48 protein-coding genes and 2 rRNA genes (1 of these 50 running past the window's edge) are annotated in these 57,671 nt (G+C 59.6%); 24 read left to right on the top strand and 26 right to left on the bottom strand.

All coding sequences use genetic code 11. The annotated features are described in order from the left end of the window. Positions 1–399 carry the 5' portion of a two-component system response regulator TorR gene (gene torR, locus ACB042_RS09340; RefSeq protein WP_371178284.1) on the bottom strand. 315 nt of this gene lie to the left of the window's left edge, so only the first 399 of its 714 coding nucleotides appear in the window; its start codon is at positions 397–399; its stop codon lies off the left edge, out of view. Positions 400–544: 145 nt separating this feature from the next. Here torR and torC point away from each other — a divergent pair, with 145 nt between their 5' ends. From torC to ACB042_RS09315, 5 genes are all read left to right on the top strand, one after another. Then, entirely contained in the window at positions 545–1,711 is a 1,167-nt protein-coding gene (torC, locus tag ACB042_RS09335; protein WP_080771394.1) for a pentaheme c-type cytochrome TorC, read from the top strand. A 27-nt stretch (positions 1,712–1,738) separates the two neighbouring features. Then, positions 1,739–4,231, top strand: a complete 2,493-nt coding sequence (gene torA / locus ACB042_RS09330) for a trimethylamine-N-oxide reductase TorA (protein ID WP_123173669.1) — start codon at positions 1,739–1,741, stop codon at positions 4,229–4,231. 99 nt (positions 4,232–4,330) lie between these two features. Further along, positions 4,331–4,999: a molecular chaperone TorD gene (gene torD / locus ACB042_RS09325; protein ID WP_371178283.1), complete on the top strand. Its 669-nt coding sequence runs from the start codon at positions 4,331–4,333 to the stop codon at positions 4,997–4,999. A gap of 7 nt (positions 5,000–5,006) precedes the next feature. Beyond that, positions 5,007–5,375 carry a hypothetical protein gene (locus ACB042_RS09320; protein ID WP_371178282.1) on the top strand — a complete coding sequence of 123 codons (369 nt, stop codon included), beginning with the start codon at positions 5,007–5,009 and terminating at the stop codon, positions 5,373–5,375. Between the two features lie 153 nt (positions 5,376–5,528). Next, positions 5,529–7,976: an EAL domain-containing protein gene (locus tag ACB042_RS09315; RefSeq protein WP_021230392.1), complete on the top strand. Its 2,448-nt coding sequence runs from the start codon at positions 5,529–5,531 to the stop codon at positions 7,974–7,976. 30 nt (positions 7,977–8,006) lie between these two features. Here ACB042_RS09315 and ACB042_RS09310 read toward each other — a convergent pair whose 3' ends face one another. Next, entirely contained in the window at positions 8,007–8,285 is a 279-nt protein-coding gene (locus tag ACB042_RS09310; protein WP_100647319.1) for a hypothetical protein, read from the bottom strand. 169 nt (positions 8,286–8,454) lie between these two features. On the opposite strand from ACB042_RS09310, the gene acs reads away from it, so the two are divergent. From acs to accC, 4 genes are all read left to right on the top strand, one after another. Then, positions 8,455–10,401, top strand: coding sequence for an acetate--CoA ligase (gene acs, locus ACB042_RS09305; RefSeq protein ID WP_111899886.1), 1,947 nt, complete (start codon positions 8,455–8,457; stop codon positions 10,399–10,401). 288 nt (positions 10,402–10,689) lie between these two features. Beyond that, positions 10,690–11,139, top strand: a complete 450-nt coding sequence (aroQ, locus tag ACB042_RS09300; protein WP_005338907.1) for a type II 3-dehydroquinate dehydratase — start codon at positions 10,690–10,692, stop codon at positions 11,137–11,139. Positions 11,140–11,175: 36 nt separating this feature from the next. Beyond that, on the top strand, positions 11,176–11,634 hold the full coding sequence (accB, locus tag ACB042_RS09295) for an acetyl-CoA carboxylase biotin carboxyl carrier protein (RefSeq protein ID WP_005338908.1): 459 nt from the start codon (positions 11,176–11,178) through the stop codon (positions 11,632–11,634). A gap of 15 nt (positions 11,635–11,649) precedes the next feature. Continuing rightward, positions 11,650–12,990 (top strand): acetyl-CoA carboxylase biotin carboxylase subunit, encoded by a 1,341-nt coding sequence (gene accC / locus ACB042_RS09290; protein ID WP_005338910.1) that lies wholly within the window; start codon positions 11,650–11,652, stop codon positions 12,988–12,990. Between the two features lie 355 nt (positions 12,991–13,345). Here the strand turns inward: accC and ACB042_RS09285 are convergent, their stop codons facing one another. From ACB042_RS09285 to ACB042_RS09250, 8 genes are all read right to left on the bottom strand, one after another. Continuing rightward, positions 13,346–14,266, bottom strand: coding sequence for a L,D-transpeptidase family protein (locus ACB042_RS09285; protein ID WP_005338927.1), 921 nt, complete (start codon positions 14,264–14,266; stop codon positions 13,346–13,348). A gap of 511 nt (positions 14,267–14,777) precedes the next feature. After that, positions 14,778–16,019: a lipopolysaccharide assembly protein LapB gene (locus tag ACB042_RS09280; RefSeq protein ID WP_144714242.1), complete on the bottom strand. Its 1,242-nt coding sequence runs from the start codon at positions 16,017–16,019 to the stop codon at positions 14,778–14,780. An 11-nt stretch (positions 16,020–16,030) separates the two neighbouring features. Further along, positions 16,031–16,666 (bottom strand): energy transducer TonB, encoded by a 636-nt coding sequence (locus tag ACB042_RS09275; RefSeq protein ID WP_005343441.1) that lies wholly within the window; start codon positions 16,664–16,666, stop codon positions 16,031–16,033. Positions 16,667–16,682: 16 nt separating this feature from the next. Beyond that, on the bottom strand, positions 16,683–17,090 hold the full coding sequence (locus tag ACB042_RS09270; protein WP_005338933.1) for a biopolymer transporter ExbD: 408 nt from the start codon (positions 17,088–17,090) through the stop codon (positions 16,683–16,685). Positions 17,091–17,157: 67 nt separating this feature from the next. Continuing rightward, a complete protein-coding gene (locus ACB042_RS09265) occupies positions 17,158–17,685 on the bottom strand; it encodes a MotA/TolQ/ExbB proton channel family protein (RefSeq protein WP_005338936.1) in 528 nt (175 codons plus the stop codon). 10 nt (positions 17,686–17,695) lie between these two features. Beyond that, a complete protein-coding gene (locus tag ACB042_RS09260; RefSeq protein WP_371178281.1) occupies positions 17,696–19,069 on the bottom strand; it encodes a MotA/TolQ/ExbB proton channel family protein in 1,374 nt (457 codons plus the stop codon). Next, a complete protein-coding gene (locus ACB042_RS09255; RefSeq protein ID WP_005338938.1) occupies positions 19,066–19,830 on the bottom strand; it encodes a DUF3450 domain-containing protein in 765 nt (254 codons plus the stop codon). Before ACB042_RS09255 ends, ACB042_RS09260 begins: the two co-directional genes overlap by 4 nt. A 108-nt stretch (positions 19,831–19,938) precedes the next feature. After that, on the bottom strand, positions 19,939–22,464 hold the full coding sequence (locus ACB042_RS09250; protein ID WP_058057271.1) for a TonB-dependent receptor: 2,526 nt from the start codon (positions 22,462–22,464) through the stop codon (positions 19,939–19,941). A 739-nt stretch (positions 22,465–23,203) separates the two neighbouring features. Between ACB042_RS09250 and ACB042_RS09245 the strand changes: the two genes are divergently transcribed. From ACB042_RS09245 to ACB042_RS09225, 5 genes are all read left to right on the top strand, one after another. Then, positions 23,204–24,229, top strand: coding sequence for an ABC transporter permease subunit (locus tag ACB042_RS09245; protein WP_005349436.1), 1,026 nt, complete (start codon positions 23,204–23,206; stop codon positions 24,227–24,229). A gap of 2 nt (positions 24,230–24,231) precedes the next feature. After that, positions 24,232–25,275, top strand: coding sequence for an ABC transporter permease (locus tag ACB042_RS09240; RefSeq protein WP_013724081.1), 1,044 nt, complete (start codon positions 24,232–24,234; stop codon positions 25,273–25,275). Between the two features lie 149 nt (positions 25,276–25,424). Continuing rightward, positions 25,425–27,242 carry an extracellular solute-binding protein gene (locus tag ACB042_RS09235; protein ID WP_064338688.1) on the top strand — a complete coding sequence of 606 codons (1,818 nt, stop codon included), beginning with the start codon at positions 25,425–25,427 and terminating at the stop codon, positions 27,240–27,242. Between the two features lie 31 nt (positions 27,243–27,273). Beyond that, the gene (locus ACB042_RS09230; protein WP_371178280.1) at positions 27,274–28,332 is read left to right on the top strand and encodes an ABC transporter ATP-binding protein; all 1,059 of its coding nucleotides are present in this window, start codon (positions 27,274–27,276) and stop codon (positions 28,330–28,332) included. Further along, a complete protein-coding gene (locus ACB042_RS09225; protein ID WP_371178279.1) occupies positions 28,329–29,360 on the top strand; it encodes an ABC transporter ATP-binding protein in 1,032 nt (343 codons plus the stop codon). Before ACB042_RS09230 ends, ACB042_RS09225 begins: the two co-directional genes overlap by 4 nt. A 101-nt stretch (positions 29,361–29,461) precedes the next feature. Here the strand turns inward: ACB042_RS09225 and ACB042_RS09220 are convergent, their stop codons facing one another. Beyond that, a complete protein-coding gene (locus ACB042_RS09220; RefSeq protein WP_088870052.1) occupies positions 29,462–30,073 on the bottom strand; it encodes a YitT family protein in 612 nt (203 codons plus the stop codon). A gap of 309 nt (positions 30,074–30,382) precedes the next feature. Between ACB042_RS09220 and ACB042_RS09215 the strand changes: the two genes are divergently transcribed. Continuing rightward, positions 30,383–31,396, top strand: a complete 1,014-nt coding sequence (locus ACB042_RS09215; protein WP_144714226.1) for an NAD-dependent epimerase — start codon at positions 30,383–30,385, stop codon at positions 31,394–31,396. A gap of 6 nt (positions 31,397–31,402) precedes the next feature. On the opposite strand, the gene ACB042_RS09210 is transcribed toward ACB042_RS09215, so the two are convergent. The 4 genes from ACB042_RS09210 to xapA all read right to left on the bottom strand — a co-directional run bounded on the left by ACB042_RS09210 (position 31,403) and on the right by xapA (position 35,349). Beyond that, positions 31,403–32,314: a DMT family transporter gene (locus ACB042_RS09210; RefSeq protein WP_371178278.1), complete on the bottom strand. Its 912-nt coding sequence runs from the start codon at positions 32,312–32,314 to the stop codon at positions 31,403–31,405. A gap of 56 nt (positions 32,315–32,370) precedes the next feature. Next, a complete protein-coding gene (deoC, locus tag ACB042_RS09205) occupies positions 32,371–33,174 on the bottom strand; it encodes a deoxyribose-phosphate aldolase (protein ID WP_335830437.1) in 804 nt (267 codons plus the stop codon). Between the two features lie 62 nt (positions 33,175–33,236). Beyond that, positions 33,237–34,496, bottom strand: coding sequence for a NupC/NupG family nucleoside CNT transporter (locus tag ACB042_RS09200; RefSeq protein WP_047438187.1), 1,260 nt, complete (start codon positions 34,494–34,496; stop codon positions 33,237–33,239). A gap of 25 nt (positions 34,497–34,521) precedes the next feature. Beyond that, positions 34,522–35,349 (bottom strand): xanthosine phosphorylase, encoded by an 828-nt coding sequence (xapA, locus tag ACB042_RS09195; RefSeq protein WP_323930754.1) that lies wholly within the window; start codon positions 35,347–35,349, stop codon positions 34,522–34,524. Between the two features lie 330 nt (positions 35,350–35,679). On the opposite strand from xapA, the gene ACB042_RS09190 reads away from it, so the two are divergent. The 4 genes from ACB042_RS09190 (at position 35,680) to ACB042_RS09175 (ending at position 38,703) form a co-directional block, all read left to right on the top strand. Beyond that, positions 35,680–36,612 (top strand): LysR family transcriptional regulator, encoded by a 933-nt coding sequence (locus ACB042_RS09190; protein WP_047438191.1) that lies wholly within the window; start codon positions 35,680–35,682, stop codon positions 36,610–36,612. 82 nt (positions 36,613–36,694) lie between these two features. Then, positions 36,695–37,300, top strand: coding sequence for a DUF2076 domain-containing protein (locus ACB042_RS09185; protein WP_371178277.1), 606 nt, complete (start codon positions 36,695–36,697; stop codon positions 37,298–37,300). 201 nt (positions 37,301–37,501) lie between these two features. Further along, entirely contained in the window at positions 37,502–37,690 is a 189-nt protein-coding gene (locus ACB042_RS09180) for a hypothetical protein (RefSeq protein ID WP_043822919.1), read from the top strand. 155 nt (positions 37,691–37,845) lie between these two features. Next, on the top strand, positions 37,846–38,703 hold the full coding sequence (locus ACB042_RS09175; protein WP_335820504.1) for a lytic transglycosylase domain-containing protein: 858 nt from the start codon (positions 37,846–37,848) through the stop codon (positions 38,701–38,703). An 8-nt stretch (positions 38,704–38,711) separates the two neighbouring features. Here the strand turns inward: ACB042_RS09175 and ACB042_RS09170 are convergent, their stop codons facing one another. Together ACB042_RS09170 and ACB042_RS09165 are read right to left on the bottom strand one after the other, a co-directional pair. Continuing rightward, positions 38,712–39,275, bottom strand: a complete 564-nt coding sequence (locus ACB042_RS09170) for a YgjV family protein (protein WP_335820503.1) — start codon at positions 39,273–39,275, stop codon at positions 38,712–38,714. Between the two features lie 57 nt (positions 39,276–39,332). Continuing rightward, positions 39,333–39,908: a Crp/Fnr family transcriptional regulator gene (locus tag ACB042_RS09165; protein ID WP_335820502.1), complete on the bottom strand. Its 576-nt coding sequence runs from the start codon at positions 39,906–39,908 to the stop codon at positions 39,333–39,335. 242 nt (positions 39,909–40,150) lie between these two features. Here ACB042_RS09165 and ettA point away from each other — a divergent pair, with 242 nt between their 5' ends. The 5 genes from ettA to ACB042_RS09140 all read left to right on the top strand — a co-directional run bounded on the left by ettA (position 40,151) and on the right by ACB042_RS09140 (position 48,270). Further along, positions 40,151–41,818: an energy-dependent translational throttle protein EttA gene (ettA, locus tag ACB042_RS09160; protein ID WP_371178276.1), complete on the top strand. Its 1,668-nt coding sequence runs from the start codon at positions 40,151–40,153 to the stop codon at positions 41,816–41,818. Between the two features lie 93 nt (positions 41,819–41,911). After that, entirely contained in the window at positions 41,912–42,241 is a 330-nt protein-coding gene (locus tag ACB042_RS09155) for a hypothetical protein (protein ID WP_005343410.1), read from the top strand. A gap of 264 nt (positions 42,242–42,505) precedes the next feature. Continuing rightward, a complete protein-coding gene (locus tag ACB042_RS09150; protein ID WP_100646693.1) occupies positions 42,506–43,849 on the top strand; it encodes an NCS2 family permease in 1,344 nt (447 codons plus the stop codon). Positions 43,850–44,036: 187 nt separating this feature from the next. Beyond that, entirely contained in the window at positions 44,037–46,910 is a 2,874-nt protein-coding gene (glnE, locus tag ACB042_RS09145) for a bifunctional [glutamate--ammonia ligase]-adenylyl-L-tyrosine phosphorylase/[glutamate--ammonia-ligase] adenylyltransferase (protein ID WP_371178275.1), read from the top strand. A gap of 265 nt (positions 46,911–47,175) precedes the next feature. Further along, positions 47,176–48,270: a type I restriction endonuclease gene (locus tag ACB042_RS09140; RefSeq protein WP_371178274.1), complete on the top strand. Its 1,095-nt coding sequence runs from the start codon at positions 47,176–47,178 to the stop codon at positions 48,268–48,270. A 29-nt stretch (positions 48,271–48,299) separates the two neighbouring features. Here the strand turns inward: ACB042_RS09140 and ACB042_RS09135 are convergent, their stop codons facing one another. The 9 genes from ACB042_RS09135 to ACB042_RS09095 all read right to left on the bottom strand — a co-directional run. Continuing rightward, entirely contained in the window at positions 48,300–48,863 is a 564-nt protein-coding gene (locus ACB042_RS09135; RefSeq protein ID WP_371178273.1) for a GNAT family N-acetyltransferase, read from the bottom strand. A gap of 95 nt (positions 48,864–48,958) precedes the next feature. Beyond that, a complete protein-coding gene (locus ACB042_RS09130) occupies positions 48,959–51,160 on the bottom strand; it encodes a glycoside hydrolase (RefSeq protein ID WP_371178272.1) in 2,202 nt (733 codons plus the stop codon). A 108-nt stretch (positions 51,161–51,268) separates the two neighbouring features. Next, positions 51,269–52,033, bottom strand: a complete 765-nt coding sequence (locus ACB042_RS09125; protein ID WP_371178271.1) for a DUF2861 family protein — start codon at positions 52,031–52,033, stop codon at positions 51,269–51,271. A gap of 65 nt (positions 52,034–52,098) precedes the next feature. Further along, positions 52,099–52,746: a response regulator transcription factor gene (locus ACB042_RS09120; protein WP_216961044.1), complete on the bottom strand. Its 648-nt coding sequence runs from the start codon at positions 52,744–52,746 to the stop codon at positions 52,099–52,101. Next, a complete protein-coding gene (locus ACB042_RS09115) occupies positions 52,743–54,125 on the bottom strand; it encodes a DUF3404 domain-containing protein (RefSeq protein ID WP_371178270.1) in 1,383 nt (460 codons plus the stop codon). The genes ACB042_RS09120 and ACB042_RS09115 overlap by 4 nt, the downstream gene beginning before the upstream one ends. Before the next feature lie 145 nt (positions 54,126–54,270). Then, a complete protein-coding gene (locus tag ACB042_RS09110) occupies positions 54,271–56,433 on the bottom strand; it encodes an AsmA family protein (RefSeq protein ID WP_371178269.1) in 2,163 nt (720 codons plus the stop codon). Between the two features lie 132 nt (positions 56,434–56,565). Beyond that, complete coding sequence (locus ACB042_RS09105) at positions 56,566–57,072, bottom strand: NUDIX domain-containing protein (protein WP_371178268.1); 507 nt, start codon at positions 57,070–57,072, stop codon at positions 56,566–56,568. 186 nt (positions 57,073–57,258) lie between these two features. Beyond that, a 5S ribosomal RNA gene (rrf, locus tag ACB042_RS09100) occupies positions 57,259–57,373 on the bottom strand. A gap of 122 nt (positions 57,374–57,495) precedes the next feature. Then, positions 57,496–57,671: ribosomal RNA gene (locus tag ACB042_RS09095) — 23S ribosomal RNA — on the bottom strand; the annotation flags it as partial.

The raw sequence follows: 57,671 nt of genomic DNA, 5'->3' as shown, positions 1-57,671 counted from the left end.
AGCCACCGCAGGCTCGCTCGGCGCGGCGGCCGCCAGCGAGATCCGCCACAGCAGATTCTTGACCCGCACCAGCAGTTCCCTGAGCTCGAACGGCTTGGTGACATAGTCGTCGGCCCCCATCTCGAGGCCGACAATCCGGTCCACCGCATCGCTGCGGCCAGTAACCAGAATGATCCCCACCGTACTGCGCACCCGCAGTTCACGGGTCAGCAGCAGACCATCTTCTCCCGGCAGGTTGATATCCAGCATCACCAGATCGACCCTCTGCTCCGCCAGCACGGCGCGCATCTCCTGGCCATTTTCGACCGCCGTCACCCGATAGCCCTCCCGCTCGAAATAGCCGGTCAGCTTCTCGCGGGTAACCGCATCATCTTCAACAACCAGAATGTGGTAGCTCATGGGCAGGGTTCACGATGGTCGACAAGGGAGGATTATTCTATTCACATTTTGTCATAAATACCCCTATTTCATTAATTTGTAGCGGCAGCCCTGTTCACAACGCCTCCCTATCATGGCTCCCATCAAAAAAGTGATGTGAGAGAGCATGATGAAAAAACTGTGGCACTTCCTGCGCACCCCCAGCCGTCGCTGGTCGGTACTGGCGCTGCTTCTGGTGGGCGTCGGCGTCACCCTCGCGGGCACCGTCGGCCTGCACTACGGCTTTGAGAAAACCAGCAGCCTCGAATTCTGTATCTCCTGCCACTCCATGAAAGACACCGTCTATCCGGAGTACAAGGAGTCCATCCACTTCAAGAATGCCTCAGGGGTACAGGCGGTCTGTACCGACTGTCATCAGCCGAAGGATTTCGTCGGCAAGGTGGCCCGCAAGATGGAGGCGGCCAACGACCTCTATCAGGAGTACATAGGCCACAGCATCGACACTCAGGAGAAGTTCGAGGACCGGCGCCTGCATCTGGCCGAGAAGGTGTGGGCACGGATGAGCAGCCAGAACTCCAAGACCTGCAAGTCCTGCCACAGCTACGACAACATGGATCACGCCAAGCAGTCCCCGGCGGCTGCGCTGGCGATGAAAGATGCGGCGGCGAAGAACATGAACTGCATCGAGTGCCACAAGGGCATCGCCCACGAACTGCCCAACATGGCGGGGGGCTTCCGGGCCACTTACGCCACCCTGGTCAACGACGCGCAAGAGGCGCCAGCCGCCGAGACCCTCTACAACCTGGGTGAAAAAGATCTCTATGCCAGCGAACAGAGCAGCGACCCGGTCGGCAAACTGCTGCCCGCCTCCCGCATCGACGTGGTGGACCGCAGCGGCGATCGCCTCAAGGTGACCATCGAAGGGTGGCGCGAGAGCGATGGCAAGGGCCGGGTGCTGAGCGAATACATGGGCAAGCGGGTCTTCGTCGCCACCATCCGTGACGAACTGAAAGCGAGCGAGAAAGTGCTCAAACAGGAGACCGATAGCGCCACCCATATCAAGTGGGAACAGGTTCAGGTGCAGGCCTGGGTCGATGGCAAGGGCTTTGAGTCCTCGCTCAAGCCGATCTGGGATTACGCCGGCGAGATGTATAAATCCACCTGCAACTCCTGCCACGGCGCGCCGGATCCCGCTCACTTCACTGCCAACGGCTGGATCTCGGGGCTCAAGGCAATGTCTGCCTACTATCGCCTGAGCAAGGAAGAGGAACGCACCCTGCTCAAATACCTGCAAAACCATGCCGCCGATACCGGTGGTCAGGGCAGCCACTAAGTCCGGATTCGAAAGAGGAATAACAAGATGATCAATATTTCCCGTCGTGGTTTTCTGGGTGGCTTGCTGGCCAGCGGTGCCTCTGCCCTGATCGGCCCCTCCCTGCTCGGTCGCGCCGTGATGGCTGCCGAGTCTGGCGACAAGCTGGTGCAGTCCGGCTCCCACTGGGGCGCCTTCCGTGCCCGGGTGGTAGATGGACGCTGGGTCGAGACCCTGCCGTTCGAGCATGACAAGCACCCCACCGACATGCTCAAGGCCTTGAGTGAGGTGGTCTACAACCCCTCCCGCATCCGCTACCCCATGGTGCGGCTGGACTGGCTGCGCAAGGGCCACCAGTCCGACACCAGCGAGCGCGGCCAGAACCGCTTCGTGCGGGTCACCTGGTCCCAGGCGCTGGACTTCTTCTATCACGAGCTGGAGCGGGTGCAGAAGACCTATGGCCCGAGCGCCCTCTATGCCGGCCACTCCGGCTGGCAGTCGGTGGGCAAGCTGCACTCCGCTGGCGCCATGCTGGGGCGTGCCATGAACCTGCACGGCACCTATCTGGCCAAGGCCGGTGACTACTCCACCGGTGCCGCCCAGGTGATCCTGCCCCACGTGGCGGGCGCCATGGAGGTATACGAGCAGCAGACCTCCTGGCCGCTGGTGCTGGAGCACAGCAAAACCATCGTCATCTGGGGCTCGGATCCCATCAAGAACCTGCAGGTGGGCTGGCTGGTGCCGGATCACAGCGTCTACGACTACTGGGCGCAGTTGAAAGAGAAGGTGGCCAAGGGCGAGATCCGGGTGATCAGTGTCGATCCGGTCAAATCCAAGACCCAGAAGTACCTCAATTGCGATCAGGTGACCCTGAATCCGCAAACCGACGTGCCGCTGATGCTGGGCATCGCCCACACCCTCTACAGCGAGAAGCGCCACGACGAGGCGTTCCTGAAGAACTACACCACCGGTTTTGACAAGTTCCTGCCCTACCTGCTGGGCACCAGCGATGGTCAGGTGAAGGATGCCGAGTGGGCCGCGGCCATCTGTGGCGTACCAGCCGAGACCATCCGCGAGCTGGCCCGCGCCATGAGCAGTGGTCGTACCCAGCTTATCGGCGGCTGGTGCGTGCAACGCATGCACCACGGCGAGCAGTACGCCTGGATGCTGGTGGTTCTGGCCTCCATGCTTGGCCAGATCGGCCTGCCGGGGGGCGGTTACGGCTTTGGCTGGCACTACAACGGAGCTGGCACCATCACCTCCAGCGGCCCCATCATGTCCGGTTTCAGCTCGGTCATTCCCGGCGTTAAACCACTCCATGATGGCGACTGGAAGGGCTACTCCAAATTCATTCCGGTGGCCCGTTTCGTCGACTGCATCCTCAATCCGGGCAAGCAGATCGCCTTCAACGGCCAGACCATCACCTACCCCCACATGAAGATGGCGGTGTTCTGCGGCAACAACCCGTTCCACCACCAGCAGGATCGCAACAAGATGGTCGCGGCCTGGCGCAAGCTGGAAACCGTGGTCAGCATCGATCACCAGTGGACGGCCAGCTGCCGCTTCGCCGATATCGTGCTGCCCGCCACCACCACTTATGAGCGGGATGACATCGAGCAGTGGGGTTCTCATTCCAACGCGGGCATTCTGGCCATGTACAAGGTGGTTGAGCCGCTGTTCGAGGCGCGCGATGACTATGACATCTTCGCCGATCTCTGCCGTCGCTTCGGTCGCGAGGCCGAGTTCACCGGCGGCAAGAGCAAGCTGGAGTGGATCCAGAGCATCTATGACGACGCCCGCCTGCAGGGTCGCGGCATCGGCATTCGTCTGCCCCGTTTCAGCCAGTTCTGGCACGGCGAAGGCTTCGTCACCTTCCCGGCGGGCCAACCCTGGGTGCGCCACGAGTCGTTCCGTCAGGAGCCGGATCTGGAGCCACTGGGCACCCCTTCCGGCCTTATCGAGATCTACTCCAAGACCATCGCCGACTACGGCTATGGGGATTGCCCGGGCCATCCGGTCTGGATCGAGCCCTACGAGCGCTCCCACGGCGGGCCGGGCAGCAAACAGTACCCGCTGCACCTGCAATCCTGCCACCCGGACAAGCGGCTGCACAGCCAGCTCTGCTCCTCCGACAACTACCGCGCCACCTACACGGTGCAGGGGCGCGAACCTGTCTACATGAATCCGCAGGATGCCAAATCCCGCGGCCTCAAGGACGGCGATCTGGTGCGGGTGTTCAATGGCCGCGGTCAGGTATTGGCTGGTCTGGTGGTGAGCGATGACTACGCCCCTGGGGTGGTGCGCATTCAGGAAGGAGCCTGGTATGGACCGCAAGAGGGTGGCAAGGTGGGGACTCTCTGTACCTACGGCGATCCCAACGTGCTGACCGCTGACATCGGCTCCTCCAGCCTGGCGCAGGCCACCACGGCCCATACCGCACTGGTGGAGATCGAGAAGTTCCGCGGGCAGGCACCCGCCGTCACTGCCTTCGGCGCGCCGGAATCGGCCAAGGGCATCGACCCCATGTTCCCGGCACTCTGACCCCTGGGGGACGAAAGCGCCCCCTTGAGTTTCCTTTATTTTTAAAGTCGTTAGAATCGGGAGCCATCAAGGCTCCCGATTGCCATCCACGGAGGAAAAATGCAGGAATTTATGGCTACCAGCGAACGCCGGGCCGAACTCTACTGGTGGTTCTCCACCCTGTTCGCCGCCGAACTCAGTGATGAGCAGATCGCCGAATATGACACCTATGACGTGCGAAGCTTCCTGAAAAGCCTCTCCACCCTGGATCCGATGCGCGAAGCCGTGGCCGAACTCAACGAGGCCATTGCGCGCCTGCTGGTGCGCCCGGATCGCCAACTGGAACTCGCCGCCGACTTCGCCGGGCTGTTTCTGGTGGATCCCAAGCAGGGCGCCCTGCCCTACGAATCGCTCTATCGTGGCGAGGGCAAGCTGCTGATGCAGGCCCCGATGGCCGAGATGCAGGCCCGCCTCGATCGCCTCGGCATCAATGTCAGCGACAAATACAAAGAGCCTGCCGACCATCTGGCCATCGAGCTGGATCTGATGGGCAATCTCATCATCCGCGCGGCGGAAGCCAAGAGCGCAGCCGAGCGGGAACGCTGGCTCGACGAGCAGGAAGCACTGCTGCACGGTCATCTGCTGGGCTGGTTTGACAAGTTCGAAAGCGCCTGTCGCGCCGCCGACCGGTTTGGCTTCTACGGCGCCAGTGCCCGTCTGCTGGGGGTCTTCCTCAAGATGGATGCCAACTACCTCTCTCTGGTCAAACCGGCACCGTCTGCCGACTGAGGCCGCGATGAAGACAGCCCTGCTTCTGATTGCATGCTGGCTGCTGGCCCTGATCCCGCAGGATCAGGGCATTACTCCCCTGATTGCGCTGCTGTTCAACCCGGATCGCGAGCTCTACGGCACCGCCCAGCTCACCGGATTTGCTGGCATCCTGCTCACCCTCTACCTTGCCAATCTCGGCGTCGAGGTGGTGTTGCGCCGCCGCTTCCAGATTGCCGGCATGCTGGCGCTGCTGGCCGCCTGGATCGACTTCATCAACAGCAGTGGCAGCGAGTCGCACTTCCTGCTGCTCTATCTGCTTGCCCTCCCGTTCCACCTGCTCGGCTGGCTGGTATTTGTGCGCGGTATTCAGGCGTTTGGTCGCCAGAAGGGATAACCACTCGCCCCCTTTTTCCATCCTTTTTATCAGGTTTTTCTGCCTATTCTTGCCGTCAAAACAACCAGATAACTCCGCTTGACTCCCGGCCAAACAGTTCGTGCCATACTGACAACTGATGCAAGTGATAAAACAATCAATGCCGAGGTCATCATGGATGGGAAGCTTTTCAACGCCGACACCGAGGCAATGTTGACCCAGCTGTCAGATCACACCGTCCTGGAACAGCTGATGGATAATGCCCCTCTGGGCATCGGCGTCTTTGACTGCGAATTTCGCTACCGTAAAGTCAATCAGGTGCTGGCCGACATCAATGGCAAAAGCATCGAGGAGCATCAGGGCAAGCACCTCAGAGAGGTGGTTCCCAAACTGGCCCCGACCCTGGAGCCCATGTTTCAGCAGATCATGCGCAGCGGCATGCCCTACGTGGATATCGCCATCACGGGCCAAACCGCGGCGTACGACAGCAGCTCACGCCGCTTTCAGGCCACCTACAGCCCGATGCGTGATGAGAAGGGAGAGCTGAACGGCATCCTCGCCATCGTACGGGACATCACCGAGCAATACGAAACCGAACAACGGCTGCAACTGGCAATGCGAGCGGCCCAAATCGGGGTTTGGGAGTGGCACGTGGCGGAGGACAGATTACTGTTCGACGGCCAGATTGAGCCGCTGCTGGGTATCGAAGCCAACCAATTCCACGGCGGGCTGCAAGCGTTCGTCGACTGTTTTGAACCGGAATCCGGCAGCCAGCTCAAGGCCGCCCTGCAAAGTCATGACCCCATCCATCTCACCCTGAGCTACCTCACCGCTCTCAACGAGCGCCACTGGGTCGATATTCATGCCGACCATGTCCCCGCCACCGAGTCGGTCGGCCACCGGGTCATGGGGGTCATTCACAATGCCACCGCCCGCCGCCGTCAGGAGGAACGACTCCATCAGGCCAACGTGGTATTCGATACCACGGCCGAGGGGATCATCATCCTCGACAGCGAGCACCATATTCTGTCGGTCAACCCGGCCTTCACCATGCTGACCCAATACAATGCCGAGGAGGTGATAGGCCGTACCCCGGATATCATCATGCATCCCAGGCGCTACACTGACCTCGACTATCCTTGGTATCACCTGCGCCCCGGCAACAACGCCTGGCATGGCGAGATGGTTTGTCTGCGCAAGGATGGCAGCTACTTCTCCTCCTGGCAGCAGATCAGCGCTGTCTATGACAACTTCAACAACACTACTCACTATGTGATCGCCCTTTCCGACATCAGCGCCATTCGCAAGGTGGAGGCCGAGCTGAATCACCTTGCCTATCACGATCCCCTGACCGAGCTGGGCAATCGTCATCTGTTGCAGGAGCGGCTGGCCCTTGAGCTGAAAACCGCGCAGCTCAATCGCAAACGGTTGGGGCTGCTCTTTATCGATCTGGATGGCTTCAAGCTGATCAACGACAGCCTGGGCCACGGAGTTGGCGATGAGCTGCTCAAGCGGCTGGCAGAGCGTATCCGCGGCTGCCTGCAGCACAACGATCTGGCGACCCGCCTCGGGGGAGACGAGTTTCTGGTGCTGATCCCCTATCTGGAAGAGCCTGACGAGCTGGCAACCCTCGCCAATACCCTGCTTACCGTGTTGCGTGAACCGGTTGAGCTGGCCCATGAGCTGGTGGCGATCTCGGCAAGTATCGGTATCGCCATCTATCCCGATCATGCAGACAGCCCGGAAACCCTGGTCAGCGCCGCCGACAGCGCCATGTACGAGGCGAAAAGTCAGGGGCGCAACGGATTCCAGTTCTATACCCCCTGCATGGCGGCTCGAGCCCGCGAGCGGATGCAGATAGAGCAGGGTCTGCTCAAGGCCCTAGAGCTCGAACAGCTCTGCATCTTCTATCAACCCATGACCAATCTGGCCAACGGTCACCTGAGTGGACTGGAAGCTCTGTTGCGCTGGCAGCATCCGAATGAGGGGATGATAGCGCCGACCCGTTTTATTCCGGTGGCAGAGGAGTGCGGCCTGATAGAGAAAATTGGGGAGTGGGTAATGCGCAACGCCTGCGAGCAGGGACAAAACTGGCTGGCCGCCGGACTGCCGGTGCCCCGCTTGTCAGTCAACGTCTCGGTGCGGGAGATGCGCTCCCCGGGCTACGTTGAACGGGTCGCCGCCATCCTGGCCGAGACCGGATTTCCGCCAGAACGGCTGGAGATCGAGGTGACGGAGAGCATCATCCAGCGAGTCGAACAGAGTCTGGATCTCTTTACCCGCCTGAAAAATCTCGGCGTGCAGATTGCCATCGATGACTTTGGTACCGGCTTCTCGTCACTGAGTCTGCTCAAGACCCTGCCGATCGATCGCATCAAGATAGACCGGGCGTTTGTGCAGGCATTACCGGAAGACAAGAACAGTCGGGAGCTCTGCCGCACCATCATCAATCTGGCCGACAGTCTGGATATGGAGGTCACCGCCGAAGGGATTGAAACCAAGGCACAACACGCCTTTTTGCAGTCACTCAACTGCGGCGAAGGACAGGGTTATCTGTTCAGCAAACCACTGCATGTAGAGCAGATGCACGAACGCTTGGATTGCCAAAACGTTCAACATTAGCGATACCAAGGAAACAAACGGCCAATCAAACTATTTTCCAAACGTCAGGGTAGGAACACCACCATTATCCCGTTCATTGGCCATGCGAGTGAGCGGTGAGTCGCCAGAGTAACGGGATCCTGGCTCACTGAGTGAAAACTTGGTTCCCGACTTTTTGTCCTGCCATGCATGACCAAGCTGATCAGCAACCCGCTCCCGCACAGTCTGTGAAGGCTCCTGGTGGGTAATCGCAAACTCTTTGGGAGGCTTGTCTGCAAGAACAGTCGTATCAAACTGCCACAGGGATGCACAGAGCAATAGAGAGAACATAACTACCTCCATCGATCGAAGTCCTCCTTTTTACCGACTCACTGCGTGAGTGTCACCCATAACCCTGTAACCAAATGTTGCTGTCTATCCAAAAGTCTAATTGCCCCCCGCCACCAAAGGTATAAGTTGTTACTTAATTATTAAAAGTATGTATTCAAAGGAGTGAGTGATGAGCGAGAGCAAGGTCTACCCGGTCAAACCCCACATCAGCAGCAATGCACTGCTAGACAAGGGCGACTACGCCGCCATGTATCAGGCCTCCGTCGAGGATCCCGATACCTTCTGGGGAGAGCAGGGAAAAATTCTCGACTGGATGAAACCCTATACCAAGGTCAAGAACACCTCCTACGATCCGGGCCATATCTCCATCAAATGGTTTGAAGATGGCCAGCTCAACGTCTCGGCCAACTGTCTCGATCGCCATCTCGCCGAACGAGGTGACAAGGTCGCCATCATCTGGGAAGGGGACAACCCTGCCGAAGATCGCAAACTCACCTACCGCGAGTTGCACAGCGAAGTGTGCAAGTTTGCCAACGTCTTGAAAGCCCAAGGGGTTCACCGCGGCGACGTGGTCTGCCTCTATATGCCCATGGTGCCCGAAGCTGCCATCGCCATGCTGGCCTGTACCCGCATCGGCGCGGTACACAGCATCGTATTCGGCGGCTTCTCGCCAGAAGCGCTGGCTGGTCGCATCATCGACTCGGGCTCGCGCATCGTGATCACCGCCGACGAGGGGCTGCGTGGTGGCCGTCCGGTGCCGCTCAAGAAGAATGTGGATGAAGCGCTCACCAACCCGGAAACCCAGGTCAACAAGGTGATCGTGCTCAAGCGCACCGGCGGCAATGTCGCCTGGCACAACCACCGCGACATCTGGTGGCATGAAGCGACCGCCGCCGTCAGCAGCGACTGCCCGCCCGAGGCGATGAACGCCGAAGATCCGCTCTTTATCCTCTATACCTCCGGCTCCACCGGCAAACCCAAAGGGGTGCTGCACACCACCGGCGGCTATCTGGTCTATGCCACCCTCACCTTCAAATATGTGTTCGACTACCACGAAGAGGATATCTACTGGTGTACCGCCGATGTGGGCTGGGTTACCGGTCACTCCTATCTGGTCTACGGGCCGCTTGCCAACGGTGCCACCACCATCATGTTCGAAGGGGTGCCCAACTACCCGGCCACCAACCGCATGAGTCAGGTGGTGGACAAGCACCAGGTCACCATCCTCTATACCGCCCCTACCGCCATCCGCGCCCTGATGGCCAAGGGTAACGAAGCGGTCACCGGCACCTCGCGCCAGAGCCTGCGCATCATGGGCTCGGTGGGTGAACCCATCAACCCTGAAGCCTGGGAGTGGTACTACCGCACCATTGGTGACGAGCGCTGCCCCATTGTCGATACTTGGTGGCAAACCGAAACCGGCGGCATCCTGATTACGCCGCTGCCCGGCGTCACCGACCTGAAACCGGGCTCGGCGACTCGTCCCTTCTTCGGGGTACAACCGGCGCTGGTCGACAACATGGGCGAACCGCTGGAGGGGGCTACCGAGGGCAACCTGGTGATCACCGACTCCTGGCCGGGCCAGATGCGCACCGTGTTCGGCGATCACGAGCGGTTCGAGCAGACCTACTTCTCCACCTTCCCGGGCCGCTACTTCACCGGCGACGGTGCCCGTCGCGACGAGGACGGCTACTACTGGATTACCGGCCGGGTGGATGATGTACTGAACGTCTCCGGCCACCGCATGGGTACCGCCGAAATTGAATCGGCGCTGGTGGCCCATCCCAAGATCGCTGAAGCCGCGGTGGTGGGGGTTCCTCACGAGATCAAGGGTCAGGGCATATATGCCTATGTCACCCTGATCGCCGGGGAAGAGCCGAGCCGCGAGCTGCACAAAGAAGTGAAGGAGTGGGTGCGCAAGGAGATTGGTGCCATCGCCACGCCGGACGTGATCCACTGGGCAGAGGGGCTGCCGAAGACCCGTTCCGGCAAGATCATGCGCCGCATCTTGCGCAAGATCGCCACCGGCGAGACCGACAGCCTGGGGGATATCTCCACCCTGGCGGATCCGGGGGTAGTAGACAAACTCATCCGCGAGAAGTCGGAAGCAGCCTGATCCCGCTTCGTTTGTTGCTCAACAAAGCCGGCCTTGTGCCGGCTTTGTCGTTTCTTATCCGCCAGCAAACAGCAAGGTGGCAGCGACGAAGTATCTCAGGTTGAAACGTGCAATAAATAGCCAGATGTAGAGATTAGACCAGTAAAATGCTGCTAATTTTCACGAAATCAATATAATTGCGAAATCTGTGTGCCAGGGCACACCGATTTGCGCAGAAAATGGCTAGATTTCTGGTAGTCCACAAGATAGCTGATAGATAGCAGCATTATCATCGAGGATGTACTCAATATGTCGCAAAATCACCGAATTCTCCTGCTCAACGGACCAAACCTGAATCTGCTGGGCAAACGGGAACCGGGTATCTACGGCAGCAAGACGCTTGATGAGATCGTCGCCGATCTGAAGCTTAACGCCAGCGAACTCGGTGTCACTCTGGAACATCTGCAATCCAATGCCGAACATGAGTTGGTCGGCCGCATCCATCAGGCCATGGGCCAGGTGGATTTTATCATCATCAATCCAGCCGCCTTCACCCACACCAGCGTCGCCATTCGCGATGCGCTGCTGGGTGTCGCCATCCCCTTTATCGAGGTTCACCTGTCAAATGTCCATGCCAGGGAGCCGTTCCGTCATCACTCCTATCTGTCTGATGTCGCCAAAGGGGTCATTTGTGGTCTGGGGGCCGATGGCTACCAATTCGCTTTAACCGCGGCCGTGCACCATCTGCGCGCGGCTTGATAATCACTGATCAGATAAAGAAGAAAGAGAATGCTAATGGATATCCGCAAAATCAAGAAGCTGATTGAACTGGTTGAAGAGTCCGGCATCGCCGAACTGGAGATCTCCGAAGGTGAAGAGTCCGTTCGCATCAGCCGCAACTTCTCCGGTCAGGTGACCACAGCCATGCCGCAGATGATGATGCAGCAAGCCGCTCCGGTTGCCGCACCTGCCGCTGCCGCCCCGGTTGCCGCTGCACCGGCCGCAGATGCCGCCCCGAGTGGTCACCTGATGCGCTCCCCGATGGTTGGCTCCTTCTACCGCTCCTCCAGCCCAGATGCCAAGCCGTTCGCGGAAGTGGGTCAGCAAGTCAATGTCGGCGACACCCTGTGCATCGTCGAAGCCATGAAAATGATGAACCAAATCGAGTCTGACAAGGCCGGTGTGATCAAAGCGATCCTGGTTGAAAATGGTCAGGCCGTCGAATTTGACGAGCCGCTGTTCATCATCGAATAAGGGAAATCGCCACCCATGTTGGACAAAGTAGTCATCGCCAACCGCGGTGAAATTGCCCTGCGGATCCTGCGCGCCTGTAAAGAGCTCGGGATCAAGACAGTGGCCGTTCACTCCACCGCCGACCGGGAGCTCAAACATGTGCTGCTGGCCGACGAATCCATCTGTATCGGCAGACCGGCCAGTACTGAATCCTACCTCAACGTCCCGGCCATCATCGCCGCCGCCGAGGTAACCGGTGCCGTGGCCATCCACCCAGGTTACGGCTTCCTCTCCGAGAACGCCGATTTCGCCGAAGTGGTCGAAAAATCCGGCTTCATCTTCATCGGCCCGCGCGCCGAGACCATTCGCCTGATGGGTGACAAGGTCTCCGCCATCGAAGCGATGAAGAAAGCGGGCGTACCGTGTGTACCGGGCTCTGACGGCCCCGTCGACAACGACGCCAAGCACAACGCCGCCATTGCCAAGCGCATCGGCTATCCGGTGATCATCAAGGCCGCCGGTGGCGGTGGTGGTCGCGGTATGCGTGTGGTGCGCAATGAAGCGGAACTGGCGGGCGCCATCGCCCTGACCAAATCCGAAGCAGGCCAGTTCTTCAAGAACGACATGGTCTACATGGAGAAGTACCTGGAAAACCCGCGCCACATCGAAATTCAGGTGTTGGCAGACGGCCAGGGCAACGCCCTCTATCTGGGCGAGCGTGACTGCTCCATGCAGCGTCGCCACCAGAAAGTGGTGGAAGAGGCGCCGGCACCGGGCATCACCGCCGAAATGCGCAAGTTCATCGGTGAGCGCTGTGTGCGTGCCTGTATCGAGATCGGCTACCGCGGTGCGGGTACTTTCGAGTTCCTGTACGAGAACGGCGAGTTCTATTTCATCGAAATGAACACCCGTATCCAGGTTGAGCATCCGGTCACCGAGATGGTCACCGGTATCGATCTGATCAAGGAGCAGCTGCGCATCGCCGCCGGCCAGCCCCTGTCGATCACCCAGCAGGATATCCGCATCCGTGGCCATGCCATCGAGTGCCGGATCAACGCCGAAGATCCGGCCACCTTCATGCCCTCTCCGGGTCTGGTGCAGCGCTTCCACGCGCCGGGTGGTCTGGGCGTGCGTTGGGACTCCCACATCTATGCCGGTTACAAGGTACCGCCCCACTACGATTCGATGATCGGCAAGCTGATCTGCTACGGCGAGAATCGTGACATTGCCATCGCCCGCATGCGTCATGCGCTGGACGAACTGGTGGTGGAAGGGATCAAGACCAACGTACCGTTGCAAAAAGAGATCATGAAAGACGAAAACTTCCAGCACGGTGGCACCAATATCCACTATCTGCACAAAAAGTTGGGTCTGTAAGAATTTTACTGGCAGAACATCTGCTTTTGGTATGGCGCTAACGAGTCGCTTCTCAGCCGGAAGGATGACGTGGACAGCCACAAAAATACCCGATGCTGCGCATCGGGTATTTTTTTATCTCAGCAGCTGAGATTCGCTCTTCGTAATGGATAAGGACAGTTCCTACTTAAATCACATCTTTCCCCTTCCTCCAGTGACCTACTATTCGGAACAGCTAGTTAGATATCCAGTGTTGTTTGTATGCCCCCCAAAAAACCGGAACAACAAAATTGGTTTTTATCCATAAAAAACGGCGACCATCTGGTCGCCGTTTTCTTTATTCAGCCAGTGCGCGCGGCACCGCCAACTTGCTCAATCAGGGATTGAGGCGGGTCGGCATACCGGTACGCTGTTCCAGCACCTGCTTGACCACGTTGGAGTCAGACTCGGCGTGAGCGATGAAGCGGGTGATGGCCGGTGTCATCGGGAGCGGCACGGAGGCGGTGGAGTTGAACTCCTCCTCGGTGCGCGACAGCGGCTCGTGTACTTCCATGTAGCGACCGCCATCCGGCTCGACCGTGGTCTTGACCGGCTGGTTGACGAACTGGACGCGGGTGCCGACCGGCACGTTGTCGAACAGATACTTGATGTCGTCAGCGCGCAGACGCACGCAACCGCTGCTCACCCGCAGACCGATACCGAAGGTGGCATTGGTGCCGTGGATGGCATAGAGGTTGCCGATATAGAGGGCGTGCAGACCCATGGGGTTATCCGGACCGGCTGGCCATACTGCCGGCAGAGTCTTGCCCTGGGCGGCATAGCGGCGACGGATGTTCTCGGTCGGGGTCCAGGTCGGGTTGGCGCGTTTGCGCTCTACCTTGGTGATCCAGTTCTCCGGGGTGTTTACCCCCAGCTGACCGATGCCGATGGGCAGCACTTCCACCACGTTCTTCCCTTTCGGGTAGTAGTAGAGACGCATCTCGGCAACGTTGATGACGATCCCTTCGCGGGGCGCGTTGGGCAGGATCAGCTGGTGGGGGATGATCAGGGTGCTACCCGCTTTCGGCAGATAGGGATCAACGCCCGGGTTGGCTTCCATGATGTTAGTCAGACCCAGCTGGAAGTCAGCAGCGATCTGCTCCAGCGGACGGTTGTCCGCAGGCACCACGTATTCCTGGTTTTCACCGATCAGGCGGCTGTTGGCCGCAGGCAGACGGTACTCGACGGCGGCAGCCTGCTGGCTGACCAGCGCAAATGTGCATAAAAGGGCCGAAGCGGCAGTGCGAAGGGGATTCATAAAATTCCTGTGTGGTTTCCTGTACCAAATGGGCCGGGGGCCGTCTCATCCTCGGTCTGCCGGTGGCGGGTCAACCTGCCCCACGACGCCAATAACCGAGCGCGCATTCTTTCCTGAGTCGGCCAAAATTTCAACTTCCATATGTTGCTTTTCTTGTTAAAAGTAGCCGTTTTCGGTGTGACGCTTATCAACAGGGCAAAAGCCACACAGGCAAGTCGCAGCAAAGAGAAAGATGAATGGCACGGCCCGCCTGTCAGCAAGCCACCCGAGCCCCCATCAACCACAACGCAGCGCCACCTTGCTTCACGGTTGCAGCCCTAGCTGAAACGTTTGTCACACCGGGAGAGATAGACCAATGTCGATGGAGGCTCTGTATTGGCATGAAGAGGGATAAAACCGCGCATCGGCCACCCGCCGGTGCTGGCAGCCACCATAAAAAAACCGCTCCGAAGAGCGGTTAATGGAGCCACCAGGCAACCATAAAAGGGACTACAGGTAGTTGTCATTGGAATTACTGGACGGCTGCCTCTCCGGTGCCACTCTGCTCTTTGAGGAAGCTGATCCACGGAGATGCCCGACCGCTGACGTTGCCATTCTGAGCCGCCTGGGTGAAGGCGTTGAGGGCCTCCTTCGGCTTTTGTTGCTCAAAATAGGCGACACCGGTCAGGAACTTGAGATCCGCACGCTGTTCACCATTGGCATTGGCGGCCGGTTTGGCGGCCAGCGCCACCAGATCCTGATAGCGTTTGCTCTGGATCATCATGCGTGCCATTTTCAGCTGCAATTCGGCGCTCGGGGCCAGCTGGTAGGATTTGGCCAGGGTGTCGATGGCCGGATCCAGCTCCTTGGCCTGATGCCAGTAGTTGGCCAGGGTCTTGTAGTTGCTGGCGCTCTGCTCAATCACCCCATCCTTCATCCCCTTCTCCATCACCCGTGCGGCGCGATGGGGAATGCCGGTGAAGGCGAGGTAGTTGGCAAGGCGCTGCAGCTCGGCGGCCTCGGTCAACATGCCGAGGTTGTAGGCCGACTCCAGCGCCGCCAGCGCCTTGGCATCGTTGCCTGCCTGCATATGCATGGCCGACAGCTGGGTCCAGTACTTCTTCTTCTCCGGGAACATGTTGACCAGAGAGGTCAGCACCTCGGTCGCCGGTTTGTACTGTTTCAGCTCGTAGTGAGCCCCCATCTTCAGCAGATACCAGGACTCCGGCGCTTTACCTGCCGACAGCTTGATCGCCTGATCCACTGCCGGGATCGCGTCACGGTACTGCTTGAGCTGCACGTGGGCGTTGGCCAGCGTGATATAGGCATGGGAGTTGGGCTTGTCATCCTTGCCCTGGTTGGCAAACCACTCCTTCATGGTCTTGATCGAGCCCTGATAATTACCCTCAGCCATATAGAGCTGGGCCAGGTTGTAGCGCACCTGCTGGGCCACCGGTGGCGGCAGGCCGCCTGTCGCGATGGCATCGGCAAAGTACTTGGTCGCCTGACCGTATTTCTCCTGCTGAGCAGCTACGAAACCGAGAGTCTGCAATATGACCCCTTTGTCGTAGACCCGATCACCCGCGCCGGAGAGCGCGTCTTGCAGCTTGGCATTGGCCTCGCCGTATTTCTTCTCGGTGATCAGCTCCTGCGCCTTGTTGACCGCCCGATAGGCCCGATCCGACAGGGCCGGCTGCTCGGCGGCCCAACTGGCGGTGCTGAGCAGCACCGCCATGGCGACCGGGGCGAGGATCATCTTGTGTAACTTGTTCATCGCCACCTTCCTTAGTTGACCGCAAACTCGATCTCTTGCTGCATCCTGCTCGCCTGCGGCTTGCCATCCACCATGGCCGGTTTGAACGTCCACTTGGCGATGGTTTTGCGCGCCTCTTTGCCGAGGTCATAGCTGCGCGGCTCTTCCTTGACGATCCGCACGTTGCTGACGGTGCCGCGCTCGGTGACGGTGAACTCCACCAGCACCTTGCCGGAGGCCAGCCCCGCCAGCGCCGCCTTGCGGGGCATCATGGGCTCGAAGGTTGCCAGCGGAATGGCACCATTGTTGCCACCGACGCCGCCACCACCGCCGCCGGTGCTATAAGCACCCAACGCGTTGCCACCACCGATGTTGACCGGGATGTCGAGCTTGGGCATGTCCATCGGCGCGCTCTCCATCTTCGGCCTATCCGTGCTGGCCACCTCCATCTCGGGAGGCGGTGGCGGACGCTTGGGCGGCGGCGGTTTGGGCAGCTCCCGCTGTTTCTCTTGCAGGGTCTCCTGGGGCTTGAGGCGGATGAAATCGGTCATGGTGACGTCATCCTTCTCCACCAGCTCCCGGTGATCCGGTGTGATCAGCTTGTTCATTCCCAGAAACAGAAAGAACACCACCACACAGGAGACCGCCAACGATATCAGGTATCTCATAGGTCTCTCTCCGGCATCAGCTGCTCTTGTCTGCCGCGATGGAGATGTTCTGGACACCGGCCATGCGGATCTGATCCATGACCTGCACCACCAGACCGGAACGGGATTCGTTATCGGCCTGGATCACCACGGCGCTCTCCGGGTTTTCGGCCCGCAGCCGCTCGATGTTGGCGCGTACCGCCCCCACCTCGACCACCCGCTTGTCGACCCAGACCTGACCGTTTTCGCGCACCGCGACCATGATATTGCCCTTCTTCACCGTCTCGGCCGTGCTGGCACTGGGACGGTTGATCTCGACACCGGACTCCTTGACGAAGGAGGTGGTGACGATGAAGAAGATCAGCATGATGAACACTATGTCCAGCATGGGGGTCAAATCGATAGCCGCCTCGTCAGCACCGCTGTCGCTGTAACGTTTTCTCATAGCAGAAACTCCTTGCTTGTTCTGTGCCCCCGGCAGGCCATGCCTCGCCGGGGGTATGCATCCTGCATCAACCGTGTTTCAGGTTGTCTTCCAGCTTTTGCACCGCCAGTTTGGCCTTGTGATCGAGCTGGTTGACAAAAAACAGGCCGGAAAGGGCGGCGATCATGCCCGCCATGGTCGGTACCGTTGCCTTGGAGATCCCCGATGCCATCGCCCGCGGCGAACCGGTGCCGGTGATGGCCAAAGTGTCAAACACCTGCACCATCCCCACCACGGTCCCCAGCAGCCCCATCAACGGGCAGAGAGCGATCAGCACCTTGATGACCGGCATCCCCTTGTCCACCGCCATGGCAACCCGTGAGACCAGCTCGCGCCGGATCTGCTTGGCAGACCAGGAGAGATGATCGGTGCGGGCCAGCCAGGTCGCCTTGGTCTGCTTCACCTGCTTGGGGTAGACCGCCATGAAGTAGAACCAGCGCTCCAGCAACAGGGCCCACATCATCAGGGTCAGGAAGAACAGGGCGACCAGTACATCGCCCCCCAATCCCAAAAACCGGCGGACCGACTCGACTTCTTCAATCAACCAGAACCACATGGGTGACTCCTTACGCTGCGGCTTTGGAGGCGTGCAGACGTTCCTGATAACGGGCGACGAAACCGGCGCTCTGCTCTTCCAGCACCTGGATCAGACGACGGCTCTGGGTCTGCACAATGGTGTAGAGGAACAGCATGGGCACCGCGACGACCAGACCCTGCATGGTGGTCACCAGCGCCTCGGAGATACCGCCCGCCATCAGCTTGGGATCGCCGGTACCGAACAGGGTGATAGCCTGGAAGGTGGCAATCATCCCCACTACGGTGCCGAGCAGGCCCAGCAGCGGTGCGACGGAGGCGATCAGCTTGATGATGCTGATGCCCTTCTCGAACTTGGGCACGTTGCGCAGGATGATCTCGTCGAGCTTGGACTCCAGATCCTCGATGTTGTCACCGCGATGGTTCTGGTAGGCCCCCAGCATGTCACCAATGGGGTTGCCCTTGATGATCTGATCGGATTTCAGCTGCTTGCGCATGGACGAGCCGATCAGCGACAGGCGGATACCGCAGAAGATGGCCAGCAGGGTACCTATGACCCCCAATGCCAGGATCACATAACCCACGGAACCACCCTGATCGATACGCTCCTTGAGGGTCGGTGACTGCACCAACAGGGAGAGGATCACGCCGCGAGACGGGTCGATGAAGATGGGCTTGACCCCGTCGCCGCCCTGTTCAAACTCGGCGATGGGAGCCAGCACACTCTTCTCCGGTTGACGGGAGAGTTGCTCGAACTTGCCGGTCTCCGGTACGAAGGTGAGGTACTTGCCTTCGGAGACAGTGTTGAACTCGCCGATCTGGGTGACGGTCTTCTCGGCCTGGTTGCCTTCGCCGTAGACCACGGTCGCCGGGATATGGCTCACCTTGCCACCATCCACCATGCGGCTGAGGGTGGTGGTCCAGAACGCTTCCAGATCATCGCTGGAGGGGAGCTCTTTACTCTCGGCCAGACGGGTCAACAGGGCGGATTGCTCCGGATGCTCGACCCGACGGGCGGAGGCATTGAAGATCCCCTTGAACTCACCGGCGAACTGACGCAGCACCCCGAACATCTCGCCCATGTTGCCGGAACGCTGGCGCAGGGTTTCAGTCAATTCGGTCAGCTGCTTGTCGTTGGCATCAAAGGTCGCCTTGAGCTGCTCGCCCTTGGCGGTTTCGGCAGCCAGCTCGGCCTTGGCCTTGGCCAGCAGCGCCCCCTGCTCGTTCTTGTCAGCCAGGAAGCGAGCTTCCCGCTCCTTGTTGAGTTGGGATTCACTCAGGCTGGAGGCCTTGACCTGATTCAGCAGCGCATTGAGATCCACCGGTTTTTCGGCGGCGGTCACCGGCAGGGTGACCAGGGTTGCTCCCGCAATCAGGGGGGCAATAGCAAGTTTGATTCCTTTCATGATGCTTTCTCCGCAGTTTGAACCGGCAGCTTGATCAGCGCGGGAGGCGCCTGCTTCTTGGCGATGCGAAGGCCCTGTTCAACCGCACTGCGATACTCCTGGGGCAACTCTTCCCACTGGCGGGTCTGCTTGTTCCACATGCCGGTCTCCTGACCATCCGGAGACTGGTAAAGCAACGCGATGCGGCCAACGCGCAGGAACTCATAGGTCTTCTCGCTGCCATCCTTGTCCAGGCTCGCCTTGTAGGCCTCGATGGTGCGGCTGAAGCCCTCCTCGATCTGGTAGGCCTCCAGGATCTTGCGGTACTTCTCGGAGATGGTGACATCGGCCCGGTTCATCAGGTCGGTCAGAGCCGCCACGCGGTCCTCCCGCTCGACTTTCTGGAACGGCAGATCCAGTGACACAAACTGCTCGAGGGAGTCGATCATCTTGAGCATCAAGGGCACCACTTCGGTGCTGGTCTGGTCGATCTGGGCGATCTGCTTTTGCATCGACGCCAGCTCAGCGCTCTGGGACTCGACCATCTTGCTCACCTGCTCGTTGTAGGTGCGCAGACTGTCGACCTGACGCAGGGCGGCCTTGTACTGGGCCAGTGCGGATTCGGCAGATTCGGCATAGCTGTCGATCTTCTGCTGGGAAACTTTTGATGCGTTGTCGGTGGCGGCTTGAGCGTCCACAGCCTGACCGGCAGTGGCGGCACTCAGATTGAAGCTGGTCAACAAGGCGGCCGAAACCAGGCTGCCAAGGAGCGCTTTCTTCATTGTAATGGTCCTTGTCTTCATAGGATTACCCTATCTCCGTAACTTCCTTGGACGTTGGGCACAGCCGGCCCGACCGGGCCGGCTGAGGTTGTATATCAACAGGGTTGATTAGAACTTCTGGGTGTAGTCGATGTAGTAGATGCGACCGTCGATGCTGTAGAGGTCTTCATCGTAAGTGAAGCCATCATTGGACAGGGAGGGGCCACGGTTGAACATGTTCTTCACACCGGTCTGGATCTTGCCATTCCAGCTGGTATCGACTGCGACGTTCAGGTTCCAGACGGTGTTGGAAGCGATATGACCCTCTTCCTGACCATCAACATAGTCCTGGCTCTGGGAATCGATATAGTTGGCGCTCAGGTAGGTATCCAGATTCCACAGCTGCGGGAAGTTGGCACCGATCCCGGAGTTGAGGCGCAAGTCAGGTTTGCCATTCCAACCCTTCTTGTCGATCATCGGACCACCGGCAAACAGCCCCTCTTCGTACTGCAGGATGTAAGTACCACCGAAGTCATAACGCAGGGTGAAGGTGTTGAAGTCGTACTTGTAATCGGCTTTAAAATCTACACCACTGGTCTTGAGTTGCCCCAAGTTGACCATGCCAGCCTTGATCTCCTTGATGGTGCCGTTGGGGAGACGAATTACGTTCGGGTTGCTGCCACTGTTCAGCTCCTGATAAATCTGGGTTTGTGCCGTGGCTAGCTGGATCACATCATCAATCTTGATGTAGTAGTAATCGAGTGACAGATTCAAGTTATCCAGCGGATTGTAAGCAGCCCCGATAGTGAAGGTATCAGCCGTCTCCTCCTTCAGATTTTTATTGGACTGGCGGGTAACGTCATACTGTTTCTCAGGACAGTTAGCTGTGCCGGTAGCATTGCAGCGTACATAGTCCTTGGCATAGTCAGCAGAGAATGAGTCTGCGGCATAGAGATCATCCAACCCCGGCGCCCGGAACGATTGTGACCAGGAGGTCCGGAACATCAAGTTGTCTAGCGGCTGGTAACGCAGGCTCGCTTTGGGCGAGAAGGCGCTGCCAAAGTCGCTGTACTTGTCATAACGACCCGCCAGGTTCAGCTCGACCTGCTCGGTGATGGGGATCAGGCTCTCGATATAGGTGGCAAACACATCGCGCACACCACCACCGGAGTTGCCGGATGAACCTATGACGTTGCCTGCTTCAGACTGACTGTCATAGGTATCGGAGTAAGTCCAGTCGTTATACTCGGAGCCCCAGTACCAACCGATTGGACCGGCAGGCAGTTCGCCCATTTCCCAACCCAAACCGCCATACCACTGGAAAAAGTCCATCTTGGAAGTACGCGAGGTATCGTAGGACAACAGATCATTTACTGACTTATCAAACTCACCATTGGTGAACTTGCCATCTTTGATTGCATTACGGGCAGCACTTTTGAGGATATAACCGCTACCATCGCTGGTATTGTCAGTCTTGGAGTACATGTAACCGGCGTTCCATTCAACATCCCCAACGGCCTCGGTAGGTAGTACACCGTCAAAGCCCAAGTTCATGCTGCCGGTAAAGTCAGTCACATCGTTATCACGGGGACCAATATTGTTGAATCGATAGAAAATTGCAGCCTGACCGCCAGTGATTCCGTTCGCAGCCAACAACGCAGGATCATCACTCACAAACGAGCCCGCAGCAGGGGCAAAGCGGCCAAAACTGGTCACCCGAGAGCCGATAAACTGAGGAACAAAATCCACGCTGTCATTGATGTGATAGCGACCATTCACATAGACAGTATCGCGAGAACGAGAGGCTGTTTTAGCTGCGACCTTGGCGAAATCAAAGTTGCACAAACCATCCTGCTCAACAAAGCCGGTCCCGACATTGGCACAGTTGATACCTGCAAGCTGCTTCAGATCACCTGTATCTAAATCCATGATGTTACGGCCAGCAACGCTGGGGGACATTGCACCTTGTAAAGCCAGATAGTCACGGTCACGATAGTAGATCACGTCCTTCTCATCGTGCTCGTAAACCATCATCAGGGACCCTTTCTCCCCATTGACGCCCGCAACCACAGAGCCACTCTTCTCATCACCGCCCTCTTCGGTTGGTGAGCCAAGACGCCCTTGGAATGTCAACCCTTCGAAACCCTCCTTGAGGATCACGTTGATAACACCGCCGATAGCATCAGAACCATAGAGTGCGGAGCCGCCATCCAGGTTCACTTCTACTCGCTCAACAGCAGCCATGGGGATGGTATTGAGGTTGATGGAAGTGCCCCCCATGGAGGGGGATCCAGCAACACGTTTGCCATTGAGAAGCACCAGGGTACGTTCTGAGCCCAAGCCACGCAGCCCTACTGTGGCTTGTGACTGGGCAGAACTACCGGAGGATGGGGAGAAACCACCAAAGGAGTTGTAGGAGGCCTGTTTCAGATAATCGGCCACAGTCTGCTGACCAGACTGTTCAATTTGAGCCTTACTGACAGAGACAACCGGAGTCGCCCCCTCAACATCAACACGGGAGATACGGGAGCCAGTGACTTTGATTTTCTGCAGTTTTTCGACGTTCTGCCCTTCTTCGGCAGATACGGATGGGGCCGCCGCAAGGCTCGCCAAGGCGAACGCAATCGCAGCAGAGATTCTGCTCTTCCTAAGCATCGCTTATATCCTTCCTGGTTGTTTATTGTTTGCTTCCTGATACCGCCCTCTTTGGAGCGATGTGTAAGGCTTATCAATCTTTGACTAGCGACGTCAATGGAGCAGGGGTGTGGCGAGGTCAAGCGTAGAATAAGCGGAGTGTATTAATTCTGACCGACATAATTAGTGAATAATTCTGCCAAAAACAACTTGCACAATGTAAAGGCATTGTTAAATGGCGTAAATGGCGCTGAATTAAAATTTGATGAACTTATTAGTTAACGTGCTGTCCGTTTATATCTTATTTTGATTTATCGGCCTTAATAAGAATAAAACACTAACTTCATGAGGGTTGAACCTGACCGCTCCCATGGGGATAACAGTTAAAATCGTCGAGATGATATCGTTTTCCCTCAATTTCACCCCCCAAATAAAAACATTTAAAATCAACAACTTAAAAACACCAAAAACTCAAACAAACAGCTGTTTATATTTTTTAAAATAATGTTGAGCAGTAGCGTTTTGTTTTGATTTTCACTTTTCAGATAAAAAACGTCATTTTTCGGTGCTTTTGGTCTCAGCGGGTCATTTGTCCCAGTTTTCCATTTCCTTGTACTTGATTTTTGTTGCAGAGCTTTTACAGTGGCCAAGCGGATTGTCTGCTGTTTGGCAACCAATTCAGCGCGTAATGCCAGGAAGGACAGGCCCGTCACCGGATTTGACTGGCCGCAAAAAAGAACAACAAGGACGAGGTTCCACCATGCTGTCGTATTTCCTACGCCGGATGCTTTTGATCATTCCGACGTTTCTCGGTATCACCCTGCTCGTCTTCACCATCACCCGTTTCGTGCCGGGCGGACCGGTCGAACGCATGCTGCTGCAAGCCCAGGTATCCCAGAATGAATCTGGCCGCTCCAGTGGCAGCAAGGGGGCACAGGCCCTCTCAGATGAGCAGATCGAGGAGCTCAAGGCCTTCTATGGTCTCGACAAGCCCATGCTGGTCGCCTACTGGGAGTGGCTGCAGAAGCTGGCGGTGCTGGATCTGGGCGAATCAACCCGCTACTACGAGCCGGTGTGGGATCTCATCAAGGATCGGCTCCCCGTCACCGCCTTCTTCGGACTGGCGACCTTTCTGCTGAGCTATGCGGTCTCCATCCCGCTCGGGGTGGCGAAGGCGCTCAGGCACAACAGCCGCTTCGACTCGTTAAGCTCCATGCTTATCTACATGGCCTATGCCCTGCCCGCCTACGTGGTGGGGATCTTCCTCATCACCGTCTTCGCCTTCCATCTGGAGTGGCTGCCGATGGGCGGTTTTCCGGGGGATGACTTTGAATACATGGAGAGCAGCTGGGATCAGATCCGCACTGTCTTTGCCCACGCCCTGCTGCCGCTTATCGCCTACGCCATCGGCGATTTCGCCATCCTCACCATGACCATGAAAAACAGCCTGATGGAGAACCTGTCGGCCGATTATGTGCGTACCGCCGTGGCCAAGGGGTTACCGTTTCGCAAGGCGGTCACCGACCATGCCATGCGCAACAGTCTGATCCCCATCGCCAGTCACCTGGGGTCTGTGCTCACCGTTTTCTTTGGCGGCTCCTTCCTCATCGAGACCATCTTCAACATCGACGGCATCGGCCTGCTCGGTTACGAGGCTATCGTCGAGCGGGATTACCCCACCGTCATGGGCATTCTGGCCATCACCTCCATGCTGATGCTGATTGGCAATATCGTCTCCGATATCTGTGTTGCCCTTGTTGATCCCCGCGTGCGGTTTGGAGACTGACCATGAAGCTCAATCCGGTTACCTTGAAAAAACTCAAGCGCTTCAAGTCGATCAAGCGCGGTTACTACTCCTTCATCATCTTCACCACCTTGGTGCTGCTCTCCCTGCTGGCGGAGCTGCTGGTCAACAGTCGGGCACTGATGGTGAGCTATCAGGGCCAGCTGCACTTCCCCACCTATGGCGATGTGATCCCCGGCCAGCAGTTCGGGCTCGATTACGAGTACGAAACCAACTACCGCCAGCTCAAGGCCAAATTTGCCGCAGAGGGCCAGGGCGACTGGGTGCTGCTGCCGCCGGTGCCCTGGAATCCCTACGAGCAGGATTTCAAGGAGGATGCCTACCCGCCCTACGCCCCCAGCGCGGCCGAGCGCCACTTCCTCGGTACCGACACCAGCGGCCGCGACGTACTGGCGCGGCTGGTTTACGGCTTTCGCATCGCCATCGGCTTTGCCTTTATCGCGCTGGCGGCCAGTTACGCCATCGGGGTAACCATCGGCTGTCTGATGGGCTTTCTCGGCGGCCGCTTCGACCTCATCCTGCAACGCTTTATCGAGATCTGGTCCCAGGTGCCGTTTCTCTATGTCATCATGATCCTGGTGTCGCTGGCCAAGCCCAACTTCGGCCTGTTTGTTGCCATCAACGTGCTGTTCGGCTGGATGGGGATCACCTGGTATATGCGCACCCTCACCTACAAGGAGCGGGCGCGGGACTATGTGATGGCGGCGCGGGCACAAGGGGCAACCACCGGGCGGATCATCTTCAACCACATCCTGCCCAACACCCTGATGATGATCGTCACCCTGGCGCCGTTCGCCGTGGTGGGCAATATCTCCACCCTGACGGCACTCGACTATCTGGGCTTCGGGCTGGCACCGCCGACCCCGAGCTGGGGGGAGTTGCTCTCCCAGGGCATCAACAATCTGGATGCCATCTGGATCGTCAGCTCTGTGGTGGCAGCGGTGAGTCTGGTGCTGATCATGGTCTCCTTTATCGGTGAGGCGATCCGCGAGGCGTTCGATCCGCGCAAATTTACCCGTTACCAATAAGCCAGCCGATGCCAGTGCATCGGCTGGCGTCGGGTAACGAACAGTGATTAATGAAGGACGGGCCGCCGCCATCGGCGGTCCCGGGAGCAAGGGATAATCCCGTTATCAATCAAGACCCCCAGTGCAGGGGCCAGACCTGGAAGTCAAACATGAAAAATAAAATCAAATGGATAGGTGCTCTCTTTGTGCTGGTAAACGGATCCTGGGTCTGGGCGGCCAGCCTGCCCGCGGATCTCAAATGGGAGACCAACGACACGGATCCTGTGTTCGCCTCCCCCAAGGCGCTGTCGGGCGGCAGCCTCAATATGTTTGTGGAGAGCTTTCCGCTGACGTTCCGCACCGTGGGGCCTGACTCCAACGGATCGTTCCGCTCCTTTATTCTCGATAACCAACTACGGCTCATCAGCTTCCACCCCAATACCGGCAACCCCATCCCCTCGCTGGCTACCCACTGGGCCATCGCGCCAGACAGCCAGACCGTCTACTTCAAGCTGGATCCGCGAGCCAAATGGTCGGATGGCAAGCCGGTCAATGCCGATGACTACACCTTCGGCTACGAGATGATGCGCTCCAAACACATCAAGGGGCCCTGGTTCAACAACTACTACACCACTGAAGTGGTAGCGGTAGAGAAGATCGACGACCACACCATTATGGTCAAAGCGGGCAACCGCAAGGCCAAGATGGACCTGCTCAACACCACCGAGCTGTGGCCCCAGCCCAAGCACTACTACAAGCTGACCCCTAACTGGGTGAAGCAGTACAACTGGGCCGTGGTGCCCACCACAGGTCCCTACGTGATCAGCGACGTCAAGAAGGGCAAGTCGGTCACCTTCAGCAAGCAGAAGGATTGGTGGGCAAAAGACGATCGCTACAACCAGCACAGATTCAACATCGACACCATCAAGGTGCAGGTGATCCGCGACCACAACATCGCCTTCCGCCACTTCCTGAAAGGGGAGATCGATACCTTCGAGATGATCCTGCCCAACTGGTGGCATGAAAAAGCGGTCACCCCGGAGTACAAGAAGGGGTACGTGCAGAAGGTAATGGCCATGACCGATACCAAACAGGGAGGTCAGGGGGTTCACCTCAATGTGGCCAACCCCAAGCTGGCGGACGTAAACGTGCGCCTCGGCATCCAGCACGCCTTCAACATCGACAAGATGATCGAGACCGTGCTGCGCGGCGATTACGACAGAGCCACCACCTTCGACTCGGGCTTTGGCGAGTTCACTGACATCACGCTGCCGGAGCGGGCTTATGACATTGGCAAGGCGCGGGAGTACTTTGCCAAGGGCGGCTACAACAAGCCGGGGCCGGACGGCATCCTGCAAAATGAGAAGGGTGAGCGGCTGACGCTGGCACTCACCTACACCAGTCAGGAGCACTCCAAGCGCCTGACCGTGCTGAAAGAAGAGGCCAAGAAAGCGGGTCTGGATCTGGAGCTCAATCTGGTGGATGGCGCCACCGGTTTCAAGGTGATGCTGGAGAAGAAACACGAAGCGGCCTGGCTCGGTTGGGGCGGCGGCGGTCTCTATCCGCAATATTGGGAGTTTTTCCACTCCGCCAACGCCAACAAACCGCAGACCAACAACCTGTTCAACGTGGCTGACAAGGAGCTGGACGCGCTGATCGACGCCTACAACGTCGAATTCGACATGGCCAAACGGGCCAAGCTCTCCCAGCAGATCCAGCAGCGCATCTATGACCTCGCCATCTTCGTGCCCGGGGTGCAGCTCAACTATGTGCGGGCCAGCAGCTGGCGTTATGTGATGCTGCCGGAAGTTCCTGCCACCAAGAACACGCCGGATCTGCTCTACTGGCCGATGGACGGTTATCCTCACAGTAGCGGCGGTCTGCTCTGGCTCGATCCCAAGGTGAAGGAAGAGACCCGCAACGCCAAGGAGGCAGGGGAGGCGCTGGCGCCCATCAACCTGCTCGACAAGACCTATGCACGTCATTGATATTCAGGCCATTGCGAAGGGAGCAGCCGTTATGCCCAACACCCAGGCCCCCATTCTTGACGTACCGGATAACGGGGTGGAGTTCGCCGCTGATAGCGGCCAGCACCCAGCCCCAATCCTCGAAGTACGCGATCTCGAGGTGGAGTTCGCCGTCGATGACGGCAAGATCAAGGTGCTCGACGGGGTCAGCTTCAAGGTGGCACCGGGTCAGACGCTGGGGATCGTCGGCGAGTCCGGCTGTGGCAAGAGTGTCACTTCACTCGCCATCATGGGGCTGCTGCCCAAGCCCCACGGTCAGGTGGTAGCAGGCTCCATCCGCTTTCAGGGGGAGGAGCTGCTGTCGCTTGCACCGGATCAGATGTACAAGGTGCGCGGCAACCGCATCTCGATGATCTTTCAGGAGCCGATGACGGCCCTCAACCCGGTGCAGACGGTGGGGGAGCAGCTGATGGAGGTGTTTCGCCTCCATCGCCCCGAGTATGACAAGGCCCAGCGCAAAGCCGCGGCCATCGCCATGCTGCAGAAGGTGGGGATCCCGGAACCGGCCCAGCGCTTTGCGGTCTATCCCCACAACCTCTCCGGCGGTATGCGCCAACGGGTGATGATCGCCATGGCCCTCTCCTGCGAGCCAGACCTGCTTATCTGCGACGAGCCGACCACGGCGCTGGATGTCACTATTCAGGCCCAGATCCTCGAACTGATGAAAGAGCTGCAAGCCCAGACCGGGATGGCCATCATCTTTATCACCCACGATCTGGGGGTGGTGGCAGAGCTGTGCGACGAAGTGGTGGTGATGTACGCCGGGCGGGCGGTAGAGCAGGCCGACGTGTTCGAGCTGTTTGGCCATCCCCGTCACCCCTATACCCACGGCTTGATGAACTCGATCCCGCGACTCGAGGATGAGCCCAAGAGCCTGCTCAAGACCATCAAGGGACAGGTGCCAGCCCTGCACGAGATGCCCGCTGGCTGCCGCTTTTCCAACCGCTGCCCCCACGCCACCGATCTCTGCATCAGCGCCATTCCGGCGGTGGAGCAACTCAATCCGCGCCACCATGTCGCCTGTCACTACTGGAAGGAGTTGACCGTATGAGCACTCTGTTATCGGTCAGGGATCTGAAACAGCACTTCCGGCTGGGAGGCGGGTTCCTGCGCAAGCAATATACGGTTCACGCGGTGGATGGCATCAGCTTCGACCTGAAACAGGGGGAGACGCTGGGGCTGGTGGGTGAGTCGGGCTGCGGCAAGTCCACCCTCGGGCGCAGCCTGCTCAAGCTGTTCGAGCCGACCGCAGGCACCATCACCTTCGAGGGGCGCGACATCACCGCCCTCAGCCCGAAGGAGATGCGCTCCCTGCGTCAGGAGATGCAGATGGTGTTTCAGGACCCTGCAGAATCCCTCAACAGCCGCCACACCGTGGGTCAGATCCTGGAGGAGCCCTTTATCATCCACGGTAAAGGCAACACTGAGCAGCGCCGCGGCTGGGTACAGGAGCTGCTGGCAAAAGTGGGCCTGCCGGGCAGCGCCGTGGATCGCTACCCCCACGAGTTTTCCGGCGGTCAGCGCCAGCGGATCGGCATCGCCCGCGCCATCGCTCTCAAGCCCAAGCTGCTGGTGTGCGACGAGGCAGTCTCGGCCCTTGATGTCTCGGTGCAGTCACAGATCGTCAACCTGCTGCTCAGCCTGCAGCAAGAGATGAACCTCTCCATCATCTTCATCGCCCACGATCTGTCGGTGGTCAAACACATCTCGGATCGGATTGCGGTGATGTATCTGGGACGGATCGTCGAGCTGGCGGATGCCCAGTCGCTCTATCTGGCGCCGCGCCACCCCTATACCCAGGCGCTGATCTCCGCCATTCCGGTGCCGGACCCGCGCAGGCGCAGCCAGCGCATTCTGCTGACCGGCGATGTGCCCTCCCCCATCTCGCCGCCAAGCGGCTGCCACTTCCACCAGCGCTGCCCCCATGCGACCGAGTTGTGCAAAAGCAAGGCGCCCAAGCTTGAGGCGTGTGATGAGTCCCATCATCAGGTGGCCTGCCACACTCCGCTCGCTGTTGGTGGTCACGCCATCAGTGACAACGCCATGAGCGGCGACAGCAGGCTGGAGCAGGCGAGCTAGGCGCAGCGAACAAACATCAGGGTAGAAACAGACGAGGCGGCCATCAGGCCGCCTCGTGCTATCGGGTCACGCTTGTCTTATCGAGCCACTGCCGCAGCTTGTCAGGCAATCTGGTAACGGCCGGGCTTGTGGTTGAGTGTCAACACCAGATTACAGATAACCGCCGCCACGATGGATAGCGCCAGGATCCAGAGCTGCACCACGAAAAACGAGGCAACAACAATGGCGCAATCGAGCCCCATCTGCAGCTTGCCCGCCCGGATGCCAAAGCGATCCTGAATAAAGAGCGCCAGAATGTTGAAGCCCCCCAGACTCGACTTGTGGCGAAACATGATGAGCAGCCCCATGCCGATCAGGGTGCCGCCGATCAGCGCCGCATAGAGGGGCTCTATCTTGCCGATCTGCAATACACCGTTGAGGTGATCGGTCATGTAGGAGACTGCCGCCACCGAGACAAAGGTGTTGAAGGTAAAACGGGGCCCCATCCGCAGCCATGCCAGCGCATAGAAGGGCAGGTTGATGCCGAAAAACAGCAGGCCGAAGCTGATGCCAGTCACCTTTTGCAGCAGCAGCGCCAGCCCGGCGGTGCCGCCAGTGAGCAGGCCAACCTGATGAAACAGAAAGATGCCGAGAGAAACAAAGCCGGCCGCCGTCAGCAGGGCCAGCACATCCTCATAAATGGGATGGGCAGTGCGAATCGAGGTGTTGTCCATAACCTGTATCCAAGCGAAGTAAAGAGAGAGTGTCTGTCGCCTGCCGTTGCGGGCGGGCTGCGAGCCCAGTCCACAGGGCTTCGTTATGGGGTCCAGTCTATTTTTTGTGAAAAGGATCACAACAGTCAGGCTGAACGCCCCATTCTGGTGCCTGTCATCTGGCATTGACACCTGCTGCACCAAGATGCAGCATGCCGCGCCGACAGAGGCGGTTTGCCATGGCACAAACGCGCCGGCTCTGCTACAAAGCGCGCAGCCCCCTTTTCCCTTCACCGTAAGGAGCCCCATGACCTGCACAGGACCCCAACCATGACGTATCTGGTCACCGGCGTCGCCGGTTTTATCGGTTTTCATGTGGCCAGCAAGCTGTGCGCCGCAGGTCATCAGGTGGTGGGGCTCGACAACCTCAACGACTACTACGAGGTGAGTCTGAAAGAGGCGCGGCTGGCCCAGCTGGCCAGTTTCCCCCATTTTCACTTCGAGCGGCTGGATCTGGCGGATCGCGAGGCGATGGCGACCCTGTTTGCCCGCCACCGCTTCGAGCGGGTGATCCATCTGGGGGCGCAAGCGGGGGTGCGCTACTCCATCGACAATCCGTTCGCCTATGCCGACAGCAACCTCACCGGCATGCTGACGGTGCTGGAGGAGTGTCGTCACCACGGGATTCAGCACCTCATCTACGCCTCCTCCAGCTCGGTCTATGGCATGGGGGATCAGATGCCCTACTCCACCGCACAGCGGGTGGATCACCCGGTCTCCCTCTACGCCGCCACCAAGAAGAGTGGCGAGCTGATGGCCCACGCCTACTCGGCGCTCTATGGCCTGCCCACCACAGGGCTGCGCTTCTTTACCGTCTACGGCCCCTGGGGGCGGCCCGACATGGCCATCATCAAGTTCACTCGCGCCATCCTCGCGGGTGAGCCTATCGATGTGTACAACCACGGCGCTCTCAGCCGCGACTTCACCTACATAGATGACATCGTCGCGGGGATCCTCGCCGTCGCCGATCAGCCGCCCCGCCCCAATCCCGATTGGCACGCCAGCGAGCATAACGTGGCCGAGAGCGCAGCCCCCTACCGCATCCTCAATATCGGCAACGGCCAGCCGGTACGGCTGCTCGATTTTATCGAGGCGCTGGAAGAGGCCATCGGCAAACCCGCCATCAAGCGGATGCTGCCGATGCAGGCAGGTGACATGCACGCTACCTGGGCCGACAGCGAACCGCTGCACACCCTCACCGGCCTGCGCCCCGCCACGCCCCTCAAGCAGGGTGTTGCCGAGTTTGTCCGCTGGTTTCTCGACTACTACCGGCCCGCCCGCTGACCTGCTTCAGGCGCGACGTGCCTGCCGAACAGGCACCAGTACCATGACCGCCATGGTCAGCAGCACGCCGAGCACACCCCAGCCCACCTGCCGCCAGATTACCTCCTCCCCGCTCAACATGCCGGTCAACAGCACCAGTACCGGGATCAGGTAGGTGTAGGCCGAGACCTGCTCCGGCTGCAGCACCACACTCCCCTGCTGAAACAAAAAGAAGCTGAGCGCAGTGGCAAACAACGCCAAATAGGCAAGACCAAGCCAGAGCGTCAGTGACACTTGCTGCCAGTCGGTCGCCAGCAGCCGCGGCGCTGCCACCAGAGTGAGCAACAGGGTGGCGCAGATCAGAGTCCAGCAGGTGAGATGGGCAAACGACTCCCCCCGGTAATAGCGCTTCACCACTATGGGGTTGAGGGCCATCCCCACACAGCCAAGCAGATAGATGCGATTGCTGGGGGTGAGGCTCAGACTCGCCAGCTGGCTCAGCTCACCGCGAAAGTTGATGAGAGCAGCCGCCACCATTCCCCCCAGCAATGCAAACGCCATCGACCAACCGATGCGGCGTTGTAACATAAGCATGCTGGCCAGCGCGCTGATGAGGGGAACCGTGGTGTAGAGCGCGCTGGCATCGAGGGCGCTGGTCTCCTGCAGCGCCACGAACATGGCGACGAAGTAGCAGAGGGCCGGCAGCGAGATGAGGGTATAACGCCCCAGATCCCGCAGCGAAGGCAGCACCAGACGACGTTGGCAAGCCAGTAGAGTCACGAAGGTAAGCGCCGCCAGCAAGTAGCGCGCCCAGGTGACCACCAGAGGGTCCAGCACCGCGGTGAGGGCGCTACCGATGGGAAAGGAGAGACTGATGAGCAGGGTGAACAACAACACCTTGCCGTGAGCCTGCACGAAATGAAAACGGGGATGGGACATGGCATGCACCTGTGCAAAGGGGCGCCCCGCCGGGCGCCGCACTGGATTGGAATAACTCAATAACTGCCGTCGGCAGCAACCGGCGTCTTGCCCTCAACAGTGGCCAGCAACTGGCCGAGCAGGCTGGAAGCACCAAAGCGAAAATGTTCGGCAACCAGCCACTCATTGCCAAAGTGTGCTGCCGCCATGGCCAGATACTCCGCAGCGTCCTGCACACTTTTCACCCCGCCTGCCGCCTTGAAACCGACCTGGTTCTGCGCACCGCACTCGGCGATGGCCGCCAGCATGATGTGGCACGCCGCTGGGGTGGCATTGACCGGCACCTTGCCGGTGGAAGTCTTGATGAAGTCGGCCCCCTCCTCGATGGCGAGCAGTGAGGCGGCGCGGATAAGCGCGGGATCCTGCAGCTCACCGGATTCGATGATCACCTTGAGCCGCCGAGTTCCGCACAACGCCTTGCAGCCGCGCACCAGCGCCCGGGCTGGCATATCGTCCCCCGCCTTGAGCGCACGCCAGGGGATCACCAGATCGATCTCGTCGGCACCATCTGTGAGGGCTGTACGGGTCTCAGCCAGCACAGTTGCCGGGTCATCGTCACCGTGCGGAAAGTTGACCACGGTGGCAACCCTGACCTCGGGAGTACCCTGCGCCGCCAGGGTGAGCTTGGCCAGCCCCACGAAACGCGGATAGATACAGACGGCGGCGGTGTTGCCGATGGGGGTCTGCGCCTGATGGCAAAGCGCGATGATGCGCGCATCGTGGTCATCGTCGTTGAGGCTGGTGAGATCCATCAAGCGGATGGCCCGTATGGCAGCCTCGGTGGAGGTACAGACAGGTTCAAAAACAGTATCTGGAATCATGGAAGGCTCCTGTTGGGATGAGGAAGGGGCACCGCGGCGCCCCTGGACAAGGGATGGGACGCTCAGGCCAGAGAGAAGAAAATCCCGGCGATGGCGGCGCTCATCAGGTTGGAACTGGTGGCAGCCAGCACGGTACGCAGGCCATAGCGGGCAATAAAGTCGGTGCGGGAAGGGCAGAGGGTGCCGAGGCCGCCGATCAGGATCCCCATGGAAGCCAGGTTAGCAAAGCCGCACAGAGCGAAGCTGATAATCACCTTGGACTTCTCCTCCAGCACCTGCAGACCGGCCGCAGCTACAGTGCTGGCATCCTTCAGGTAGGGAGATAGGTCGCTATAGGCCACAAACTCGTTTACCACCAGCTTCTTGCCGATCATGGCGCCGGCGATGCCGATGTCCGCCAGCGGTACCCCGAGTAGGAAGGCAAGCGGCGAGAAGATCCAGCCCAGAATGAGTTCGAGAGAGAGCGGCATGCCCACCATCTCCCCCACCCCGCCCAACAAGGTGTTGACCAGGGTCACCAGCCCGATCATGGCGATCAGCATGGCGCCGATGGCCGCCGCCAGCTTGAGGCCGCTGCTGGCACCCTCGCCTGCCGCCGCCAGAACGTTCTCCGGCTTCTTGCCGTCAAACTGGATGCTGTTGTCGAACACATAGTCCGGCTGGCTGGTTTCGGGGATGATCAGCTTGGCGAACAGGATACCGCCAGGCGCAGCCATGAAGGAGGCGGCCAACAGGTACTGCATGTCGACCCCCATCATGGCGTAACCCGCCAGCACGGTGCCGGAGACCGAAGCCATGCCACCACACATGACGGCGAAGAACTCCGAATCGCTCATCTTGGGCATGTAGGGTTTGACCACCAGCGGCGCCTCGCTCTGGCCGACGAAGACGTTGGCCACCGCAGACATGGATTCGGTCTGGGAGGTGCCTAGCAGACGGGCCATGGCGCCGCCGATGAAGCGGATCACCACCTGCATGATGCCGAGGTAGTAGAGCACGGCGATCAGCGCCGAGAAGAACACCACCAGCGGCAGCACATTGAGGGCAAACACGAAGCCGATGCCGTCCACCGAGAAGTTGACCAGGTTGCCAAACAGGAAGTGGATGCCTGCCTTGCCACTCGCCAGCACGGCATCAACCCCGTGAGCCATCCCCTCCAGCGCCCGGCGCCCCAATGGCACATAGAGCACCAAGGCACCGATGGCGACCTGCAAGGCCAGCGCCAACCCCACTGTGCGCAGACGAATGGCCCTGCGGTTGGTCGATGCGAGCACGGCGATGAGGATCAGCACCGCCATACCGAGAAATCCTGCTGCAAACATAACTGACCTCCTGGTCTTTCCCTGCTTACTGGAAGTGGTGCTTGATAAAGACGTTGATGAGGCGGATGAAGTCCGTTTCCGCCAGCTTGGCGCACTTGAGGGTCTGCTCGTGGGAGAGCTGCACGTCACCAAGCCCCTCCGCCATGTTGGTGATGGCGCAGATGGCCAGTACCGGCAGGGCACAGTGGGCAGCGCTGACCACTTCTGGCACCACCGACATCCCCACCACGTCGCCACCGATGATCTGCATCATGCGGATCTCGGCCGCGGTCTCGAAACAGGGGCCGCTGTAGGAGACGAACACTCCCTGATTGACGGCGATCCCCTCCCGCTCGGCCAGCGCCAGCGCCTCGTTGCGCAGCGCCTTGTCATAGGCATTAGCCAGACTGAAGAAACGCGGGCCATAGGCCTCGTCATTGGCCCCTGTCATGGGAGTGCCCGGCATGGTGTTGATGTGATCGTTGAAGATGACCAGAGAGCCGACTCCGATCCGCTCCGGGCGCAACGAGCCGGCCGCATTGGTCACCAGCAGCAGCTCGCAGCCCAGACGCTTGAAGGTGCGCACCGGGGTGGTCATCACCTTCATGGTTTCGTGTTCGTAGTAGTGACCGCGCCCCTTCATGCAGATCACGTCCACTCCGTGCAGCTTGCCGAGCACCAGCTCGCCGCTGTGGCCCGCTACCGTGCTTACCGGGAAACCATCCAGCTCCTCATAGGGGATGGTGACCTTCTCCTGCAGAGCATCGGCCAGCACGCCGAGGCCAGAGCCCAGGATCATGGCGGCGCGGGGAGCGAAACCTGGCTTGCAGGCGAGAATGGTGGCGACGGCGTTGAGTACCGGATCTTGTTGCATGAGCTGTACCTCTTGAGGCTGTGAATGAGACATGACGCTCACTCTAGGAGAGGTATTGAGCGATAAAAATCGCTAAAATCGGCCTTACTATCCCGATTTTCAGCACAATAACCCTCAAGGGAATGGCTGCAAACGGCAGGAACAGACATCAGTAGTGCTGATTGGGCCCGTTTTATCGCCAACCCGATTCGGCAGGGTCAAAACGGCCCGACAAAGGTGTGAAGCAGATCGGCCATCCGCCGCGCAGCGGCCCTGCTGCTATCTGCACGGACAGTGAAAACTTTGACGGGGATCGCCCCCGGTTCTCTATCAGCAATCGAAGGAGGTCACTTGGCTCTAGACAGTCACTGGCGCGATCGCGTCACCCTCAAGATGCTGCGCTACTTCCATGCAGTGGCTAGTCATGGTCACTTCAGCCGGGCAGCCCAGCAGCTCAATGTCTCCAAGTCACCGCTCAGCGCCCAGATAAAGGAACTCGAATCCCTGCTGGGGCTGACACTGTTCGAGCGCCATACCCGCCAGGTGAGCCTCACAGCCACCGGCCGTCTGCTGCAAGCCGAGTGCACTTTGCTGTTTGACGTGCTGGAAAGTGGCCTTAACCGGGTAGTTCAGGCGGGACGCATGGAGCGCAACCAGATCCGCATCGGGCTGGTCAGCTCCATCTTCTGGGCCGGCTTTGGCGAGGTGATCCGCCAGTGCCACCAGCGCTACCCCGTGTTCGAAATCACCTTTACCGAGCTCTCCCCGGAGCGGCAGAAGCAGGCTCTGGCCAATAATGAGATAGATCTCGGCCTCGCCCGCTTCGCCGATACCGTCAACATCCACCCACTGCTGGCCGAGACTGTCTATCGTGAATCCATGGTGCTGGTGGTATCGGACGAGCATCCGCTGCGAGATCGCAAACTGGTCTCCTTGCCTGAACTTGCCGGGGAGCAGTTCGTGCTGATGAGCCGCGCCAACTCCTCCTCTACCGATCTCATCATCAACGCCTGCCTGGTAGAGGGTTTCTACCCCCACCTCAATCAGGAAGTGGTTGAACCCAACACTCTGATGGCGGTGGTGGCCACCAGCCAACAGGTAGCGTTGGTGCCTGCCAGCTACGCCCGCCAGAAGTGGCCCCACGTCCGCTTCATCCGCCTCGAACAGGCGATCCCCGCCGATCTCTGCGTGCTTTATATCCCGCCAGATGACGGGCAATCAGCAGCGATCCGCCACTTCATCGACACCATGAGCGAACAGATGAATCAGCCTTCCGGTCATTGATGAGTTAATCAGATACCACTGATGCCCCGCGGGTTTTAGGATGGCTAAACGCACTGTCTGCGCACCATAGCGAGGATTTGAGATGCAATCACAGGAACAGGGTCTGATCGATGGGCTGTTCGACCGCCTCAAGCAAGCGCAAGCCAGGGATAGCAAGCGAGACCCACAAGCGGATCAGCTGATCCGCCAGCATCTGGCCCAGCAGCCCGATGCCCCCTACTACATGGCCCAGGCGCTGCTAATTCAGCAGGCTGCCCTTACTCGCCTCAACGAGCGGGTCAAGGAGCTGGAAGCCAGCCAGAGCACCCCAAGTGGTGGCAGTTTTCTCTCCGGCCTGTTTGGTAGCGAAAGCAGCCCGCCTCCGCACTTTACGCCGCCACCGGCAACCGCTTCTGCCCAGCCAGCATCCCGTGCCAGCTCCTTTTTAGGGGGCGCCCTGCAAACCGCCGCCGGTGTGGCCGGTGGCGTGATGCTGGCCGATATGATCGGCGGACTGTTTCACAACAACCGCCCCGAGGAGATCATCGACATCATAGAGCCTGCCCCCATCGCCAATCCGGTCGATGCGGAACCGGTTCGCTGGGACGGCTGGGATTCACCCCCCGATGCTGGCAGCAATTTTCTCGACGACGATAGCCAGAGTGGCGGCTGGGCCGACAGTGACGATAACAACGGCGGTTTCTTCTGACCGTCAAACCATTACTGGCCCCGCATCTGGCGGGGCTCAACTCGATACGAAACCCATGACTATGGAAAGTGTGATGACACCACGGATCGGCAGCGGCATGACGCGATATACTCAGCGCGCTTCGTGCCACCCGGGAACAACTCCCGACCCCAGGCGCTCTGTCCGTGGCCACGCCCCCCCATGACGACAAGGAGCCACCTCATGATCCGAACCCTGCTTTTGACCGGTGCCGCCATTGCGGCCTATGCTCTGACCCAGAGCCACTCTCTGCTTCCCCTGCTTAGCCTGCTGGCCCTGCTTTCGCTCTGGGTTGTCAGCGAAATTGGCAGCTTCTATCGCGCGCTTCCTCCCGCCGTGCTGGATGAGCAGGAGTATCACCACGACTTTTAACCGGATGAAAAATGGTGTGAAACTCTCGCAATGCCATTAGTTCCATACCGTTTTGCTCTCTGAAATCAACCGGCTATAACAACAGGATCCACTGGGTTCGTGGCGATAGCAGCCATGTTCCTCTATATCTTCTGTACTCAAACAGGAGATAACCCATGAGGCACATCAGCGAAAACGGACTGTTTTTGCTGCTTTTTTTGTCGTTGTTACTGGCAGGTACGCCGCGGGCGATGGCACAAGGCAGGGATTTCAGACAGGCCCCCAAGGCGCTGACGGCGATCAAGCAGGGTCAAGTGGCCCAGCAACACGGCAATCTGCAAAAGGCCATCGCCCTTTACTGTGTCGCCGCCAGCACCGGCAATCCCGAAGGATATTTCCGGATCGGCCGCCTGCTCGCCACCGGCCCCGCCTCGGTACGCAGCGCCAAGCTGGCCAACAGCTACCTCGCCATGGCAATGCGCCTTGGTAACCGACAGGCTGCCCGCTACTACAACGCCCGCATCGGCAATGCTCCCATGGGTGATCAGTGCGGCATCGGGATCCGTGGCGGTCAGGGTGGCTATCTGGCCGGGCTCCCCTCCACCCCCTTCAATGTCGACTCCTGGGTTGCCCGCCAACCCCCCGCCAAGCAAAAGTTGGTCACCATGCTCCGTCACGCCGCCAAACACCATAAGGTGGATGCCCGGCTGGTACTGGCGATTGCCATCGCCGAATCCAATCTCAACAGCCGCGCCGTTTCACCCAAGAATGCTCAGGGGCTAATGCAGCTGATCCCCGAAACCCAGCAACGGTTCGGGGTAACCCGGCCATTCGATCCGGCCCAGAACATCAAGGGCGGCGTCAGTTATCTCAAATGGCTGGATCGCCGCTTCGATGGCAACTGGGTGCTGATCTCGGCGGCCTACAATGCCGGGGAAAAAGCGGTGGAACGCTATGGCGGGATCCCACCCTATGATGAGACGCAGGAGTATGTGAAACGGGTGCTTTACTTCGCTGGTCACAAACAGCCCTGAGCGGAAAGTCAGGAGCTCGCCCGATCGGAAGGTGGCACACTTATCTTTCTACGCTCACTGTGGCGGCCACGCCCCCAATAATAGAAGCCATAGTGGCGGTAGTAGCCCACCAGATTGCTGACCAGAAACAGCCCCTCCATCAGCACGGCGACCGGTGAGCCCACCAGCAGGTTGTTGCCCAGCCAGCAGAGGGTGCCGAGCAGCATCCAGCGCCGCAGCTGGCGATCGTCGGGGCAAAACGCGGCCCGGGTTTGCAGCAGGCTCGCCAGCAGCCCGACCAATGAGAGCAGGCCCTGATAGGTTGCCAGCGCTGCCGCACAGGCCAACCCCATGAAAAACCACATCAAGATGCGGCGAACCAGCCAGATACTCACAACAAAGCGCACGCTGGCCAGCAGCAACAGGCAGGCGGCCGACCACTGCCCGAGCAGGGCAAAGTGACCGGCATTGAGGGCGCAGGAGAGGGCCAGGCAGGCCAGGATCCTGCGGCGATCCCGCAACTGAAACGACAACAGATCGAGCAACAAGGCCAGGCTCACCACCAGTTGCGACCACAGAAACAGCGACATCATCCACCCCTCATCCGTCATTTGGATGGCGCAGCATGAGGGGATGGCCGGAGAGCGGCATTAACCCGTGTTAATGCGCCTGCGGATCCGTGACAGGGTGACCGGGCTGATACCGATGTAGTTGGCGAGCTGTACTTGGGTCAGTCGTGCAGGCCAGTGGGGGAAGGTGTGGCAGAGCTCCCGATAACGCTCTTCGGGGGAATGGAGCAGCAAAAACGCCTCCTTGCGCTCCTTGTAACCGAGCTGCTGACGCAGCAGGGCCATGCAGACCGGCTGCCAGATGGGCTCATCCAGCAGGGCGAGCGGCACCCGCACCACCTGCAGCTCCGTCAGCGCCTCCAGTTGGTAGCGGGCGATCGATCCCGTGAGCCAGCTGTCATAGAGCAGGCAGAGTTCCCCCTCGAAGTAGAACTCCTTGCAGCGCTCCTGTCCGTCCCGGGTGTAGTGGCAGGCGCGAGTGATGCCCGCTTCGATATAGAAGGCAGCTTCCTGCTCTGCCCCTTGCGCCAACAGTGCCTGACCGGCGCGCAGCGTCTGCCGTGGCAAGCGCAGGCTGATGGCTTCGCTCAGCGCGGCGTCCAATCCCATTGTGCAGAGAAAGGCGGCCAATGAGGGGGCTTGAGGAGATGGGTTCATGACGGCTCCGGAACAAAACGGCAGCCCACATCATGCCCAAATTGCACGGCTGATGCAGCAAGGCGTGACCGCTGCGGCAAAGGGGGGACATAGCCGGGTGCCACCTTTGCCCCCCCTCGTCCGTTGGTTTACAATCGACGGGTTTTTTGGAACCCGGTTGACCTGTGTCGACCTGGCCCCACCACGACATCAGTCTGTTAATGCCAAGACATTAACCTGCTGAAAAGGAAGAGAATTAGCCAATGGCTCAATTTATTTACACCATGAACCGGGTCGGCAAGGTAGTGCCGCCCAAGCGTCATATTCTCAAGAACATCTCCTTGAGCTTCTTCCCGGGCGCCAAGATCGGCGTGCTGGGTCTGAACGGCGCCGGTAAATCGACCCTGCTGCGCATCATGGCGGGCATCGATACCGAGATCGAAGGGGAAGCCCGTCCGCAGCCCGGCATCAAGATCGGCTACCTGCCGCAGGAGCCGAAGCTGGAGCCGGAGCAGACCGTACGCGAAGCGGTCGAAGAGGCCGTTGGCGAAGTGAAGCGCGCCATGGCCCGTCTGGACGAGGTCTATGCGGCCTACGCCGACCCGGATGCCGACTTTGACAAGCTGGCCCGCGAACAGGGCGAGCTGGAAGCCATCATCCAGGCTCAGGGTGGCCACAACATGGAAAACCAGCTGGAGCGTGCGGCCGATGCCCTGCGCCTGCCGGCCTGGGATGCCAAAATCAAGCACCTCTCGGGTGGTGAGCGCCGCCGTGTGGCACTCTGCCGTCTGCTGCTGGAAAAGCCGGACATGCTGCTGCTGGACGAACCGACCAACCACCTGGATGCGGAATCCGTGGCCTGGCTGGAGCGCTTCCTGCACGACTACGAAGGCACTGTTGTGGCCATCACCCACGACCGTTACTTCCTCGACAACGTGGCGGGCTGGATCCTGGAGCTGGACCGCGGCGAAGGTATCCCGTGGGAAGGCAACTACTCCTCCTGGCTGGAGCAGAAGGACGCCCGTCTGGCGCAGGAAGCAAGTTCCGAAGCGGCCCGTCGCAAGTCCATCGAGAAAGAGCTGGAGTGGGTTCGTCAAAACCCGAAAGGGCGTCAGGCCAAGTCCAAGGCCCGTATGGCTCGCTTCGAAGAGCTCAACACCAACGACTACCAGAAGCGCAACGAGACCAACGAGCTGTTCATTCCGCCCGGACCGCGCCTCGGCGACAAGGTGGTGGAAGTGGCCAACCTGCGCAAATCCTACGGTGATCGTGTACTGATCGACGATCTGTCGTTTGCCATTCCGAAGGGCGCCATCGTCGGCATCATCGGCCCGAACGGTGCCGGTAAGTCGACCCTGTTCCGCATGATGTCGGGTCAGGAGCAGCCGGATTCCGGCTCCATCACCCTGGGTGAAACCGTGGTACTGGCCTCTGTCGATCAGTTCCGCAACAGCATGGATGACAAGAAGACGGTATTCGAAGAGGTCGCTGACGGTCAGGATATCCTGCGCATCGGCAACTACGAGTTCCCGAGCCGCGCCTACATCGGCCGCTTCAACTTCAAGGGTTCCGACCAGCAGAAGCGGGTTGGCGAACTCTCCGGTGGTGAGCGTGGTCGTCTGCATCTGGCCAAGCTGCTGCAGACCGGCGGCAACGTGCTGCTGCTGGATGAACCGACCAACGATCTGGATATCGAAACCCTGCGCGCCCTCGAGAACGCCCTGCTGGAGTTCCCGGGTTGTGCCATGGTCATCTCCCACGACCGCTGGTTCCTCGACCGTATCGCCACTCACATCCTCGACTATCAGGATGAGGGCAAGATCGAGTTCTTCGAAGGTAACTTTACCGAATACGAAGAGTGGAAGAAGAAGACCTACGGCGCCGAGGCGATCCAGCCCCATCGCGCCAAGTACAAGCGCATCGCCAAATAGGGCTGACTGCGTGTTGAGGGGAGCTTCGGCTCCCCTTTCTCTTGCCTTTTGACTTACAATCCTAGACGGATGCCTTTGCATGGATGTAGCACGATGACGACCCCCATAGAGAAAAAACTCACCATCCAGATCCGGGTTGAACCGGGTTGCCTCGGGCCGGATGGCAAGGAGCACATAGAGACCTTCTGTGCTGCTGCCGCCAAGATTTTTGCCGCCGTGGAGCCCGAGCTGGTGAGCTGGGTGCTGATCCCCCGCTACGACAAGCAACTGCCTGAGCAGGAGTTCTTTATCGAGGGGCGCAAGCTGACCGAAGAGCAGGCAAGCCTCTTTCTGCGCCGCTTCGGCCGTGAACTGGGTGAAGTACAAGACCGGCTCGACTCGGTGCTAGCCCAGCTGGTCGAGCGCTACTTCAAAACCCTGTAAGCCCCCAATTTTCGATAAAAGGTTCTCTGCTGAGAACCTTTTATCATGCTCAAAAAGCAAACGTTTGAATTTTTACTCTATTCATTGATCTGCTTCGCAGATCCGGGGTTTGTAAACGGCGCCGCCTGTGTAAAAATGTGCGCGCTGTCACGGTATCAGGACGAGTCTGGTTACTTAACCGCCAGAAACAGGGCAATTTACCCCGCATGGATGGGATAGCCCGTTCCCCTGCTGCTTATTTCACGTCACCTATTGGAATCCAACATGAATCAACAACACCAAGCTGCCAATCAGGCCGCCGGGCAAGGATTGCTTGAGCGCCTGTTTGCCCTGCAAGGCCATGGCACTACCGCCCGCACCGAAGTGATCGCCGGTATCACCACCTTCCTGACCATGGTCTATATCGTGTTCGTCAACCCGCAGATCCTCTCTGCTGCGGGCATGGACACCCAGGCCGTGTTCGTCACCACCTGCCTCATCGCCGGTATCGGCAGCATCCTGATGGGCCTGTTGGCCAACCTGCCGATCGCGCTGGCCCCCGCCATGGGCCTCAACGCCTTCTTCGCCTTCGTGGTGGTTGCAGGTATGGGTTACTCCTGGCAAGTGGGCATGGGCACCATCTTCTGGGGCGCCATGGGTCTGTTGATCCTCACCCTGCTGCGGGTGCGCTACTGGCTGATCGGCAACATCCCGCTCACCCTGCGGGTTGGCATCACCGCCGGTATCGGTCTGCTGATCGCCCTGCTCGGCCTGCACAACGCCGGGATCGTCGTGGCCAGCCCCGCGACTATGGTAACCGTGGGCAACCTCACCTCCCTGCCCTGCCTGCTGGGGCTGCTCGGTTTCTTCCTGATCTGCATCTTCTCCGCTCGCGGCGTCCACTCCGCCGTGCTGATCGCCATCGTGGTCACCACGGGTCTGGGCTGGCTGTTTGGCGATGTCACCTTCAAGGGCTTTGTCTCCATGCCCCCCAGCATCGAACCGGTGTTCGGCCAGCTGGATCTGATGGGCTCGCTCGACATCAGCCTCGCCGGGATCATCTTCTCCTTTATGCTGGTCAACCTGTTCGACTCCTCCGGCACCCTGATCGGCGTCACCAACCGCGCCAAGCTGGCTGATGACAAGGGGCACTTCCCGCGCATGAAGCAGGCACTGCTGGTCGATAGCGTGAGCTCCGTCGGCGGCGCCTTTATGGGTACCTCCTCGGTCACCGCCTTCATCGAGAGCAGCTCCGGCGTTGCCGTCGGTGGCCGTACCGGTCTGACCGCCATCGTGGTCGGTATCCTGTTCCTGCTGGCAATCTTCTTCTCCCCGGTCGCGGCCATGGTGCCGGCCTATGCCGCCGCTGGCGCCCTTATCTATGTGGGCGTGCTGATGTGCTCCGAGCTGACCCGGGTGAAATGGGAAGATCTGACCGAAGCAGTACCGGCCTTTATGACCGCAGTGATGATGCCGTTCAGCTTCTCCATCACCGAGGGGATCGCCGTGGGCTTTATCTCCTACTGCGTGATGAAGGCGGGCACCGGCCGCTGGCGCGAGATCAACCCCTGCGTGCTGGTGGTTGCCCTGCTGTTCGTGCTCAAGTTCGTATGGGTCGACAGTCACTGATAATGACTAGTGCAATCCGATGGGCTCCCGACAGGGAGCCCATTTTTATTTGCCGGATCATGCTTCTCGCCCCTGCGCTGTGACGCGGGGGCCTGACAGTGCTAGATTGGCAGCCACCATTTTGAACCGGCAGCGTTTTTAACCCCATGTCGTTAACCCGCTGTCGTGAACCACAAGGACGGCAACCGTGGCCCAGCACTCTCCCTCTTTCTCCGCCCTCTCCCCCTTGCTGCAAGAACAGGCCGAGCGCCAATGGCAACGGCTGATCGAACTGGCCCCCGACTATGGCAACCAGCCCGAGCCCGTTCGCCAGACCCTGCTGACCCTGCTCGGCCTCTCCGATTTTGTCGCCGACTCCCTCTTCAAACAGCCAGAGTTGCTGACCGAACTGCTCGCCTCCGGAGATCTGGAACGCTCCGAACGCTGGCCCGCCTACCAGCGCGATCTGACCGCCCTGCTCGCCGAGGTGAGTGATGAAGAGGCGCTCAAGCGCATCCTGCGCCAGTTCCGCCGCAGCCGCATGCTGGTGATCGCCTGGCGCGAACTGCTGGGCCATGCGGCGGTGGAAGAGAGCTTTATCCACCTCACCAAACTGGCGGATGCCCTGATCTGCTCCGCCCGCGACTGGCTCTACGCCAAACAGTGTGGCGAGCTGGGCACCCCGATGGACGGCAATGGCAACCCGCAGCCGCTGCTCATTCTCGGTATGGGCAAGCTGGGTGGTGGCGAGCTGAACTTCTCCTCGGACATCGACCTTATCTTCACCTTCCCCGAGAACGGCTACACGGTCGGCGGGCGGCGTGAACTCGCCAACCAGCAGTTCTTTATCAAGCTGGGCCAGCGCATCATCAATGCCCTCCACCAGCCCACTCAGGATGGTCAGGTGTTCCGGGTCGATATGCGGCTGCGCCCCTTTGGTGATGCGGGGCCGCTGGCCATCTCCTTTGCCGCCATGGAGGATTACTACCAGCACCACGGCCGCAACTGGGAGCGCTACGCCATGGTCAAGGCGCGGGTACTGGGGCCCCAGTGCGAGCACGCGGTGGAACTGGCCGAGATGCTGCGCCCCTTCGTGTTTCGCCGCTATATCGACTTTGGCGTCATCGACGGCCTGCGCCAGATGAAGGCGATGATCGCTGCCGAGGTGCGCCGCAAGGGGCTGGAGGGCAACATCAAGCTGGGGGCTGGCGGCATTCGCGAGGTGGAGTTCATCGCTCAGGCGCTGCAACTTATTCGCGGCGGGCGCGAACCGGCGCTGCGGGTGCGTCACCTGCCCGAAGCGCTGGCCGCCATCGCCCAATGCGGCGCCCTCGAATCTGCCCATTGCGATCGCTTGCTGACGGCCTATCGCTTCCTGCGCCGGGTCGAGAACATATTGCAGGAGATCGGCGATCAGCAGACCCAGACCCTGCCCACCGAAGAGCGGGATCGCCAACGGCTGATCGCCGCCCTCGGTTTTGCCGACTGGGGCGCCTTTATGGCTCATCTCGATGAGGAGATGGCCGCCGTCCATCAGGAGTTCGCCGCCGTGGTGGGGGAAGAGAAGGAGGCTCCCGCCCATCTCGAGCAGCTCTGGCTCGATCTGTGGCGCACCGAGCTCGACGCCGCCGAGCTGGAAAAACTGCTGACCGCGCAGGGGGTGGCCGAACCCGCCCCGCTCTGCACCGCCCTGCTACGTTTCAAGGAGGAGTACAAGCGCCGTCAGGTGGGGCCGCAGGGGCGCATCGCGCTGGACTGGCTGATGCCGGAGCTGCTGCGGCTGGTGGTCGCCAGTGAGCAACCCGCCCGCCTGTTCGAGCGGGTCTGTGAGCTGCTTACCCGCATCTTCACCCGCAGCGCCTATCTGCAACTGCTGGCGGAAAATCCGGGCGCCCTGCGCCAGCTGGTGCGGCTGTGCGATGCCAGCCATCTGGTGAGCGAACAGCTGGCCCGCTACCCGATTTTGCTGGACGAGCTGCTCGATCCCCAGCACCTCTACCACCCCACCCCGCTCGATCAGTACAAGCCCCAGCTGCGCCAGTTCCTGCTGCGCATCCCCGAAGAGGACGTGGAGCAGCAGATGGAGGCGCTGCGCCAGTTCAAGCAGGTGCAGCTGCTGCGCATCGTGGCGGCCGATATCGCTGGGGCCCTGCCGCTGATGAAGGTGAGCGACCACCTCACCTGGCTGGCGGAGGCGATCACCGAGGAGGTGGTCAATCAGGCCTGGGCCCAGATGAGCGAGCGCTACGGGGTGCCGCCCGAGGTGGCGGTGAGCGGCCAGCGAGGTTTTGCGGTGGTGGCCTATGGCAAGCTGGGCGGTATCGAGCTCGGTTACGGCTCGGATCTCGATCTGGTGTTTCTGCATGGCGGCGACCCCAACAGCTACACAGATGGCCGCAAGCCCATCGACAGCCGCCAGTTCTATCTGCGTCTGGCGCAGCGGATCCTGCATCTGTTCAGCACCCGTACCCCCTCCGGCATCCTCTACGAAATAGACATGCGGCTGCGTCCCTCCGGCGACTCCGGCCTGCTGGTCTCGTCGCTGTCGGCCTACGAGCTGTATCAGCAAAACGAGGCGTGGACCTGGGAGCATCAGGCACTGGTGCGGGCCCGTCCCATCTATGGCGATGATGCCATCGTTGCCGAGTTTGCCCGCATCCGCCGCGATGTGCTGGCCAAGGAGCGGGATCTGCCGACTCTGGCCCGCGAGGTGCGCGAGATGCGCCACAAGATGCGGGATCACCTGCTGAAAGCGGGGGCTGGCGAGTTCGATCTCAAGCAGTCCCCCGGCGGCATGGTGGATATCGAGTTTATCGCCCAGTATCTGGTGCTGGCCCACGCCTGCAGCGAACCCGACGCCCTCACCCGCTGGTCCGATAACGTGCGCATCTTCGACGAGTGCGTGATGGCGGGGGTGCTGACCCTGGAGCAGGCGGAGGGGCTGAAACAGGCCTATCTGGAGATCCGCAACCTCGGCCATCGCCTCAACCTCTCGGAGATCTCCCGCAAGGTGAGCGACGATCAGCTGCAGAGTGAGCGCAGCCATGTGCTCGCCGTCTGGCACAAGCTGCTGGGGGAGTGAGATAAACCACAGCAGGTTCAACGAGAAAGGGGCGCTTGGGCGCCCCTTTCTAATATAAATATCAGCTACAGGCTCATATTTTCTTCATATAACACTCAATAGCGGTGAGCTGGATCCTGTTTCAGGCATACCAGCCTTGGAATCGTATGGCACTTTGCTGAATATACGTAGAGATAAACCGTCTCTATGACCTCACCTGATTTTGGCCAGATATGACGGGTGAATATCAACTCAACAATTCCAGTCCCAGCGCAGAGAGGAAACAATGGATTTTTCAGAGCAGCTACAGAGTCTAGCCAAAAAGATTACTCAACAGTCATCGATGATCACCACAGAAGAAGCAACCAAAAACGCATTTGTCATGCCATTTCTCAATCGTGTACTTGGTTATGATGTGTTTGATCCTGCGGAGGTGATTCCGGAATTCACCGCAGATACAGGCATCAAAAAAGGGGAAAAGGTTGACTACGCCATTCTCAAAGATGGCCAAGTGCAAATTCTGGTTGAGTGTAAAAAATACAGTGAAAAACTCTCGGCCAAGCACTCTGGTCAACTCTTTCGCTATTTTTCAGTTACCAATGCTCGAATCGGCATTCTTACCAATGGGGCACAATATGAGTTCTACACAGACCTTGATGCCCCAAACAAAATGGACGAAAAACCATTTTTGACGCTCGATCTGGAAGACATAGATGAACACATAGTGCCTGAGGTATTAAAACTAACCAAAACCTCTTTCGATGTTGATTCAGTTGTAGATGCAGCTGGTGAACTGAAGTACCTTAGCCAGATCAAAAAATTGCTAGCCGAACAATTTGGCTCACCGGAAGAAGACTTTGTTAAGTTTTTTGCATCCAGAATCTATGACGGTGTACTAACGGCAAAGGTCAAACAGTCCTTTACCGACATTACCAAGAAGGCACTTAGCCAATTTCTGAATGACAGCATCAATGCAAGATTGAAATCTGCGATTGGTGGCAGTGTCAACTCCTCAACTATCCAACCGGCATTTGATAGTAATCCATCAAGTGATAACAATAATGCCGAAGGCTGTAGTGAGGAAAAATCAAAGGTCGATACAACGATTGAAGAGATGGAAGGCTTTAATGTTGTCAAAGCAATTCTGAGACAGCGATTTGATGTAACAAGAATCGCGGCAAGAGATACCCAAAGTTATTTTGGTATTCTCCTCGACGATAATAATCGCAAGCCGTTATGCCGGTTGCATTTCAATGCTAGGCAGAAATATATCGGTTTATTTGACGCTGACAAAAAAGAGACTAGGCATCCTATTTCCTCGATCGATGAAATCTTTACCTTTGCAGATCAGTTGCTGACCGCGACATCAGTCTATGAATAGTTGCAATTAGGAGGGGGGTAATTCCCCCTTCATCTCGCAATGAACATCCCCGTTTTCCAACTCAAGCCGTGATCCATCACCGTCTCCACCAGCATCTGGTTGAAACGCTGATAGGCCTCTTCCTCAAGAAGCCCCGGATAGCTCAACACCCGTAGTTCATGACCCTCGTAGTCAGGATGATAGGGGGGGTGGAGATGAGCATAGTCGTTGAGACAAAAGCCCAGCCCCTGATAGAAGCGCAGACGGCGAATGGCAATCTCATCTTCTGGCGGATCGATCTCGAGAATGACGGTTTTGCCTGCCCGCTCGCAAAATTCGGCCAGCAGGCGGCTGCCATAGTTGCGGCCGCGCAGCGCAGGATTGATGGCCAGATGTTCGATATAGATCTGCTCGCCGCACGCCCACCAGAAGATGAAACCGAGCAGCAGGCCGTCCTGATAAAAGATTTGGCAGTGATAGCGAGGATCCCGCATCTTCTGTGGCTGATGCTGTGACTGGCGCTGCTCGTAGCGGGGAAAACTCTCGCCATAGATCTGCCAGACCAGCGGCCACGCCGGATGGTTTACCTCTCTAATCACTTCACTCTCAATCATCAGAACTACCTCTCGTTTATTTTGCAGAACGTTCATCTATACATGAAAAGTTCTGCCACATCATCATCTGATGAAATAAAAGCCAGAACGCCAGATTAGCGGGCGCCATCCGGTTGCGAGACAAACTGCTGCTGGCTGCCATCGGGCAGCAGCGCCAGCACGCTTTGAGCGGCCAGTTTTATCCCAGCCAGCTCGGTGCCCGAACCGAAGTTGGCTATCAGTCGAGTGCCATCGGCAAACTCGCTCTGCTGCACCACTCCTCGTTTGTCGAGCCAGCGAAAACCGGTGAGGGGCTGGTTGTAGAGCCGCTCATGCAGCGGGCGGAAGAAGGCATCGAGCCCCTTGAGGTAGGGAATGCGCGCACTGGCGCTATCCAGACTGAGGTTGAGTAGGGGCGGCACGTTGTAGAGCTGCTGCAACAGTTCGGTGACCTGACGACTCTCCTTGAACTTGAGGCTATCCATCGTCCAGTGGTGGGTGGTCACTATGCTGTCGTGAAAAACGCTCTGGAGCAGCGGCAACCGCAGCGCCGGATCGAAGTAGAGCCCCCGATACTCAGGTTTTAGGTGACTCTGGCGAAAAAAGAACGCGGGCTGATGCTCCGGATACCAGGCCCCCAGATAGTAGGGAGAGCGCTTGTTGCGGCGCATATCGGGATCCTGCCAACCAAAGCCGCTGGTCTGGGGGCCGTGGGCAAAGGCCGCGGTGCGGTTGGCTACCGCGCCGCCCTCCTCGGAGCCCACCAGCACCCCCTGACTCTTGGCAATCCACGCCATCCCGGCCATCCGGTTTTGCGCATCCTGCGCCTGACTGGTCGGCTTGGCCGGGTCGAAGTCGTCAAACACCATGCCGGTCGCCGCTACATCGAGGAACCAGCTGTTGTAGTGGTTTGCCTGCTGCAACCAGGGTACGCGCTGCTCCATCACCGGACGCACGCAGGCCTGATTGGTGTAGACGCCGCTGTTTTGAAAGCCGCTCTTGCGCCGTCCATTCTCCAGCATGATGCCGCAGCGCAGATAGATATCCTGCCCCATCTGGGCGGTGAGCCAGCTCTGCTGGCGATTCCCCTCCGACAGCGCGGTATCGTAGGAGTCGTAAGGGGCGATGAGATAGCCCGCCTGTTTGGCAAATTCAATCCCCTCTGGCGCAGCAAAACCGGCGGTCCACTGGGGCAGCCCCAGCCAGAGTTTGGGTAGTCCAGCCTGCTTGAGAGCAACGATCATCTTGGCAGAGCTGCCATCACCCCAGCTCTGCGGCTCGTTGAGCGCAGCCCCCAGTTGCGTGGCAGCCAGCGTGCGCCGGGTGGCGAAATCGGCCGGTTGCTGACCCGGATGGCGCAGCGCAAGCGCCTGCTCAACTCCGGTCAGCACCCGGTTTTGCAGGTAGCGGTTGTGCTCGAGATCGGGCGCTTGCAGCGCCGTTTTACTCTCCCCCTTGAGCCAGTCGGCGGGGATCAGGCGGCGCAACTCGGGCCAGCTCTTCACATCCTGTGGCACCAGCAGTCGCTCGCCCCAGAGGTAGAGGTGAGAGGCGCCGATCAGCCGCTTGCCATCCGGTACCGCCGCCAGCTTACTCTCGAGCGAGACCAGCTCGCCCCGTGCCTGCAACCAGCTGCGATAGGCCTTGGCCGCCGCCAGCCAGTCATTGCCCGGTTGCAGCGACACCGCCACCTCATAGGGGTCAGCCAGATTGAGGCGGTTGACGCTATGGGTCGCCGTCAGGGCAATGCCATCTTGCTTCGGAGCAAAGGTGAGCCGGTTGTTGAAGGGGTTGGCAAAGAGGATCGCCAACTGCTGATCGCCATGATCCAGCCCAACCACCGGCAGGGTGAGATTTTCGGTGGTGTTGATCCCCTGATACTCCTGCACCAGCGCCTTGCGCCACGCAGTGTGCGTAGCCGGAATGCGGAATCCCTCGTGGATCGGCAGCATCAGCGCCTGCGCCCCTGCCGGCACCCGCGGCCATACCAGCTCACCTGCACTCGCACGGCTCAGGCTGAGGATCAGGCGATTGCCCTCGAGACGGGCCGAGGCTCGCACCTCACCATCAGAGCTGGTCAGCCAGTTGGCACGTACCCCCTCCTGCTGCAAGGCGGTGACAGGCTGACGCGGGCCGGGAGAAGAGATGGCAAGGTGCTTGCCCGATGGCAGCACAGCCTCGGCCGCCAGGGTGGCGGGATCCAGCTCGATACGCCACTGATCGTTGGCAAGGGTCAGCGCCTCGGCAGGCAGGGAGAACAGCGGCGCCAACAGCAGCAGCGGGCGGATCCGGCTCGCTAATTCGGGAAGAAGAGTCATGGTCGGTGATTCCTGATAACACACGGGAATCGCCATTTCAGCAGATCGGCCGCCTGCGATTGTCAGGCCAATGTCAGGATTGCGGTGACCTGACCATCACGACATCCATTAGTCCACCGGCCCCGCCTGACTGTGGCTCAGCTGCAACACCAGCTGGCCACGCTGGCTGGTCTGCACCAGCGAAAGGGTACGCCAGCTGTCGGGCGTGGCAGCAGGCCAGTTCACCGGCTCATCGGGCGCAATGCGGTGCCACCAGAGCAGGGAGTATTGCGGGCGAGCCAGCACAGTCTGCTCAAGCCAGAGCGGCGTACAAGAAGCAGGGTTGGCGGGGGGAGTGGCCACCGCCAGCGGCGAGCGGGAGAGCCAGTCCAGATCCTGCACCGCAGGCAGCGGCAGCACCACCTGCCACGCTTTGCCCGCCACCGTCAGCCGCAGCTGATAGAGTCCGGCTGGTAAAGGCGTCGGTAGATCGGCCCCCACGACCCTGACCCCTTTATTCTCTTCCGCCTCCCACTGGGCGCCAGCCAGCCGGTCATGGCCAGCGGGATCGATAAGTTCAGCGGCGGTGATGGACCCCTCCCCGGTCAGCTGCACCCGATAGTCCCGCAGCAGCGGCGCATCGCGCTGGATCAGCTCAAGGCGCAGCTCGCTCACCCCATCAGGCAAGGTCAGTGGGAAATCCTTGCCGCAGTGCTGGGCACTCAGCGCGGCCAGCATCCCCTGCCAGCTACGGCGCTCGGCATCGCTGTTGAGGGCTGGCCAAGCCTGCTGCAAAGATTGCCAGGCGTGCCGGTTATCTCCCTGCAACAGCGCCAAGGTAGCCGGTTGCAGCGGGTCGGCGCGCTCGGTTTCCAGGAGGCGATCGGTTGCCATCACGCAGCTTGCGTTCAGCAAGCCAACGCTTAGAACCAACAGCAGCCCAGCCAGCCTTGTGTGCTTCACTGTGCCACCTCCAGCCGGTAGCCGATGCCGCGCACCGTCTCGATGGCCAGTCCGGGCAGCTTCTGGCGCAGCTGCAGAATATGGGTATCGACGGTGCGGGTGGAGGGAAACGCCTGATAGCCCCACACCCGGTTGAGGATCTCCTCCCGGCTCAGCACCCGCCCCGCCATCCGTACCAGCAGGGTGAGCAGGGCAAACTCGGTGGGGGTAAAGCTCACCTCCGCATCCTGCCAGCTCGCCTGCATCCGGGCGGGATGAAGCTGCAAGCCGCCCACCGCCTGAGTGCCGTCCCCCAACTGACGCAGCTGGGCCCGGATCCGTGCCAGCAGCTCGTCGTGGGAGAAGGGTTTGGTCAGGTAGTCGCGCGCCCCCGCGTCGAGCCCGGCCACACGATCGCTCACCTCCACCCTTGCGGTGAGCACGATCACCGGCAGCGCCTTGCGCGCCAGCCATTGGGGCAGCCAGTCGAGAGCGTCCCCCTCCGGCATGGTGCGATCGAGCAACACCAGATCCGCCGCCAGCCACTGCTGCTCCGCCGCAGCCAGGGTGTCGCACCAGAGGCAGCGATACCCCTCGCGGGTCAGATAGCGTTGCAGGTTCTCCGCCAGCAATGCCTCGTCTTCGACAAGCAGGATGGTCTTCATGATTCGGGGTCGCTCCAGAGTTGGCAGGGCAGCGTCAGGGTGAAGGTGGTGGGCGGGCCGGATAGGGCGAGGCACCCGCCAAGACGGCGCAGCAGATGGCGTACGATGGCAAGCCCCAGCCCCAGACCATCGGCACGGGCACCGCGGCGCAGCAGGGTAGCGAGCCGGTAATTTGGCAGCTCGCCGCCATCGCTGACCGCGAGGATCAAACGCCCCGCCTGCCAGCTGGCACAGATCCGAACCGGCGCACGACCATGCTGGCTGGCATTGCGCAGCAGGTTGTCGAGGGCGAGATCGAGCCAATAGAAGGGGAGCGCCAGAGTCATCTCCCGCTCAAGGCAGAAGGTAGCGCCATGCCGCTCACAAGCCAGGGTGAGCCACTCGGTGAGACTGACCGCAACCCGCTCATCCTCGAGGGTCTCTGCCGCCAGATAGTGGCGACTGGCCTGCGCCAACTGATGCAGACGGGCGACACTGCCCAGCAGCTGACCCACGCTCTGCTGGGCGGAAGGGGGCAGCCGGTCGAAATCGTGGCGCAGCTCCTCGCTGATGCCAGAGAGCGCCATGATGGGAGTACGCAGCTCGTGGGTCAGCATCTGCAATGCGACGCGCCGCTCCCGCAGCAGGCACCAGCGCTGCCAGCTGGCCCACCCCAGCAACAGGATAAAACCAAGCGAGCTGGCCAGCGCCAGCCACTGCCAGTCAAGCGTGGGGCGAGTATTGAAACAGATCGCTCCGACTCGCTCTTCACAAGTACCAGCTGTGCGGCTATCCAGCGTCACGCCAAGCCGCTCGGCCAGCGGTTGCCACTGCCCGGCACCATAACGGCGCCACTGCCCATCGGCAAGCAGCCAGAGCTGACCCGATTGCAGCAGCCAGCGCTCGCCCCGCAGCAGGGCATCGAGGTTGTCATCATCAAGCTCGCCAAGCTGCCCCAACCGGTCGCGCCGCTCCCGCACATGGAGCAGATCGTCGAGCTCGGCCGCCGGCTGGTGAGCTAGCCAGCGAGCCGCGCTGGAGCCGCCCAGCGGATAGATTAGGTGAGCGGCAAACCAGCTGGTCGAGAGTACAGTCCCTTGGCCACAAAGCGCCCTCAGCAGTGGCAGCCACTCGGCAGGCAAGTCATTCTCTGTCCCGCACTCCTGCTGATAGCGATAGATGGCCTGCAGTTGACGCAGCGGATAGCGCTGCCAGGCGGGATGAAGGGAGTCGGGAGCGATCAGGCGACGATCGAGCCGCTGCACCTCGTCAAGAGGCAGCGCCTGTTCGGGAGCCTGCTTGGCCAGCTCGCCCGCCAGACTATCCGCCAGCGGCCCGGCCAGCACCGGAGAAGCCATGCCGTAGCAGGTCAGGGAGCAGAGCAGCAGGATCAGGCGCATGGGTTCAACTCGAGATGACTCCGGATCAAGGCGCAGCAGGTCACTGCGCCATAAAAAATGTCAGCGCCATTTTTCAATGGCGCTGACATCCGGTCAACCGCTAACGGCATTGGCGCAGCGAGCGCCAGCCCATGAGAACCATCACCTATTTGAACAGTCCCTTGAGCAGCTGGTCAGCCACCCCTTTGACGGCCTCGTTGTCGGCCTTGTCACCCAGCAACTTCTTGAGGCCGCGTTCGGCCTCCTTGCGGGCCTTATCCTCCAGCAGCTTGTTGTTGCTGAGCAATGCCTTCACATCGAGCTGATAGCTGGGCGCCTGCCAGTGACCGCCGATCCGCACCGGAATGGTGATCTCTTTGAGCTCATCCACATCCTTGCCTCCCTGCCCCTTGCTGCTCTCGACGATGGAAGTAAGGAACAGGAAGTCGAGGCTCTCCGGCACCAGCGCAGTCTGCCCCTCGCCCTTGACCCGCAAGGCCGGCGCAAAGAGCTGGATGTCGTTGCTGCGAGCAATGCCATCGGCAATCTGGAAGCTGGCGGTCAGGGCGCTGAAGTCGGTCTTGCGCGCCTCCTTCACCTGCTCGGCGCCCTTGCCGGTGAGGGTGGCCCGCGCCTCGCGGATCATCTCCGGCAGGTTGATGCCGTGCAGGGCTCCGTCGCTCAGTTTCAAGATAACCTTGCCCTGCATCCCGTTGCGCAGTGCCAGCGCGGAGAGACCACGGCCCTGCACCTGCACATCGAGATCGCCTTTGCCCTCCAGCAGATCGCTCTGAGCCAGAGTCTGCAACAAGGGACGAATGTTCACCCCGGCCACCTGCTTGTGCACCCTGTAGGTGGCGGGCTGCTGGCGCGCGTCGAGTACCCCGTTCGCGCTTACCTGACCGCCAGCCACGGTCGCGCTGAACTGTTTGAGCGTGAGCAGTCCCTTGGCCAGAGCCACCTGCAGATCGACTGCGCCAAGATCCAGCCCTTTCAGACGCAGGTTGCCGAGTTGCAATCGACCATCCAGATCCACCCCTTTGAGCGCGCCCAGATCAGGTTCAACCGCGGAGAGGGTTTCGCTCTTGCCGGTTACCGCTTTATTGCCACTTGCAGCGGCATTGGAAGCACCGGCCGCCGGTTTGTCCTCTTTCGCCTGCGCAGGTGTGGTCGGTGCCGATTCGGCGAGCCATTTGTCGAGATCCAGCTTCTCCCCCTTGAGATCGAAGCTGATTGCGGGAACGGCACCAAGCTGCACGGTTCCATCACCACTCAGCAGCGTCTCATCGGCACTCATCACCAGCTTGCTCAGGGTAATCAACTGCTTGTCGATCTCGGCGCGGGCAAAGCCGGCCAGTTTCAGCTTCATCTGCGGGCGTGGCAGCGCATCACCTTCCAGCGCTGCGGTCAGCACCATATCGGAGAGCTCGGCCAGCTTCATCTCTTTATCGAGCCTTCCCTTGAGCGTTCCTTCCAGCGAGCCAGCCAGTGAAGCTTGCTGCCCCTCTACCTTGGCACCCTCCAGCGCCAACGTGAGGTTGCTCCACTCACCTAGGGCCAGTCGGTCCCCCTTGATGGAGAAACTGTCGAGTCGCAGGGACGGGTCACTCAGGCTGCCACTGAGGCTCAGATCTTTCAGTTCACTGGCCATCACCTCCTGCGCCAGCTTGATCTGGGTCTGCCCTTTAACGTCGAAAGCGAGCTTGTCGGCACTCCCCTTGGCGGCCAGCGTCACGGGTACCCACTGACCGGTGGCCAGCTGCCCCATATCGAGATCGAGGCGATCCAGTCGCAGCGAGGTGCCGCTGCGATCATCCTGTACCAGCGCACTGGCCTGGGAGAGCGCGACACCCTGCAAGCTGATCTGCCAGGGCTTGCTATCAGCGGTTGGCGCAGGAGTTGCGGGGACGACCGGTTCGCTTGCATCAGCAGTGGCATCATTGATCAGTCCGCTCAGATTGGAGCTGCCATCCGCCTTGGTCTGGATAAAGAGATGGGCGCCACTCAGCATCACTTTGCCAATCTCCAGACGATGGGAGAGCAGCGGCAACAGGGCCACCGAGGCCTCTCCCTGTTCGAAACGAATCAGATCCGGCTCGGCAAAACCGGCCGGATTGCGCAGAGCCACCTTCTCGAGCGAGAGGCCGAGACTCGGCCAGAAACGCCAGTCAATCTTCCCCGCCATCACCAGTTCCCGGCCCGTGCTCTTGCGCACCTGTTCCGCCAGTTGAGGCTTGAATTGATTGGGGTCGATAAGGCTTATCAGCGTCACTATGGCCAGCAAGGCCGCCACGGCGATGCCGAGCAAGATGAGAACTATCTTCTTCACGATATGCTCCTTGAATCCGGATCCACTGCTGACTATACCACTCACCGTCTGACGAATGGCGTCTGCGAGACAAAAGCGGACAAGGATGAGACAGGGATGGTCGCTGCCAATCCCCATCGTCATCAGCAGGGATCAGGCTTGCAAAGGGGATTGCTGCAACCGCGCCATCGCGGTGCGTGTCGACTCGAAAGCAAAGCGGGACAAGGGGACATCGCGGATCTTCAGCCACTGACAGGCGGCCACATCGTCAGCCGGCTGGATGACCGGTTTTTCACTCAGCCTGATGGCAAAGAAGGTGTCACAGGTGTGATAGGTGATGCCATCGTAGGGATAGATATTGGGGAATGAACCGAGATAGGTGCAAGGTTGAGCGCTGACATCGAGCCCCAGCTCCTCCTGCAACTCGCGCACCAGCGCCACCTCCAGCGACTCGCGGGGATCGACAAATCCTCCAGGCAGATCCAGCAACCCCTTGCCCGGATTGCCCGCTCTCACCGCAACCAGCACCTCGTCCTGCCAGCAAAGCGCCACCATCACAGCCGTCGCCACATTCTGGAAAAAATGAAAACCGCAGCCACAGCGAAACTCTTTGGGGCTGACGCTCAGCAGGGTTTGACCGCCGCATTTTGGACAAAACATGGGCTATCTCCGACCAGATAAAGCGCTATTTTACGCCGTTGGGGTCAATTTCTATGAGTAAAACAGACAGGGAGGATAAGGTGTTCAGGTTAAAGAGGGGGGTAAAGAAGGTCAATTATCAGACGATTTGCTGAATTGCTGGTAATAAAAAACCCCGCTCGATGAGCGGGGTTTCTTGTATTGGGTGCCTGGCAGTGTCCTACTCTCGCATGGCGAATGCCACACTACCATCGGCGCTACCGCGTTTCACTTCTGAGTTCGGCATGGGATCAGGTGGTTCCACGGCGCTATGGCCGCCAGGCAAATTCTTAATCCAGAAAGCTGACGTGAATAACGACTTGGCTAGTTTGCCTTGTCATTACCACTGAATTTGAGTAGTTCGTTCTATTTGCTACAAGTCTTAGAACACTTCTTGGGTGTTGTATGGTTAAGCCTCACGGGTAATTAGTACGGGTTAGCTCAATGCATCGCTGCACTTACACACCCCGCCTATCAACGTTGTGGTCTCCAACGGCCCTTTAGGACCCTCAAGGGGTCAGGGATGACTCATCTCAGGGCTCGCTTCCCGCTTAGATGCTTTCAGCGGTTATCGATTCCGA

Origin of the sequence: Aeromonas sp. S13(2024) (assembly GCF_041402405.1) — a bacterium.
Lineage (GTDB): Bacteria > Pseudomonadota > Gammaproteobacteria > Enterobacterales > Aeromonadaceae > Aeromonas > Aeromonas veronii.
Note: the sequence above shows the minus strand (reverse complement) of the source record. Positions and strands in the feature narration are given on the sequence as shown.

Excerpts from the sequence above, each read along its gene's own strand:
- torC (WP_080771394.1), top strand. The coding sequence starts at position 545 with ATGATGAAAAAACTGTGGCACTTCCTGCGCACCCCCAGCCGTCGCTGG.
- torA (WP_123173669.1), top strand. The coding sequence starts at position 1,739 with ATGATCAATATTTCCCGTCGTGGTTTTCTGGGTGGCTTGCTGGCCAGC.
- torD (WP_371178283.1), top strand. The coding sequence starts at position 4,331 with ATGCAGGAATTTATGGCTACCAGCGAACGCCGGGCCGAACTCTACTGG.
- ACB042_RS09320 (WP_371178282.1), top strand. The coding sequence starts at position 5,007 with ATGAAGACAGCCCTGCTTCTGATTGCATGCTGGCTGCTGGCCCTGATC.
- ACB042_RS09315 (WP_021230392.1), top strand. The coding sequence starts at position 5,529 with ATGGATGGGAAGCTTTTCAACGCCGACACCGAGGCAATGTTGACCCAG.
- ACB042_RS09310 (WP_100647319.1), bottom strand. The coding sequence starts at position 8,285 with ATGTTCTCTCTATTGCTCTGTGCATCCCTGTGGCAGTTTGATACGACT.
- acs (WP_111899886.1), top strand. The coding sequence starts at position 8,455 with ATGAGCGAGAGCAAGGTCTACCCGGTCAAACCCCACATCAGCAGCAAT.
- aroQ (WP_005338907.1), top strand. The coding sequence starts at position 10,690 with ATGTCGCAAAATCACCGAATTCTCCTGCTCAACGGACCAAACCTGAAT.
- accB (WP_005338908.1), top strand. The coding sequence starts at position 11,176 with ATGGATATCCGCAAAATCAAGAAGCTGATTGAACTGGTTGAAGAGTCC.
- accC (WP_005338910.1), top strand. The coding sequence starts at position 11,650 with ATGTTGGACAAAGTAGTCATCGCCAACCGCGGTGAAATTGCCCTGCGG.
- ACB042_RS09285 (WP_005338927.1), bottom strand. The coding sequence starts at position 14,266 with ATGAATCCCCTTCGCACTGCCGCTTCGGCCCTTTTATGCACATTTGCG.
- ACB042_RS09280 (WP_144714242.1), bottom strand. The coding sequence starts at position 16,019 with ATGAACAAGTTACACAAGATGATCCTCGCCCCGGTCGCCATGGCGGTG.
- ACB042_RS09275 (WP_005343441.1), bottom strand. The coding sequence starts at position 16,666 with ATGAGATACCTGATATCGTTGGCGGTCTCCTGTGTGGTGGTGTTCTTT.
- ACB042_RS09270 (WP_005338933.1), bottom strand. The coding sequence starts at position 17,090 with ATGAGAAAACGTTACAGCGACAGCGGTGCTGACGAGGCGGCTATCGAT.
- ACB042_RS09265 (WP_005338936.1), bottom strand. The coding sequence starts at position 17,685 with ATGTGGTTCTGGTTGATTGAAGAAGTCGAGTCGGTCCGCCGGTTTTTG.
- ACB042_RS09260 (WP_371178281.1), bottom strand. The coding sequence starts at position 19,069 with ATGAAAGGAATCAAACTTGCTATTGCCCCCCTGATTGCGGGAGCAACC.
- ACB042_RS09255 (WP_005338938.1), bottom strand. The coding sequence starts at position 19,830 with ATGAAGAAAGCGCTCCTTGGCAGCCTGGTTTCGGCCGCCTTGTTGACC.
- ACB042_RS09250 (WP_058057271.1), bottom strand. The coding sequence starts at position 22,464 with ATGCTTAGGAAGAGCAGAATCTCTGCTGCGATTGCGTTCGCCTTGGCG.
- ACB042_RS09245 (WP_005349436.1), top strand. The coding sequence starts at position 23,204 with ATGCTGTCGTATTTCCTACGCCGGATGCTTTTGATCATTCCGACGTTT.
- ACB042_RS09240 (WP_013724081.1), top strand. The coding sequence starts at position 24,232 with ATGAAGCTCAATCCGGTTACCTTGAAAAAACTCAAGCGCTTCAAGTCG.
- ACB042_RS09235 (WP_064338688.1), top strand. The coding sequence starts at position 25,425 with ATGAAAAATAAAATCAAATGGATAGGTGCTCTCTTTGTGCTGGTAAAC.
- ACB042_RS09230 (WP_371178280.1), top strand. The coding sequence starts at position 27,274 with ATGCCCAACACCCAGGCCCCCATTCTTGACGTACCGGATAACGGGGTG.
- ACB042_RS09225 (WP_371178279.1), top strand. The coding sequence starts at position 28,329 with ATGAGCACTCTGTTATCGGTCAGGGATCTGAAACAGCACTTCCGGCTG.
- ACB042_RS09220 (WP_088870052.1), bottom strand. The coding sequence starts at position 30,073 with ATGGACAACACCTCGATTCGCACTGCCCATCCCATTTATGAGGATGTG.
- ACB042_RS09215 (WP_144714226.1), top strand. The coding sequence starts at position 30,383 with ATGACGTATCTGGTCACCGGCGTCGCCGGTTTTATCGGTTTTCATGTG.
- ACB042_RS09210 (WP_371178278.1), bottom strand. The coding sequence starts at position 32,314 with ATGTCCCATCCCCGTTTTCATTTCGTGCAGGCTCACGGCAAGGTGTTG.
- deoC (WP_335830437.1), bottom strand. The coding sequence starts at position 33,174 with ATGATTCCAGATACTGTTTTTGAACCTGTCTGTACCTCCACCGAGGCT.
- ACB042_RS09200 (WP_047438187.1), bottom strand. The coding sequence starts at position 34,496 with ATGTTTGCAGCAGGATTTCTCGGTATGGCGGTGCTGATCCTCATCGCC.
- xapA (WP_323930754.1), bottom strand. The coding sequence starts at position 35,349 with ATGCAACAAGATCCGGTACTCAACGCCGTCGCCACCATTCTCGCCTGC.
- ACB042_RS09185 (WP_371178277.1), top strand. The coding sequence starts at position 36,695 with ATGCAATCACAGGAACAGGGTCTGATCGATGGGCTGTTCGACCGCCTC.
- ACB042_RS09180 (WP_043822919.1), top strand. The coding sequence starts at position 37,502 with ATGATCCGAACCCTGCTTTTGACCGGTGCCGCCATTGCGGCCTATGCT.
- ACB042_RS09175 (WP_335820504.1), top strand. The coding sequence starts at position 37,846 with ATGAGGCACATCAGCGAAAACGGACTGTTTTTGCTGCTTTTTTTGTCG.
- ACB042_RS09170 (WP_335820503.1), bottom strand. The coding sequence starts at position 39,275 with ATGATGTCGCTGTTTCTGTGGTCGCAACTGGTGGTGAGCCTGGCCTTG.
- ACB042_RS09165 (WP_335820502.1), bottom strand. The coding sequence starts at position 39,908 with ATGAACCCATCTCCTCAAGCCCCCTCATTGGCCGCCTTTCTCTGCACA.
- ettA (WP_371178276.1), top strand. The coding sequence starts at position 40,151 with ATGGCTCAATTTATTTACACCATGAACCGGGTCGGCAAGGTAGTGCCG.
- ACB042_RS09155 (WP_005343410.1), top strand. The coding sequence starts at position 41,912 with ATGACGACCCCCATAGAGAAAAAACTCACCATCCAGATCCGGGTTGAA.
- ACB042_RS09150 (WP_100646693.1), top strand. The coding sequence starts at position 42,506 with ATGAATCAACAACACCAAGCTGCCAATCAGGCCGCCGGGCAAGGATTG.
- ACB042_RS09140 (WP_371178274.1), top strand. The coding sequence starts at position 47,176 with ATGGATTTTTCAGAGCAGCTACAGAGTCTAGCCAAAAAGATTACTCAA.
- ACB042_RS09135 (WP_371178273.1), bottom strand. The coding sequence starts at position 48,863 with ATGATTGAGAGTGAAGTGATTAGAGAGGTAAACCATCCGGCGTGGCCG.
- ACB042_RS09130 (WP_371178272.1), bottom strand. The coding sequence starts at position 51,160 with ATGACTCTTCTTCCCGAATTAGCGAGCCGGATCCGCCCGCTGCTGCTG.
- ACB042_RS09125 (WP_371178271.1), bottom strand. The coding sequence starts at position 52,033 with ATGGCAACCGATCGCCTCCTGGAAACCGAGCGCGCCGACCCGCTGCAA.
- ACB042_RS09120 (WP_216961044.1), bottom strand. The coding sequence starts at position 52,746 with ATGAAGACCATCCTGCTTGTCGAAGACGAGGCATTGCTGGCGGAGAAC.
- ACB042_RS09115 (WP_371178270.1), bottom strand. The coding sequence starts at position 54,125 with ATGCGCCTGATCCTGCTGCTCTGCTCCCTGACCTGCTACGGCATGGCT.
- ACB042_RS09105 (WP_371178268.1), bottom strand. The coding sequence starts at position 57,072 with ATGTTTTGTCCAAAATGCGGCGGTCAAACCCTGCTGAGCGTCAGCCCC.